Annotated in this window: 45 protein-coding genes, 2 tRNA genes, 1 rRNA gene and 4 pseudogenes (1 of these 52 running past the window's edge); 24 read left to right on the plus strand and 28 right to left on the minus strand. The window is 61.3% G+C overall.

What is annotated here, in order from left to right:
* The first annotated feature begins 5 nt into the window (after positions 1 to 5).
* Positions 6 to 118, plus strand: a 5S ribosomal RNA gene (gene rrf, locus FSO04_RS02415).
* Between the two features lie 196 nt (positions 119 to 314).
* Here the strand turns inward: rrf and FSO04_RS02420 are convergent.
* Together FSO04_RS02420 and FSO04_RS02425 are read right to left on the minus strand one after the other, a co-directional pair.
* Positions 315 to 779, minus strand: coding sequence for a hypothetical protein (locus FSO04_RS02420; protein ID WP_154558180.1), 465 nt, complete (start codon positions 777 to 779; stop codon positions 315 to 317).
* A gap of 399 nt (positions 780 to 1,178) precedes the next feature.
* Complete coding sequence (locus FSO04_RS02425; RefSeq protein WP_154558181.1) at positions 1,179 to 2,024, minus strand: FadR/GntR family transcriptional regulator; 846 nt, start codon at positions 2,022 to 2,024, stop codon at positions 1,179 to 1,181.
* 273 nt (positions 2,025 to 2,297) lie between these two features.
* On the opposite strand from FSO04_RS02425, the gene FSO04_RS02430 reads away from it, so the two are divergent.
* The 8 genes from FSO04_RS02430 to FSO04_RS02465 all read left to right on the plus strand — a co-directional run bounded on the left by FSO04_RS02430 (position 2,298) and on the right by FSO04_RS02465 (position 9,978).
* Positions 2,298 to 3,506, plus strand: coding sequence for an ABC transporter substrate-binding protein (locus tag FSO04_RS02430; protein ID WP_154558182.1), 1,209 nt, complete (start codon positions 2,298 to 2,300; stop codon positions 3,504 to 3,506).
* Between the two features lie 72 nt (positions 3,507 to 3,578).
* Positions 3,579 to 4,439 (plus strand): branched-chain amino acid ABC transporter permease, encoded by an 861-nt coding sequence (locus tag FSO04_RS02435; protein ID WP_054036982.1) that lies wholly within the window; start codon positions 3,579 to 3,581, stop codon positions 4,437 to 4,439.
* On the plus strand, positions 4,436 to 5,515 hold the full coding sequence (locus tag FSO04_RS02440; RefSeq protein WP_154558183.1) for a branched-chain amino acid ABC transporter permease: 1,080 nt from the start codon (positions 4,436 to 4,438) through the stop codon (positions 5,513 to 5,515). The genes FSO04_RS02435 and FSO04_RS02440 overlap by 4 nt, the downstream gene beginning before the upstream one ends.
* On the plus strand, positions 5,512 to 6,279 hold the full coding sequence (locus FSO04_RS02445; protein ID WP_154558184.1) for an ABC transporter ATP-binding protein: 768 nt from the start codon (positions 5,512 to 5,514) through the stop codon (positions 6,277 to 6,279). Before FSO04_RS02440 ends, FSO04_RS02445 begins: the two co-directional genes overlap by 4 nt.
* Entirely contained in the window at positions 6,276 to 6,977 is a 702-nt protein-coding gene (locus FSO04_RS02450; protein ID WP_154558185.1) for an ABC transporter ATP-binding protein, read from the plus strand. The genes FSO04_RS02445 and FSO04_RS02450 overlap by 4 nt, the downstream gene beginning before the upstream one ends.
* 33 nt (positions 6,978 to 7,010) lie before the next feature.
* Positions 7,011 to 8,291 (plus strand): Zn-dependent hydrolase, encoded by a 1,281-nt coding sequence (locus tag FSO04_RS02455; RefSeq protein WP_154558186.1) that lies wholly within the window; start codon positions 7,011 to 7,013, stop codon positions 8,289 to 8,291.
* A complete protein-coding gene (locus FSO04_RS02460; protein ID WP_154558187.1) occupies positions 8,288 to 9,778 on the plus strand; it encodes a M81 family metallopeptidase in 1,491 nt (496 codons plus the stop codon). Before FSO04_RS02455 ends, FSO04_RS02460 begins: the two co-directional genes overlap by 4 nt.
* 123 nt (positions 9,779 to 9,901) lie before the next feature.
* Positions 9,902 to 9,978 (plus strand) — tRNA-Val (locus FSO04_RS02465).
* Between the two features lie 45 nt (positions 9,979 to 10,023).
* Here FSO04_RS02465 and FSO04_RS02470 read toward each other — a convergent pair.
* Both FSO04_RS02470 and FSO04_RS02475 read right to left on the minus strand, forming a co-directional pair.
* Entirely contained in the window at positions 10,024 to 10,959 is a 936-nt protein-coding gene (locus FSO04_RS02470) for an amidohydrolase family protein (protein WP_154558188.1), read from the minus strand.
* 2 nt (positions 10,960 to 10,961) lie between these two features.
* Positions 10,962 to 12,260: an MFS transporter gene (locus FSO04_RS02475; protein ID WP_154558189.1), complete on the minus strand. Its 1,299-nt coding sequence runs from the start codon at positions 12,258 to 12,260 to the stop codon at positions 10,962 to 10,964.
* Between the two features lie 155 nt (positions 12,261 to 12,415).
* Here FSO04_RS02475 and FSO04_RS02480 point away from each other — a divergent pair, with 155 nt between their 5' ends.
* Positions 12,416 to 13,159 (plus strand): GntR family transcriptional regulator, encoded by a 744-nt coding sequence (locus tag FSO04_RS02480; protein WP_154558190.1) that lies wholly within the window; start codon positions 12,416 to 12,418, stop codon positions 13,157 to 13,159.
* A gap of 242 nt (positions 13,160 to 13,401) precedes the next feature.
* Positions 13,402 to 14,712 (plus strand): MFS transporter, encoded by a 1,311-nt coding sequence (locus tag FSO04_RS02485; RefSeq protein WP_154558191.1) that lies wholly within the window; start codon positions 13,402 to 13,404, stop codon positions 14,710 to 14,712.
* Positions 14,713 to 14,718: 6 nt separating this feature from the next.
* On the opposite strand, the gene FSO04_RS48225 is transcribed toward FSO04_RS02485, so the two are convergent.
* The 4 genes from FSO04_RS48225 to selD all read right to left on the minus strand — a co-directional run bounded on the left by FSO04_RS48225 (position 14,719) and on the right by selD (position 18,250).
* A complete protein-coding gene (locus FSO04_RS48225; RefSeq protein ID WP_266212432.1) occupies positions 14,719 to 14,853 on the minus strand; it encodes a hypothetical protein in 135 nt (44 codons plus the stop codon).
* A gap of 3 nt (positions 14,854 to 14,856) precedes the next feature.
* Positions 14,857 to 15,912 carry a permease gene (locus FSO04_RS02490; protein ID WP_154558192.1) on the minus strand — a complete coding sequence of 352 codons (1,056 nt, stop codon included), beginning with the start codon at positions 15,910 to 15,912 and terminating at the stop codon, positions 14,857 to 14,859.
* A gap of 29 nt (positions 15,913 to 15,941) precedes the next feature.
* Positions 15,942 to 17,009 (minus strand): tRNA 2-selenouridine(34) synthase MnmH, encoded by a 1,068-nt coding sequence (gene mnmH, locus FSO04_RS02495; protein WP_154558193.1) that lies wholly within the window; start codon positions 17,007 to 17,009, stop codon positions 15,942 to 15,944.
* A gap of 176 nt (positions 17,010 to 17,185) precedes the next feature.
* The gene (gene selD, locus FSO04_RS02500; protein WP_154558293.1) at positions 17,186 to 18,250 is read right to left on the minus strand and encodes a selenide, water dikinase SelD; all 1,065 of its coding nucleotides are present in this window, start codon (positions 18,248 to 18,250) and stop codon (positions 17,186 to 17,188) included.
* A gap of 255 nt (positions 18,251 to 18,505) precedes the next feature.
* Here selD and fdnG point away from each other — a divergent pair, with 255 nt between their 5' ends.
* The 7 genes from fdnG (at position 18,506) to FSO04_RS02535 (ending at position 27,789) form a co-directional block, all read left to right on the plus strand.
* Entirely contained in the window at positions 18,506 to 21,574 is a 3,069-nt protein-coding gene (gene fdnG, locus FSO04_RS02505; protein ID WP_154558194.1) for a formate dehydrogenase-N subunit alpha, read from the plus strand.
* 9 nt (positions 21,575 to 21,583) lie between these two features.
* A complete protein-coding gene (fdxH, locus tag FSO04_RS02510) occupies positions 21,584 to 22,516 on the plus strand; it encodes a formate dehydrogenase subunit beta (RefSeq protein ID WP_097394619.1) in 933 nt (310 codons plus the stop codon).
* Positions 22,503 to 23,168, plus strand: coding sequence for a formate dehydrogenase subunit gamma (locus FSO04_RS02515; protein ID WP_154558195.1), 666 nt, complete (start codon positions 22,503 to 22,505; stop codon positions 23,166 to 23,168). The genes fdxH and FSO04_RS02515 overlap by 14 nt, the downstream gene beginning before the upstream one ends.
* Positions 23,169 to 23,277: 109 nt before the next feature.
* Complete coding sequence (fdhE, locus tag FSO04_RS02520; RefSeq protein ID WP_154558196.1) at positions 23,278 to 24,276, plus strand: formate dehydrogenase accessory protein FdhE; 999 nt, start codon at positions 23,278 to 23,280, stop codon at positions 24,274 to 24,276.
* A gap of 16 nt (positions 24,277 to 24,292) precedes the next feature.
* Positions 24,293 to 25,723 (plus strand): L-seryl-tRNA(Sec) selenium transferase, encoded by a 1,431-nt coding sequence (gene selA / locus FSO04_RS02525; RefSeq protein WP_174825272.1) that lies wholly within the window; start codon positions 24,293 to 24,295, stop codon positions 25,721 to 25,723.
* Entirely contained in the window at positions 25,720 to 27,636 is a 1,917-nt protein-coding gene (gene selB / locus FSO04_RS02530) for a selenocysteine-specific translation elongation factor (RefSeq protein WP_154558198.1), read from the plus strand. Before selA ends, selB begins: the two co-directional genes overlap by 4 nt.
* 57 nt (positions 27,637 to 27,693) lie before the next feature.
* Positions 27,694 to 27,789: transfer RNA gene (locus FSO04_RS02535), tRNA-Sec, on the plus strand.
* 81 nt (positions 27,790 to 27,870) lie between these two features.
* Here the strand turns inward: FSO04_RS02535 and FSO04_RS02540 are convergent.
* The 5 genes from FSO04_RS02540 to FSO04_RS02560 form a co-directional block, all read right to left on the minus strand.
* A complete protein-coding gene (locus FSO04_RS02540; RefSeq protein WP_154558199.1) occupies positions 27,871 to 28,581 on the minus strand; it encodes an ABC transporter ATP-binding protein in 711 nt (236 codons plus the stop codon).
* Positions 28,582 to 28,663: 82 nt separating this feature from the next.
* Positions 28,664 to 29,413, minus strand: a complete 750-nt coding sequence (locus FSO04_RS02545; RefSeq protein ID WP_154558200.1) for an ABC transporter ATP-binding protein — start codon at positions 29,411 to 29,413, stop codon at positions 28,664 to 28,666.
* Positions 29,410 to 30,369 (minus strand): branched-chain amino acid ABC transporter permease, encoded by a 960-nt coding sequence (locus FSO04_RS02550; protein WP_168435542.1) that lies wholly within the window; start codon positions 30,367 to 30,369, stop codon positions 29,410 to 29,412. The genes FSO04_RS02545 and FSO04_RS02550 overlap by 4 nt, the downstream gene beginning before the upstream one ends.
* Positions 30,366 to 31,235: a branched-chain amino acid ABC transporter permease gene (locus FSO04_RS02555; protein ID WP_154558201.1), complete on the minus strand. Its 870-nt coding sequence runs from the start codon at positions 31,233 to 31,235 to the stop codon at positions 30,366 to 30,368. The genes FSO04_RS02550 and FSO04_RS02555 overlap by 4 nt, the downstream gene beginning before the upstream one ends.
* A 131-nt stretch (positions 31,236 to 31,366) precedes the next feature.
* On the minus strand, positions 31,367 to 32,629 hold the full coding sequence (locus tag FSO04_RS02560; RefSeq protein ID WP_154558202.1) for an ABC transporter substrate-binding protein: 1,263 nt from the start codon (positions 32,627 to 32,629) through the stop codon (positions 31,367 to 31,369).
* Positions 32,630 to 32,866: 237 nt separating this feature from the next.
* Here FSO04_RS02560 and FSO04_RS02565 point away from each other — a divergent pair, with 237 nt between their 5' ends.
* Positions 32,867 to 33,544, plus strand: a complete 678-nt coding sequence (locus FSO04_RS02565) for a methyltransferase family protein (RefSeq protein ID WP_154558203.1) — start codon at positions 32,867 to 32,869, stop codon at positions 33,542 to 33,544.
* A gap of 179 nt (positions 33,545 to 33,723) precedes the next feature.
* Here FSO04_RS02565 and FSO04_RS02570 read toward each other — a convergent pair.
* A pseudogene (locus tag FSO04_RS02570) lies at positions 33,724 to 34,113 on the minus strand (MFS transporter); the annotation flags it as partial.
* On the opposite strand from FSO04_RS02570, the pseudogene FSO04_RS48675 reads away from it, so the two are divergent.
* Positions 34,092 to 34,226, plus strand: a pseudogene (locus tag FSO04_RS48675) (glutathione S-transferase C-terminal domain-containing protein); the annotation flags it as partial. The pseudogenes FSO04_RS02570 and FSO04_RS48675 overlap by 22 nt on opposite strands.
* Positions 34,227 to 34,333: 107 nt before the next feature.
* On the opposite strand, the gene FSO04_RS02580 reads toward FSO04_RS48675, so the two are convergent.
* From FSO04_RS02580 to poxB, 3 genes and pseudogenes are all read right to left on the minus strand, one after another.
* Complete coding sequence (locus FSO04_RS02580; RefSeq protein ID WP_154558205.1) at positions 34,334 to 35,503, minus strand: FAD binding domain-containing protein; 1,170 nt, start codon at positions 35,501 to 35,503, stop codon at positions 34,334 to 34,336.
* 127 nt (positions 35,504 to 35,630) lie between these two features.
* A pseudogene (locus tag FSO04_RS48680) lies at positions 35,631 to 36,909 on the minus strand (MFS transporter).
* 44 nt (positions 36,910 to 36,953) lie between these two features.
* Entirely contained in the window at positions 36,954 to 38,675 is a 1,722-nt protein-coding gene (poxB, locus tag FSO04_RS02595; RefSeq protein WP_154558208.1) for a ubiquinone-dependent pyruvate dehydrogenase, read from the minus strand.
* 1,501 nt (positions 38,676 to 40,176) lie between these two features.
* Here poxB and FSO04_RS02600 point away from each other — a divergent pair.
* The gene (locus FSO04_RS02600) at positions 40,177 to 40,998 is read left to right on the plus strand and encodes an alpha/beta fold hydrolase (RefSeq protein ID WP_154558295.1); all 822 of its coding nucleotides are present in this window, start codon (positions 40,177 to 40,179) and stop codon (positions 40,996 to 40,998) included.
* 73 nt (positions 40,999 to 41,071) lie between these two features.
* On the opposite strand, the gene FSO04_RS02605 is transcribed toward FSO04_RS02600, so the two are convergent.
* The 6 genes from FSO04_RS02605 to FSO04_RS47365 all read right to left on the minus strand — a co-directional run bounded on the left by FSO04_RS02605 (position 41,072) and on the right by FSO04_RS47365 (position 48,095).
* Positions 41,072 to 42,586: an efflux transporter outer membrane subunit gene (locus FSO04_RS02605; RefSeq protein WP_154558209.1), complete on the minus strand. Its 1,515-nt coding sequence runs from the start codon at positions 42,584 to 42,586 to the stop codon at positions 41,072 to 41,074.
* Entirely contained in the window at positions 42,565 to 43,683 is a 1,119-nt protein-coding gene (locus FSO04_RS02610; RefSeq protein WP_154558210.1) for an HlyD family secretion protein, read from the minus strand. The genes FSO04_RS02605 and FSO04_RS02610 overlap by 22 nt, the downstream gene beginning before the upstream one ends.
* Before the next feature lie 64 nt (positions 43,684 to 43,747).
* Positions 43,748 to 45,358 carry an MFS transporter gene (locus tag FSO04_RS02615; RefSeq protein ID WP_233464712.1) on the minus strand — a complete coding sequence of 537 codons (1,611 nt, stop codon included), beginning with the start codon at positions 45,356 to 45,358 and terminating at the stop codon, positions 43,748 to 43,750.
* Positions 45,359 to 45,504: 146 nt separating this feature from the next.
* A complete protein-coding gene (gene cydB, locus FSO04_RS02620) occupies positions 45,505 to 46,497 on the minus strand; it encodes a cytochrome d ubiquinol oxidase subunit II (RefSeq protein WP_154558211.1) in 993 nt (330 codons plus the stop codon).
* A gap of 6 nt (positions 46,498 to 46,503) precedes the next feature.
* A complete protein-coding gene (locus FSO04_RS02625) occupies positions 46,504 to 47,916 on the minus strand; it encodes a cytochrome ubiquinol oxidase subunit I (protein WP_233464713.1) in 1,413 nt (470 codons plus the stop codon).
* Entirely contained in the window at positions 47,913 to 48,095 is a 183-nt protein-coding gene (locus FSO04_RS47365) for a hypothetical protein (RefSeq protein WP_233464714.1), read from the minus strand. Before FSO04_RS47365 ends, FSO04_RS02625 begins: the two co-directional genes overlap by 4 nt.
* A gap of 470 nt (positions 48,096 to 48,565) precedes the next feature.
* Here FSO04_RS47365 and FSO04_RS02630 point away from each other — a divergent pair, with 470 nt between their 5' ends.
* Positions 48,566 to 49,228 carry an HD domain-containing protein gene (locus tag FSO04_RS02630; protein ID WP_154558213.1) on the plus strand — a complete coding sequence of 221 codons (663 nt, stop codon included), beginning with the start codon at positions 48,566 to 48,568 and terminating at the stop codon, positions 49,226 to 49,228.
* A 357-nt stretch (positions 49,229 to 49,585) separates the two neighbouring features.
* Positions 49,586 to 52,489, plus strand: a complete 2,904-nt coding sequence (locus tag FSO04_RS02635; protein ID WP_154558214.1) for an ATP-binding protein — start codon at positions 49,586 to 49,588, stop codon at positions 52,487 to 52,489.
* Between the two features lie 16 nt (positions 52,490 to 52,505).
* On the opposite strand, the gene FSO04_RS02640 is transcribed toward FSO04_RS02635, so the two are convergent.
* The gene (locus tag FSO04_RS02640; RefSeq protein WP_154558215.1) at positions 52,506 to 53,420 is read right to left on the minus strand and encodes a LysR family transcriptional regulator; all 915 of its coding nucleotides are present in this window, start codon (positions 53,418 to 53,420) and stop codon (positions 52,506 to 52,508) included.
* A gap of 197 nt (positions 53,421 to 53,617) precedes the next feature.
* Between FSO04_RS02640 and FSO04_RS02645 the strand changes: the two are divergent.
* A pseudogene (locus FSO04_RS02645) lies at positions 53,618 to 53,758 on the plus strand (LpxL/LpxP family acyltransferase); the annotation flags it as partial.
* A 63-nt stretch (positions 53,759 to 53,821) separates the two neighbouring features.
* On the opposite strand, the gene FSO04_RS02650 reads toward FSO04_RS02645, so the two are convergent.
* The 4 genes from FSO04_RS02650 to FSO04_RS02665 all read right to left on the minus strand — a co-directional run.
* Positions 53,822 to 54,115 carry a hypothetical protein gene (locus tag FSO04_RS02650; RefSeq protein WP_154558217.1) on the minus strand — a complete coding sequence of 98 codons (294 nt, stop codon included), beginning with the start codon at positions 54,113 to 54,115 and terminating at the stop codon, positions 53,822 to 53,824.
* A 117-nt stretch (positions 54,116 to 54,232) separates the two neighbouring features.
* Entirely contained in the window at positions 54,233 to 55,027 is a 795-nt protein-coding gene (locus tag FSO04_RS02655; protein WP_168435543.1) for an SDR family NAD(P)-dependent oxidoreductase, read from the minus strand.
* Between the two features lie 77 nt (positions 55,028 to 55,104).
* Positions 55,105 to 57,369: a xanthine dehydrogenase family protein molybdopterin-binding subunit gene (locus FSO04_RS02660; protein ID WP_154558218.1), complete on the minus strand. Its 2,265-nt coding sequence runs from the start codon at positions 57,367 to 57,369 to the stop codon at positions 55,105 to 55,107.
* Positions 57,366 to 57,671, minus strand: the 3' portion of a protein-coding gene (locus tag FSO04_RS02665; RefSeq protein ID WP_154558219.1) for a (2Fe-2S)-binding protein. 207 nt of this gene lie beyond the right edge of the window; the window shows 306 of its 513 coding nt (coding positions 208-513); its start codon lies beyond the right edge, outside the window; it ends in the stop codon at positions 57,366 to 57,368. The genes FSO04_RS02660 and FSO04_RS02665 overlap by 4 nt, the downstream gene beginning before the upstream one ends.

Below are 57,671 nucleotides of genomic sequence, written 5' to 3' on the forward strand. Positions count from 1 at the left end.
TCATGCCTGATGACCATAGCGAGTCGGTCCCACCCCTTCCCATCCCGAACAGGACCGTGAAACGACTCCACGCCGATGATAGTGCGGATTCCCGTGTGAAAGTAGGTAATCGTCAGGCTCCCCTGCAGCATCAGAAACCCCACCCCGCAAAGGTGGGGTTTCTGCGTTTACGGCGCAAAAACCAGCCATCTGAAAACATCGCCACCGTGAGACCCTGTCCGGTGCGGCTCCTGTTCTACCGGCGTGACTCCTATCAGTAACGCCGCAAAATCGCCGACGCTAGTTCCCCCGCCGTCCTGCATCATCCCATCCGTTTAAGCCCTTTTCCGCACCGGCGTCTGATACGACAAGCCTGCGGTGAAGCGGTCAAGTCGTTCACTGGCGTCGGTGATCGCCCAAAGGGGTGCGCTGTGCAGTTGCCGATCGTAGTTCGATGCGATTTCGGCGAAAAGCGCGAACCCTGCGCTGTCCAATCTCCACTCGCCGGTCTCACGGCCGGCATCGAAAGCCGCCGACACCGCTCTCTCCGCCGCGCCGATCTGCTCGCCCGTCGTCGAGCCAAAACCCGATTCAGCCAGAAAACCCATCAACAGCATGACCTGCGTGAGCGTTTGCGCATCGCTCGTGCTGCCGGCACCCCGGCGCAAGGCGTCGAGCGCCAGATGCACGCGCAGGGCAAGGTCGTCGGCGACCTGCCGTGCGATTGGCAGCAGCATGGCTTTGTCATGCCGAGCACGTGCAGCGCCAGTTCTGCGGGAAAACGGAATAGGTTGTGCCATGACGGTCCAGTGTTATGCCTGTGCAGATGCAATAACGGCGCGGGCGGTAAAAGGTTGAGCCCTTATTACGCGGCTAACACGCCCCAATTTGGCCGTCGAAAGCGGTGGGATGGCGGTCCTAAGCCAATCGGCATAGATTGACCGGTACACCCGAACTTTCATCTCGATTGCACGGGTGTTTCGATTCCCCTCGTTTTGTCGCAGTGTCGAATCGAACAGTCTCTTGAACACCCGGTCCCGCATCATGGCGACCGGATACACCAGGCCCTGCCTGGTCGTTGTGCCCGGCGGTTTGGTCGACCGTGGACACACTGTTAGTACACTTCAGACCTAGGCAAGCAGCCCACATTCCGCTGCAAGCGCCGCGCAATCCAGCCCGCGGCACCTGTCAAATCGGCTTCACTCCTGATCCGGCTCATCAGCCGGCGCCACACTACGCGCCCTCACGCGTCGGCGAATCTCCGAATCGAGAATCAGCCGGCCACGCAACTTGCCCTTCATCCGCTTCACATAGCGTGGCGCTTCGGTCATGTGGACCACCATCAGCTCGCGCACCTTTTCCACGTCACGTTCACGCGCCGCTTTCGTGATCGCTTTGTGAATCTTCACGTTGGCGAGACCAAAACGTTCATGTTCGACCTGCGGCGTGTCGTTACGAAACTCGATCAATTGTCGGATCATTTCGTTGATCAACTCGCAACTGAACCGCAGGAATGGATTGGGATTCGCCGCCGCGAGGATGTCGTGAAAGTTGACGTCTTCCTGACGTTGTCGAACGATGTCCTGTCCGCCATGTGACGAAGCCGGCCGGTCGCAGCACGCAATGCTTGCTTCGAGCGCCTCGAAGTCCTGCTCCGTCAGATGCGGCACCGCACCCGCCGCCAGCTCCGGCTCCAGCAATTTACGCACGGTGTAAATATCGTCGATCGATACATCCTTGAAGAACAGGTAGTTCTGCAAGAGCTGTAGTGTGCGATCGAGCGGCACTTCAACCACCATGCCGCCGCCGCTAGGGCCCGTGGTCACCTTGATGAGACCTTGCACCTCGAGCGACTTCAGCGCCTCGCGAATCGTGCTTTTGCTCACCGAAAAGAGCTGCTGCAATTCCACCTCACGCGGCAGGCGGTCACCCGGTTTCAGGTCTTTCTCAGTGATGAGCCGCTTGATCTCCTCGGCGACCAGATCGCCGCGCTTTTGCTGCTTGATCTCAATCGCGGCGCCAGCCTTGGCGCGGTCGATGGCCATTTCCGTTACTCCCAGTTTTGTCCTGCATGCTTTCGACGGGCCGCCGGGCCTGCCATGGCACGGAAAGCCGTGCCGCTGCCGCCAGGAATTTTGCCTTATTGACACTCGAATTTATTGTACCTACGATCGAGTCCAACCTATTTATCATGATAAATAGAACAAAGCCGGTGTGGTGGAAAACTTCTCGGCGACCAGCAGGCTTTCGTCGTCGCCCGCGCAGTCTTTCAGTTTCGCAGTCGGTCAGTGCGTGTCTCTTTCATAAGGAGCGTCATTTTGAATCGCCGAAATATGTTGAAGCTGGCCGCGCTGTCGGCCGTTCCGGGGACGTTGGGCTCGCTGGTCGCGCGTAGCGCGTTCGCGCAGGCCGGGACCTTGCAGTTCGCCTGTCCGGTGCCGATGTCGGGCCCGTTCGCGGCGAACGGCAAGTATGCCGACCTCGGCATGAAGCTCGCTATCGAGCAGTACGGCAAGGTACTCGGTCAACCGCTCGCGTACACGGTGCTCGATACGGAAGGCAAGCCCGCGACGGCAGTGCGCCGCGTGCAGGAAATCGCGCAGCAGAAGAATGCACGTTTCTTCGCGGGCGGTATTTTGTCCTCCGAAGCTTTGGCGATGGGCAAGGAAGTGCAGAAGGCCGACGGCATCTTTATCACCACGGCGGGCGCGGACGAAATCACTGGAAAAGACTGCAACGACGCGACTTTTCGCTGGTCCGTGCCGACCTACGGCGCGATCGAACAGACCGTGCGCCCGCTGATCCAAATGTTGCCGAAAGCAAAACGCTGGTACACCATCACACCGCAATACGTATTCGGCGACGGTTTGCTATCGGCAGCCAAGGCGATTTTCAAGGAGAAGGGCATTGAGCACGTGGGCAATAGCTACCACTCGCTCAACGAGAAGGAATTCAGCGGCTATCTGACGAATGCAGTCGCCGCGAAGCCCGACGTCCTGCTGATTCTCAACTTCGGTTCGCAATCGTCCGACACGTTGCGCCAGGCCGTGAGCTTCGGCATGAAGAACAATTGCACGATTCTGCTCGCGTGGGCTTCCGGGCTGGAGCAGTTCGAATCGCTCGGTGCGGACTTGTGCGAAGGCGTCTATTTTGGCGCACAGTATTGGCACGACATCGACTCGCCGCTCAATCGCGATCTCGTCAAGCGCAGCAATGCCGCGTTCAAAGCCAATCCGAACTACAGCCTCGCGGGTTCTTATATCTGCACAAAGATCTTGCTCGACGGCATTGTGAAAGCAGGCACAGTCGATCCGAAGAAAGTGGTCGCGACGCTCGAGGGGATGAAATACGACGGCTTGACCGGTCCGGAGGAGGTCCGCAAGGGCGACCATCAGGTGCTGAAGAACTACTATCTGTTGAAGGGCAAGGCGAAGAACAAGATGAAAAACGCCGACGACTACGCGGATATCGTGAGTTCCGGCCAGTCGTTCCTCCCGCTCGACAAGACCGGCTGCAAGATGGCTTGATGCATCCGTGCCGCAAGCAACGCGGCAAGCTCGTTGGCAGCACCCCATCGCTACACCCTTTAGACGGACGCCATGAACGTTTATCTCCTGCAGATCGTCAACGGTATCGGAGTGGGAATGTTGTATTTCCTGCTCGCGGTTGGGTTGTCGATCGTGTTCGGCCTGCTGCGTTTCGTGAATTTCGCGCACGGCGCGTTCTATCTGCTCGGCGCGTACTTTTGCTATCAGGCGATGCAGTGGTCGATGAATTTCTGGACCGCGCTCGTCGTCGTGCCGATCGTCGTCGGCGCGCTTGCGTGGATCGTCGAGAAGCTGATTCTGCGGCACGTCTACGCGCAACAGCATGAGTTTCATATTCTCGTGACGGTCGGTCTCGCCCTCGTCGTGCAGGAATGCGCGATCCTGATCTGGGGGCCGCTCGGCGACAACGTGCCGGTTCCCGACATGTTGAACGGCGTCGTGATCTGGGGCAGTTTCGTGTACCCGAAATACCGCCTGTTTGTGATTGGCTTCACGGCTGTGCTGGCTGCGCTGTTGTGGTGGGTGCTGGAGGGTACACGGCTCGGTAGCGCGGTGCGCGCCGGCAGTGAATCGACGGAGATGGTGTCGCTGCTTGGCATCAACGTGATGCGCGTTTTCAGCCTGGTGTTCGCGCTGGGCGCCGCCACTGCCGCTTTGGCCGGTGTGCTCGCCGCGCCGATTCGCGGTGTCGATCCGTTCATGGGCATCGAGGCGCTCAGCGTCGCGTTCGTGGTGGTGGTAGTCGGTGGAATGGGCAACTTTCTGGGCGCGCTGGTTGGCGGGTTGCTGGTCGGCATCGTGCAGAGCGTGATGAGTACGTTGTGGCCGGAAGGTGCACGCCTGATGATCTATGTTGCGATGGCCGCAGTGCTGCTGCTACGGCCGAACGGCTTGCTCGGGAGAGCGGCATGATCGATACCTCGAAACCTGGTGTTCATGACACTTCTTCCCGGCCGGCTCAACGCAGCTTGAAGCACGCATTGCACCGCTATCGCTTCCTGTTGCTTGCGTTGCTGGTCGTGTGTGTATTGCCGCTGACGCTGCGTTCCGGATCGTTAGCCACGGAAGTACTGGTGTTCGCGCTCGCCGCACTCGGTTGCAATCTGCTGCTCGGCCATACGGGTTTGCTCTCCTTCGGGCAGGGCATCTTCTTCGGACTCGGCAGTTATTGCGCGGGCCTCGTTCTTACCAAAACGGGCATGCCGATACCCGTGGCGCTGCTTGCCGCAATCGTGATTGGCGCGGCTGCCGCTGCGCTGGTCGGCTGGTTTTCGATTCGCCAACGCGGTACGTACTTCGTGATGTTGACGCTCGCGTTCGGGCAACTGTTCTACTTCCTCGCCTACACCACGCCCGATCTGACCGGAGGTGACAACGGTCTGCTCGACATCCCACGCCCGGCCCTGGGATTGTTCGGCAAAGTACTCGTGCCGTTGACTTCGCCGTGGCAGTACTACGCTTTCGTCGCCGTGCTGTTCCTCGTGGTGTTCTGGTTGCTGATGCGTGTCTCGCACTCGGTGTTCGGCCGCACGTTGCTGGCGATTCGCGACAACGAGGCACGCGCAGCCGCGGTTGGCTATGACGTCAAGCGCTTCAAGCTCATGGCGTTCGTGATCTCCGGCGCGGTGACGGGCCTCGCTGGAGCGTTGCACGCGTTGATGACCGGCATCGCGCCGCTGTCCAACATCGATTACCACACGAGCGAGATGATTCTCGTGATGACAGTGATCGGTGGCACGGGCAATCTGTTCGCATCGGTGCTGGGCGCGGCGTTCTATGTGCTGTTCGCCGACTGGTTGTCCACGCTATGGCCGCGCTGGCTGTTGCTGCTCGGTATCGTGCTGATCGCCGTTAGCCTTTTCATGCAGCGTGGGATATGGGGTTTGGGCGAACGAATCTGGCAGGCACTGCGGCGTAACTCATCCACAGACGCTGACAACGATACAGGCAACAGCGCAGGCAACCACGCAACCAGGGAGCGCGTATGAGCGAAGCGATTCTGCAAGCGAGCGGCGTGGTGAAGCGGTATGGCAAATTCACGGCGCTCTCCGAAGTCAATCTGCGCGTCTTGCCACGTACCGTGCACTCGGTGATCGGTCCGAACGGCGCAGGCAAGACGACGCTGTTTCACGTGTTGACGGGCACGTTGCCTATCACCGACGGGAAGATCATCTTCGACGGTCATGACGTGACGCATGAACCCGACCATAAACGCGTGCGTCGCGGCGTCGCGCGTTCGTTTCAGGTGACGAGTCTGTTCGCCAATCTGAGTGTGCGCGAAAATCTGCGGCTCGCCGCGCAAGGTGTCGACGCGGTGCGTGCGTTGAACGCATGGACGCCGCCGCACGGTGCACTCACCCACGCGGACACCGTCGACAGTGTGCTTGAACGCCTCGCGTTGCAGCGCTTTAGCGAGGTGCCTGCGGGCGCGCTATCGCATGGTCAGCAGCGACGGCTTGAAGTCGGCATGGCGCTCGCAGCGCGGCCCAAGGCGATCTTTCTGGATGAGCCGACTTCCGGCATGGGCATCGACGACCTCGACGACATGAAGCAATTGATCCGCGGCCTGCGCGACGATTACACCGTCGTGCTGATCGAACACAACATGGGCATCGTGATGGACATCTCCGACACGATCACCGTCATGCAGCAAGGGCGCGTGCTGGTGGAAGGGCGCCCGGACGACATTCGCGGCGACGAGCGCGTGCGCAGCGCCTATCTCGGCAACATGATCACCGGAGGCCGCGCATGATTCTCGACGTGCAACAGATTCACGGCTTCTACGGCAAGAGTCACATCCTGCAAGGCGTGTCCCTGCAAATCAATGATGGTGAGACGGTCACGCTGTTAGGCCGTAACGGCGCAGGTAAGTCGACCACGCTCAAGGCCATTGCCGGCGTCGTCGCACCACAGCGCGGTACGGTGACATTCAATGGCGTTGCCATCAACGGCATGCCGCCGCACAAGATCGCTTCGCGCGGCGTGTGCTTCGTGCCCGAACATCGCGGCGTCTTTCGTCTGCTGACCGTCGAAGAAAACCTGCGGCTCGGCGCGCGCAAGGATTCGCCGTGGCAACTCGACGACATCTACCGCATTTTCCCGCGCCTGAAAGAGCGGCGCACGAACGGTGGTGCGCAACTCTCCGGCGGCGAACAGCAGATGCTCGCAATCGGTCGTGCGTTGATGAATCATCCGCGATTGTTAATGCTCGACGAACCGGTTGAAGGTCTCGCGCCGGTGATCGTCGAAGAGATCGTCGCGCAACTCAAGTTGATCCGTGAAGCGGGCGTGGCGATTCTGCTGGTTGAGCAGAATCTGGAAGTCTGCACACAACTCGCGGATCGCCATTACATCATCGAACAAGGCGTGATCGTCTACGAAGGTGACAACGCTTCCTTCGCCGCCGACGATTCGATCAAGGACCGTTATCTGGGCGTGGGCGTCGTCTGACGCCCACGCTGTCTTCATTACGAGGAAGCATCGATGCAAGTTCATGAATCAACAACCGTCGCGACGCTCGCTGATCTGCGTGTCGACGGCGCACGGCTCTGGGACAGTCTCATGCAACTCGCGCAAATCGGCGCGACGAATAAGGGCGGTGTGTGCCGGCTCGCGTTGACTGACCTGGACCGCAAGGCGCGCGACCTCTTTATCGCGTGGGCGAAAGAGATTGGGTGCAGCGTGCGGATCGACGCGATCGGTAATATCTTCGCGCGGCGTGCGGGTTTGCGCGATGACCTGCCCCCGGTGATGACCGGCAGCCACATCGATACGCAGCCCACGGGCGGCAAGTTCGACGGCAATTACGGTGTGCTGGCTGGTCTTGAAGTGTTGCGCACATTGGCCGATGCCAACGTGCGGACGCTCGCGCCGCTGGAAGTCGCGGTGTGGACCAATGAGGAGGGCTCGCGTTTCGTGCCGGTGATGATGGGTTCAGGCGTGTTCGCCGGTGCGTTCACGTTGGAGCATGCACTCGAACAACGCGATCGCGAGGGCATCTCGGTGCGCGACGCACTTGCATCAATCGGTTACGCAGGCGAAAGCGGGAAGCCTCATGCGGTCGGCGCGTATTTCGAAGCGCATATCGAACAAGGGCCGGTGCTGGAGGCGCATGACACGACGATCGGCGTCGTACAGGGTGCGCTAGGTCAGCGCTGGTACGACGTGACTGTGCACGGCATGGAAGCGCACGCCGGGCCTACACCGATGGAACTGCGTCGCGACGCATTGCTCGTCGCAGCGGATCTGATTCACGCGGTGAATCGCATTGCTCTCGATCACGCGCCGCACGGACGCGGCACGGTCGGCTGGCTCGACGTGCATCCGAATTCGCGCAACGTGATCCCAGGCCGCGTAACCTTAACGGTCGATCTGCGTGCCGCTGACGATGCCTCGCTTACTGAGATGGATGCCGCACTACGCGCTGCCTGCTCGACTGCGGGTGAGAGGGCCGGCATCACGGTCGACGTCGAACAAGTGGTGTATTTTCCGCCCCAACCGTTCGCGGCGGACCTGGTCGCCGCGGTTCAGCAAGGTGCGGACACGCTCGGTTTTTCGTCGATGGACGTCATCAGCGGCGCTGGTCACGACGCCGTCTATCTCGCACGTGTCGCACCCGCAGCGATGATCTTCGTACCGTGCAAGGACGGCATCAGCCACAACGAAATCGAAGACGCACGCGCGGACCATCTGGAAGCCGGCTGCAACGTGCTGTTGCAGGCGATGCTGAACGCCGCGCAAGTGGCGGGGGGCACGGAAGCATGAAAGTCCTGATTGCAAGGATGAACCACGAGACCAACACGTTCTCGCCAGTGGCCACGCCGCTTGCAGCGTTCGGCCGCAATGGCCCGAGCTACGGCGAAGACGCGCTCAACGACAACAAGGGCATGCAGACGGCAATGGCCGCGTTCATCGATGCAGCCGAGCGCGAGCATGCTGGAATCGTGACGCCCATTTCCGCATCGGCGAATCCGAGCGGACCCGTCGAAGCCGCCGCGTACGACGCGATCTGCGATGCAATCGTTGCGGCCACAACGGGCTGCGATGCCGTGATGCTCGACCTGCACGGTGCGATGGTCGCCGAGAATACGAACGACGGTGAAGGCGATCTGCTCGAACGCGTGCGCGCCGCGCTGCCCGATGCGCCGATTGCTGTCGCACTCGATCTGCATGGCAACGTCACGCAGAAGATGATCGACAACGCCGACGTGATCGTCAGTTTCAAAACCTATCCGCACGTCGATATGTACGAGACCGGCGCGCATGCGGCGCGTCTGCTGTTCGATCTGGTCCACGGCAAGGCGAAGCCGGTGATCGCATGGCGCCAGCCGCCGCTGCTCACGCATACGCTGCGCAGCGCGACGGCCGAAGGCGCGATGAAGCGCGCGGTAGCCGCCGCGCGCGCGGCAGAGGCCGATGGCATGCTTGCTGTGTCGGTGCTGTCCGGCTTCTCGCTCGCTGATATCGAGGCGCCGTGTATCAGCGTCGTGGTGGTGGCGAACGGCGAGCGTGCGCAGGCGGAAGCTATTGCGGAGCGCATCGCGCGACAGATCTGGAACGAGCGCGAGGATTTCGTTTATCGCAGCGGGCCGCTGGCGGAGTCGGTCGCACAGGCCGCAGCGCTCGCGCAGGGCGCGGACAAACCCGTGCTATTGCTCGATCACGGCGACAACTGCATGTCGGGCGGCACGTGCGACACGATGGACCTGCTGGAGGAGGCGCTTAAGCAGAAGCTCGAAGGGGTCGTAAGCGGTCCGTTATGCGATCCGCAGGCCGTCGCGGCGCTGATGGCGGCGGGCGTCGGCAGCACGGTGACGGTGACGATCGGCAACAAGGTCGCAAGCAGCGCGGTGACGTCGCAGCCGCCGGTCGCCGTGACCGGTGTAGTGCGTGCGCTGACCGATGGCGAATACGTGATCAGCGGCCCGACCTACACAGGCCAGCGCGCGTTCATGGGGCGCGCGGCGGTGCTCGACACCGGCACGGTCAAGCTCGTGATGACCGAGCGCACGCATGAACCCTGGGACCTCGGCGTATTCGAGAGCGTCGGCATCGATCCGCGCCGCGCGCGTTTCCTGTTGCTCAAATCACGCATGTACTGCCGGCCGGTTTTTGTGCCGATCGCCGCCGGCCTGGTGGAGTGCGATAGCCGCGGTGTGACGAGTTCGGATTACGGGCTGTTCAAGTTCGAGCACGTGAAGCGGCCAGTTTTTCCGCTGGACGTGCAGACCGAGTGGATGTCGACGAACTGAAGCGGGTTGAACAACGAACCGCGTACGAATTACCGAACGAACCGGCGGACGCTCGTCCGCGAACATACTTGCCGCGCAGGGCTTGTGCGACGCGCCCGGAGTCTCTATAATTCGCGCCTCTAAAGGCTCGTAGCTCAGTTGGTTAGAGCACCACCTTGACATGGTGGGGGTCGTTGGTTCGAATCCAATCGAGCCTACCAACGCATATGTGACGTAGACGAAAGCGGCTCCGCTTTCGTCTACTGTCATGTTCTCGCATCACATCGGCGCACATCGTCATCGTGCGGCTGTCCTGTCAGTTTCTCCCCTTCGTATTGCCTGTATTTCGCCACAGCCTGATTCGTTCGCTGTTCGAATCCGTAGAACAACGCAGGGGTCGTGCATAGAATCGTGTCGACCATCGCTGCGTCCAGGCCGAGTTCCAATAGCGTCGATAACGACTGGCCGTAGTTCATCACCTGTTCGTACTGCGTATGGGGCCAGTCGCTTCCCCACATCAGCCGCTCAGCACCGAAGTGTTCGACAAGCTGGCTCGTCGCCTCATGCACAAAGGCAGAACCGGGAACCGCACATCGGTAGGCGCCCGAGACCTTGACCCACACGCGGCCGGTTCCGCCATAACCGAGCAAGGTCTTGAAGCCGGGATCGTGAATTCCTTTCTCAGGGTCGGGGCGTCCGAAATGATCGACGACCACGGGTACGCCGGCTTCCAGCAACCGGTCGAGCATCGGTGCCAGGTCCTGCGCATTCCGGTGTAGTTCGATGTGCCAACCCAGTCTTGACAATCGTTCGAGCAACGGCGTCCATGATTTCTCTCCCAGATCCGGCAATGCCTGCTCGATCAGATTGAGCCGTATGCCGGTTATGCCTCGACCATGCAGCTCGGCTAGCGCTTCCTCTGAAGCATCGGGCGCAACCACCGCTACGCCCCTTAAGCGATGCGTGTCTTGCGATAGTGCTTGCAGCAGGTAGCGATTGTCCGTCCCGAGAAAGCTCGGTTGCACGAGAACCGCGCGCCCGATGTCGTGCGCGTTCAGCAGTTGCAAATAGGTGTCGAGCGTGGCGTCGTAGCCAGGCGCGTAGCGCCGGCTATCCGTGAGCGGCAAGCCTCTCTCGAAGACGTGCGCGTGGGTGTCCACGCGGCAGGGGTTGGACTGAGCGAGGGATACGGGAGCACTCATGGTCAGCCCCGCGGCGGGTCCAGGGTCAATCGCGCGTTGTCGACGGCATCGGGCGTCGATTCGGGCACCACGCCACGCAGACGTTTGCCGCGCGTCTCGGGGAGCAGCAACACAGCGATCATCGCGAGGCCGTAAGCAATGGCCGCGTCGATTCCGATTGCCATACCGAGCGACATCGAATGACTCATGTAGCCAACGAGCACAGGGAAGCCCGCCGAAGCGATTCGTCCGAAGTTGTAGCAGAATCCGACGCCTGTGCCGCGCATGTCAGCCGGATACAGTTCGTTGAAAAGCGGGCCGAGGCTCGCTGGGATGCCCGCGGCGAACAAGCCGAGTGGGAAGCCCAGCACGAGCATTTGCGTGTTGGTCAGCGGCAGCATCACGTAAGCGAGAACCGTCACGATGCAGCAGAACGCGAAGAGGGCGACGTTGCGCCGGCGGCCAATGCGGTCGAGCAGATAAGCACTCGCCATGCAGCCGCACCAGAAGGCCACGATGACGACCGCCAGATAGCCACCGGTGTTCAGAACCGACAGGTGCCGTTCTTTGGCGAGGAAGGTGGGCAGCCATGTCATGATCGCGTAGTACCCACCGTGAGCGCCGGTGCCCAGCACGGCGCCGATCACGGTGGTCCGGAGCACGCGCGGCTGGAAGACCTGGGTTATCTGCCCGAGCACCGAGACCTTGGGAGCAGCGCTTGCCGGCGCGACGCGTGCCGGTTCCTTCAGATTGCGCCGCACGAATAGAACCAGGCCGGCCGGCACGAGGCCGACGGCGAACATCACGCGCCATGCGGTGTCCGAGGGTAACCAGGAGAACGCCGCGGCATACACGAGCACGGCCGCACCCCAGCCGACCGCCCAGGCGCTTTGCACGGCACCCATCGCCTTGCCGCGGTGTTCGGTACGAATGGTTTCCGCCATCAGTACCGCACCTGCCGCCCACTCGCCGCCGAATCCAAATCCTTGCAGCGCCTTGAGAACCAGGAGTTGCGGGAAGTTCTGGGCGAACGCGCAGAGAAAGGTGAAGCCGGCGAACCAGAGGATCGTTATTTGCAACGTCCGAACGCGTCCGATGCGGTCCGACAACGCGCCTGCGATCCAGCCGCCGAGTGCCGAAGATATCAACGTCACGCTGCTGATCGCGCCGGCCTGCGTATGGTCGATGCCGTACGCGGCAATGATCGCGGGGATGGCCAGGGTGAACATCTGCACATCGAGCGCGTCGAGCCCCCAACCCGCAAAGCACCCCCAGAAGGTGTTGCGTTCAAGGGGCGTGCCTTGCTTGTACCACGTGAACATAGCCGTCTCCGTCGTGCTTATCATGTAGTCATATATATGACTACATGAATGGTGGTCGCAAAGCCGCGAAAAGTCATTGAGTATTAACCCTTGCTCACGTCGCCGCCGCGGGATGTTGTACAGTAGTTACTCCTCTGAACAACTATATGAATGCTATGGAAGCAACCTCTTTCGTGACCAAGCCGGATGGTCGGTTGCCCCGTTATCAGCAATTGCGTGACGACCTGGTTGGCCGGATTGCTGCAGGTGAGTGGGCCCTGGAGGAGCCCATCGCCACGGAGGCGGAGTTGGGGCAGTTCTATAACGTCTCCACTGGCACGGTTCGTAAAGCGATTGATCTGCTCGTTGTCGACGGCGTGCTCACGCGCAGCCAGGGCAAGGGCACATTTATCCGCCGGCCCCGTTTCGATTCGTCGCTGTTTCGCTTCTTCCGTTTCAAGTCGCGCGACGGCGAGCCGGTGCGGCCGACCGCGCGCGTGCTCAGGCGCGAGATCGTGAAACCCGGCGAAGAAATTCGCTCTACTTTGGGCATGAAAGCCTCCGAGAAAGCGATCCACCTTTCGCGTGTGCGCCTGATCGAAGGCCAGGCGGTTCTGTCTGAAGAAATCTGGTTGCCGCGCGCGCGTTTCGAACCCTTGGCCACGTTGCCGCTCGGCGATTTCGAGGACTTGCTGTATCCGTTGTATGAGCGTCTTTGCCGGCAGATCGTGGCGTCCGCTACGGAAATCTTAAGAGTAGAACAAGCCACATCCGACGATGCCTCGCTTCTCGATGTAGCGGTCGGCAGCCCTGTCATCCAGGTCCAGCGTGTCGCGTCGGACTTCGCGGGCACGCCGTTCGAATGGCGCAGCACGCGCGGCGCCGCCGCGACGTTTCAGTACCAGGTGGAAATCCGCTGAGTCGGCGGCCCGCTGGAATACAGCGGAGCTGATCCGCCTCAACCTCACCCCGCTTTTTGAACGCAGCGCCGCCAGGACCGCTGGGGCCGCATGCGCCTATTCGGGTATCACCTCATGGTGTCCGATGCCAGTTCATATAAACATATATATGACTACATCAATCTGGCCGTTTCCCTCGACGTAGCGGCTGCCATGCCGCGAGGCGAGTGTCGATGGCGGCCGGCGAGAAAACCGGAGCGGACATGTCTACGCAGGCAGGATTTGAGCAGCAGGTAATGAAGAAGATGGCGTGGCGGCTGATGCCGCTTCTGATCGTCATGTTTCTGATTTCGTTTATCGACCGCCAGAACGTCGGTTTCGCCAAGCTGGAGATGGTGCATGCTCTCGGCATGACGGAAGCGTCATACGGGCTGGGCGCCTCGCTGTTCTTCATCGGCTATCTCATCTTCGAGGTGCCCAGCACACTGGCGTTGCATCGCTTCGGCGCGCGGACCTGGCTCGCCCGCATCATGATGACCTGGGGCGTGGTCACGGTGCTGATGGCGTTCGCGCGTTCGCTGCCCGTCTTCTATTCCTTTCGCTTCGCACTGGGCGTTGCCGAAGCCGGTTTTTATCCCGGCGTCATCTACTACCTCACGCAGTGGTTCCCACAAAGCTATCGCACCAAGGTGCTGGGGTTCTTCACGCTGGGCAGTTCGCTCGCCAACATGCTGGGCTCGCTGGTCGGTGGTCTTCTGCTGACGTTGGGCGGCACATGGGGCTTCGCGGGTTGGCAGTGGGTGTTTATCGCCACCGGCATTCCCGCCATTCTGATTGCGTTCGTCGCGCTCAAATTCTTGCCGAATTCCGTGCAGGAAGCGCCGTTCCTTTCGCAGCAGGAGAAGGACGTCGTCATCGCCGCGCTCAAGCGGGAAGCGTCGGATGACGCCAAGGCGACGCGGCCATGGGGTGCCTTGCTCGATCCGAAGGTTCTCATGTTCGCGTTGACATACATGCTGATGTCGACGTCGTTGTACGGGGTGACCTACTGGATGCCGACGCTGCTGAAAAGCGATGGCGTGTCGTCGTCGCTGAACGGTGTGTTGAACATGATTCCGTGGGCGCTCGCGACACTGCTTCTGCTGTGGCTGCCCGGCAAGCTCAAGCGTGAGCGCGTCGTGTTGAAGGCGATGAGCGTGGTGGCCGGCATCGGCGTCGTTTGCTTTGCGTCGAGCCTCGTCCTGCCGACCCCGTCGTTGCGTTTCGCCGCGCTATGTCTGGGCGGGGCGTGTATCCCGTTGCTCTATCCGTGCTTCTGGTCGCTGCCCCCGCGGTTCTTCTCCGGCGCAAGAGCCGCAGCGAGCGTGGCGGCGATCAACGCGATCGGCAATCTCGGCGGCTTTGCCGGACAGAACCTGATGCCTTATGTCGGCAAGGTGGCGCACAGCCATGTCGCACCGATGCTGGTGCCGACGGCGTGTCTGTTCGCGTTGGGGATCGGCACGGCTTTGGCCGCGCTGATCGGCTCGCGTCGCAGGATGGCGCTCGAGTCGGCGACGATTCGTCCGACGTAGATCCCGTCAAGGACGGAGCAGATCGAAGCCGGCCAGCACGACGACCCCGCTTACCACGATCAGCGCTACCGAATGCTGTCCGAAGTAAAGAAGGGCCGCGGCTGACCAGCTAGTAGCTGCGAATGCTGCAATACGTTTCATGCTTTAAAACCCCAATGCAATAGCCAATAACCCGCTGACCACCCCGCAAACCACCACCGCCAGCGCCACGACCGTCAGCACGCGCCTGGGGAACGAGCGCCCAAGCATGGCCATCGACGGCACGCTGATCAGCGGCAGCGTCATCAGCAACGCGCCGGCCGGGCCTGCGGCCATGCCGAAGGAGAGCATGGCCTGAATGATCGGTACTTCGCCCGCGGTCGGAATCACGAACAAGGTTCCGGCGATCGCCAAAGCGACGATCCACAGCAGGCTGTTATCGATGCTGGGTCCGATGTGCGGGAACAGCCATGCTCGCGCTGCGCCGAGAATCAGCACCAGGACGATGTACTCAGGAATCAGCCGCAGCGTCATTGTTCCGAGGATTTTCACCCAGCGTGTGAACGCGGTGCCCGGATCGTCGGTGGTGACGAGTTGCGCCATGGCGTCGCGCGACGCTTCGGCTTCCTTCGGCGTGACCATGCGGTTCACCAGATAGCCGAGGCCGAACACCATCACGAGGCCGAGGGCGAGCCGCAAACCCATCCATTGCCAGCCGAGCACGAAGCCCATGAAGATCAGCGTGGCCGGGTTCAAAGCGGTATTGCCCAGCCAGAACGCGATCGCCGCGCCCGGTGCGGCCTGACGGGCGCGCAAGCCGGCCACGACCGGCGCCGCGCAGCACGTGCACATCATGCCCGGCAAGGACATCAGGCCGCCCTTCACCACGCTGCTGAAATCGGTCCGGCCGAGCGCGCGTGCGACCCACTGCGGCGGAATCAGCGCCTGTACCGCCGAGCCCAGCAGAAGGCCGAGCACCATGGCTTGCCAGATCGCCTTGCCGTAGGCCAGCGCGTAATCGATGGCCGCCTGCCACGAGGCCGCCGGTGCGCTCGACGCCGTGCCCATCAGGATCGACTTGCCGATGGAATGCTGACTCGCGCCGACGAACGCGCGGTTGTAGTACGGAAACCACTTCACATAGAAGAGGCCGACGACGGCGATCAGCAGGAACACGATCCAGCCAAGGGCGACGCGGGGCTGCCGAAGGGTTGATTGCATATTGGATGGTCTTGAACGTTAGTTTTTAGTCAGACGACAGCGAGCGCGCTGTTATCGAATTGGGCAAGCAGGGCTTTTGCCTGTTCAACGACATCGGCGTCGTTGGGCCGAAAATTCATTTGCAACGCCTGCGGCAACTGCACGAAATGCTGACGGCTGCTGCGCGCATACGCTGGATCATAGTGCCGTTCGATCAGCTCGCGAGCGAGCTCGGCCCGGCTATTTTCATCGACGAGGTGTTGCCAGCCCGTGACACGTTCGCGGCTATGCAAACCGATCATCTTCTGCAACTGCGCTTTCAACGATTCAGGATCGTCGAACAGATTTGCATAGTCATGCAGCAGGAACGCCGCACGGTCTTCGTGGCTCGATAACACTTCGACGCAGGCGCCCTGATGAAACGTGTCGAGGAGCGCGAGCGGCAGCGCAATCGAACCGATCCGCCGGCTCTCCGCTTCGACGAACACCGGCCGTTTGGGATCGAACGTGCGCAGGGCGCTCACCAGCAGCGTGTCGAAGCGCTTTTGCGACGGCTGCTCAATGCCTGCCCATGCGCCGAGCAGCGAGCCGCGATGGGCGGCCAGTGCTTCGAGGTCCAGCGTTTGCGCACCCGCCTGGCGCAGCGCTTCCAACAGGCGTGTCTTGCCGCTGCCGGTCGGGCCCACTAGTGCGATGTAATTGAATTTCTTCGGCAACGTCTCGAGGGTGTCCAGCGTTGCGCGCCGGTAGCCTTTATAGCCGCCGTCCAGCTGACGTGCCTGCCAGCCGATCATATTGAACAACGTCGTGACCGAACCCGAACGTTTCCCGCCGCGCCAGCAATAGATCAGCGGCCGCCAGTTGCGCGGCCGGTCGGCGAAGGTGGTTTCCAGGTGGTGCGCGATGTTGCGCGCAACCAGCGCCGCGCCGATCCGGGTGCCTTCGAATGGCGAGACCTGCTTGTAAGTCGTGCCGACCAGAACACGCTCTTCGTTGCTCAGCACAGGCGCGTTGAGCGCGCCGGGAATGTGGTCTTCGGCGAATTCTAAAGGCGTGCGCACGTCGATGATTTCATCGAAATCACCGGCTTGATCTAGGCTGACAAGTAGGTTTTTCAAGGGGTTACGGACGAAACGGACCGGCGGGAGAAGCGAAATTATCGCATGCGCCGTGAATGCCGGCTGGCGAGCCGTTCCGTTTCGCCTTCAAGCCATATGCCAGGCCATGCATCAGGCGAAATACGAAGCCATCTGCCAGGCCCGTGCCTCGCTTTGTCCGTCGGTCCGTCCGCGCCTCAGATCACCTCGACTCGCTGTTCTCCGCTGACCATTTCCCCGATTACGCACGCCTCGTCGAAACCGTCGGCGCGGAACAGGGCGAGCACTTCGTCGACGGATTCTGGCGCGCACGACACCAGCAGGCCGCCCGAGGTTTGCGGATCGGTGAGCAGGGTGCGAGCCGTCGACGGCAATGAGGAAGGCAAAACAATGTCCTGACCGTAAGCGTCCCAGTTGCGCCCCGAAGCGCCGGTAAAAATGCCGGCCTGGGCGAAGCTGACCACGTTCGGCAGCCACGGCAGATCCGCATAGCGCACGCGGGCGGTCAGATTCGACCCGCGGGCTAATTCCAGCGTATGGCCCAGCAAGCCGAAACCGGTGATGTCCGTGAGGGCATGCACGCCGTCGAGCGTGGACAGCGCCGCGCCCGGCCGGTTGAGCTTGGTCGTGGCCGCGATCATCGCGGCATAGCCGTTTGAATCGAGCCGGTCCTTTTTCAACGCCGCCGACAACACACCCACGCCCAGCGGCTTGCCGAGGATCAGCACGTCGCCTGCCCGCGCGCCGGCGTTGCGTTTGACACGCCGCGGATCGACCACACCGATCGCTACCAGGCCGTAAATAGGTTCCACCGAATCGATCGAGTGCCCGCCGGCGAGGGGAATGCCGGCTTCGGCGCAGACGGACTCGCCACCCTTCAGCACCGCCGCGATCACGTCGTGCGGCAGCACATTGATCGGCATGCCGACGATCGCCAGCGCCATGATCGGCTTGCCGCCCATGGCGTAGACGTCGGACAGCGCATTGGTTGCGGCGATGCGGCCGAAGTCGAACGGGTCGTCGACGATCGGCATGAAGAAATCGGTGGTGGCGACGATCGCCTGCTCGTCGTTGAGCCGGTAGACGGCGGCGTCGTCGGCGGTATCGTTGCCGACCAGCAGGTCGGGAAAGAACGGTAGCGGCGCGCTACGCTTGAGCAGATCGGCAAGCAGGCCGGGGGCGATCTTGCAGCCGCAGCCTCCGCCGTGCGACAGGCTGGTCAGGCGGGGCGAAGGGTTTGCGGTGGGGAGGGTGTCGGTCATGTGTGGAGCGGATTTCAGGCTTCGAATAACCACATTATGGCGGTTGTTCGCGCGCGGCGCAGGACAGCGGGCGCCCACGGTCTTGGTCGTTGCGGACGCAATCAACTGCTGCAAGAGGAATAGTGCCCGGTTTCATTGAAACCGGCTGCGGCGCTTCATATTTAATGACGTTGATGACGTGCCAGTCTGGCTGCAGGACTTCATATCGGCCTCTATAATCGTTATTAGTATCCCGAAAAGAGCCGAGGCCATTACATGACCCACATGTCCCGGCGACAGTTTCTGAAGGTCTCCGCCACCACGCTCGCCGGATCAAGTTTGGCCCTCATGGGCTTCTCTCCGGCACCCGCGCTAGCCGAGGTTCGTCAGTACAAACTGTCGCGCACAACTGAAACCCGCAACACCTGCCCGTACTGCTCGGTGGGCTGCGGCATCCTGATGTATGGACTTGGCGACAACGCCAAGAATGCAAAGTCCAGCATCATCCACATTGAAGGCGATCCCGATCATCCGGTGAACCGCGGCACGTTGTGCCCGAAGGGCGCGAGCCTGATCGATTTCATTCACAGTCCGAGCCGTCTGAAGTATCCGGAGTACCGCGCGGCTGGATCGAATGAATGGAAGCGGATTTCCTGGGAAGACGCGCTCGATCGCATCGCCAGGCTGATGAAGGAAGACCGCGATGCCAACTTCGTCGAGACGACGGAAGACGGCAAGAAGGTCAACCGCTGGCTGACCACCGGCATGCTCGCGGCATCGGCCGGTAGCAATGAAGTGGGGTATTTGACGCACAAGACTGTCCGCAGTCTTGGCATGCTCGCATTCGATAATCAGGCACGTGTTTGACACGGCCCGACGGTGGCAGGTCTTGCCCCGACGTTTGGCCGTGGAGCGATGACGAACCATTGGGTCGACATCAAGAACGCGGATGTGATTCTCGTGATGGGCGGCAATGCAGCCGAGGCGCACCCGTGCGGTTTCAAGTGGGTCACGGAAGCGAAGGCGCATCGCAAGGCAAGGTTGATCGTGGTCGATCCGCGCTTTACGCGTACGGCCTCGGTCGCGGACTACTACGCGCAGATTCGGACCGGCTCGGACATCGTGTTCCTGGGCGGGGTGATCAACTATTTGCTCACCAACGACAAGATTCAGCACGAGTACGTCAAGAATTACACGGATATGCCGTTCATCGTGCGCGAGGATTTCTCGTTCACGGACGGCCTGTATTCCGGCTACGATGCGGATAAACGCAGCTACGACAAGAGCACGTGGGACTACGAGCGCGGCGACGATGGTTACGCCAAAATCGATCCGACGCTGCAGCACCCGCGCTGCGTCTATCAGTTGATGAAGCAGCACTACTCGCGCTATACGCCCGAGCAGGTCGAGCGGACCTGCGGCACGCCGAAGGACAAATTCCTCAAGGTGTGCGAGATGCTGGCATCGACGGCCGTCCCCGGGCGCGCCGGCACGATCCTGTACGCGCTCGGCTGGACGCATCATTCGATCGGCGCGCAGATCATCCGCACCGGCGCGATGGTGCAATTGCTGCTGGGCAACATCGGCATTGCGGGCGGCGGCATGAACGCACTGCGTGGTCACTCGAACATTCAGGGTTTGACCGACCTGGGTTTGATGTCGAACCTGTTGCCGGGCTACATGACGCTGCCGATGGAAGCCGAGCAGGACTTCGACGCCTTCATCACGAAGCGCGCGAGCCAGCCGTTGCGGCCGAACCAGTTGAGCTACTGGCGCAACTACCGCGCGTTTCATGTCAGCTTCATGAAGTCGTGGTGGGGCGATAACGCGACCGCCGAGAACAACTTCGGCTACGACTATCTGCCGAAGCTTGATAAGTCATACGACATGCTGCAGGTCTTCGAGCTGATGAATCAAGGCAAGATGACCGGCTACATCGCGCAGGGCTTCAACCCGCTTGCCGCGGCGCCGAACAAGGCGAAGATCGGCGCGAGTCTGGCCAAACTGAAGTGGCTCGTCATCATGGATCCGCTCGCCACAGAAACGTCGGAGTTCTGGAAGAACTTCGGCGAGTTCAACGACGTCGATCCGTCGAAGATTCAAACCGAAGTTTTCCGTCTGCCTACCACGTGTTTCGCCGAGGAACGCGGCTCGCTGGTCAGTTCCAGCCGCGTGCTGCAGTGGCACTGGCAGGGCGCCGACGGGCCGGGCGAGGCGAAGAGCGACCTCGAGATCATGTCGGGGCTGTGGCTGCGCATTCGTAAGGCTTATAAGGAGAACGGCGGCAAATATCCCGATCCGATTCTCAACATGAGCTGGCCTTACTCCGATCCGGAAAGCCCGACGCCTGAAGAAATCGCCATGGAGTTCAACGGCAAGGCGCTCGCCGACGTGACCGACGCTACCGACAAAACCAAGGTGCTCGCCAAGAAGGGCGAGCAGTTGGCGGGCTTCGCGCAGCTTCGCGACGACGGCAGCACCGCGAGCGGTTGCTGGATCTTCTGCGGTTCGTGGACTCAGGCGGGCAACCAGATGGGCCGCCGCGACAATTCGGACCCGACCGGCATCGGCAATACGTTGAACTGGGCATGGGCGTGGCCTGCGAACCGGCGGATTCTGTACAACCGTGCTTCGTGCGACGTCAGCGGCAAACCGTTCGACTCCACGCGCAAGCTGATCGCGTGGAACGGCAAGACGTGGAGCGGTGCGGACATTCCCGACTTCAAGGTGGACGAGCCGCCTGAAAACGGCATGAATCCGTTCATCATGAATGCGGAGGGCGTGGCGCGCTTCTTCTCGCGCGACGGTCTGGTGGAAGGTCCATTCCCCGAGCACTACGAACCGTTCGAAACACCGCTCGGCTACAACCCGCTGCATCCGGATAACAAGGCGGTCGTCAGCAGTCCGGCGGCGCGCGTGTTCCCGGACGATCGGGCCGCTTTCGGCACGCATGAGAACTTCCCGCATACGGCCACCACGTATCGTCTGACCGAGCATTTCCACTACTGGACCAAGCACGCGCGTCTGAACGCGATTGTGCAGCCGCAACAGTTTGTGGAGATCGGCGAGGATCTGGCGAAGGAGGTGGGCGTGGTCGCGGGGGATCGCGTGAAGGTGTCGTCCAATCGCGGGCACATCATCGCGGTGGCGCTCGTCACCAAGCGGATTAAACCGCTGATGATCGAAGGGAAAAAGGTCCAGACAGTCGGGTTGCCGTTGCATTGGGGCTTCAAGGGGCTCGCGAAGCCGGGTTATCTCGTCAATACGCTGACGCCTTCCGTGGGCGACGGGAATTCGCAAACACCGGAATTCAAGTCGTTCCTCGTCAAGGTCGAAAAGGCATAAGGAAAAGAGATGGCACTGCAATCACTGGATATCAAACGCCTCTCGGCCACGACCTTGCCCGAACCGCAAGTGCGTGAGCCGGTGACGGGCACGGTCGCCAAGCTCATCGACGTATCGAAGTGCATTGGCTGCAAGGCGTGTCAGACGGCCTGCATGGAGTGGAACGATCTGCGCGACGAGATCGGCACGACAACCGGCATCTATGACAACCCGCGCGATCTGTCTGAGCATTCGTGGACCGTCATGCGGTTCTCGGAGTACGAGAACACCGAAGGCGATCTCGAGTGGCTGATCCGCAAGGACGGCTGCATGCACTGCGAGGATCCAGGCTGTCTGAAGGCCTGCCCTTCGCCGGGCGCGATCGTGCAGTACACGAACGGTATCGTGGATTTTCACGAGGAAAACTGCATCGGCTGCGGCTATTGCATCACCGGTTGCCCGTTCAACGTGCCGCGCATTTCGAAGAAGGACAACCGTGCGTACAAGTGCACGCTGTGTTCGGATCGCGTGGCTGTCGGTCAGGAGCCGGCGTGCGTGAAGACCTGCCCGACCGGCGCGATCATGTTCGGCACCAAGGAGGACATGAAGCAGCAGGCGGCGGATCGGATTGTCGATCTGAAGGAGCGCGGTTTCCAGAACGCCGGTTTGTACGATCCCGCCGGCGTGGGCGGCACGCATGTGATGTATGTGCTGCACCACGCCGACAAAGCCAACCTGTATCACGGTTTGCCGCAGAATCCGAAGATCAGCGCGATGGTTTACCTATGGAAAGGTCTGGCGAAACCGCTGGCGCTGGCAGGGATCGCGTTTGCTGCAGTGGCAGGGTTCTTCCACTACACCCGTGTCGGTCCGAACGAGGTGACGGAGGCGGAAGAAGCCGAAGCACAGCACGAAGCTGATGAAGCACGCCGTTCGCGGGAGGCATCCGATGAAGCACGCTGACAATCACGAGCAAGTTGTGCTGAAAGACGTGAAGGGCAACAGCCTGATCCAGCGCTACACGCCGAATGAACGGACGAATCACTGGATCACCGCCATCACGTTCGTTCTGCTGGCGCTGTCCGGCCTCGCCATGTTCCATCCGGCGATGTCGTGGCTGTACGCGATCTTCGGCGGCGGCCAATGGACGCGGATTCTGCATCCGTTTGTCGGTTGCGTGATGTTCCTGTCGTTCCTGATTCTTGCGTTGCGCTTCTGGCATCACAATTATCTGGACAAAGCCGACATCCAGTGGATGAAGCAGATAGATGACGTGCTCAACAATCGTGAGGAAAAGCTCCCCGCGATCGGAAAGTACAATGCCGGTCAAAAGCTGCTATTTTTCACCATGGTGGTCTGCCTGCTGCTATTGCTGGCGAGCGGCATTGTGATCTGGCGGCGCTATTTCTCGTTCTATTTCCCGATCGAGATCATCCGCCTCGCGGCGCTGGTTCATGCTGCGGCTGCGTTCGTGTTGATCGTCGGTATCGTCGTGCATATTTACGCGGCGCTGTGGATCAAGGGCTCGATCGGCGCGATGACGCGCGGGACCGTGACCTATGGCTGGGCGAGAAAGCATCATCCGAACTGGTTCAAGGAAATCATCGGCAAGTAGGATCGGCAACAAGCGTGGCGCAATTTGCCACGCACCCCGAGCCGCCGCCCCTGTTCGACGAACTGCGGCGGCTCTTCAGTTTTCAGCGCAGTTTTCAGAGGTCGATACTTTGGTTCAACGCATTCTTGAGGCCGGCGATATCGAATCGCTCGATCACACGGCGATTCCCCGCATCCGTACGCCGGAACGGCTGGCGGTCTTTTCGGCGCGCGCCGCGCGGCTGCGTCAATTGGCGGCGCTCAGCAATCCGATCGCCGGCTATTTGCGTCTGATGGCCGTGCTGGCGGACGCGCAGCAAGCCGTGATCACCGGCTTCAAGGCGAAGCCGCCCAGCGCCGAGTTGATCGCGAGTGCGCAGCAGCATTCCATGCCGCTGATTCCGGCGCTTTCCGGCGTGCGCGATCCGGCGTGGCACGACGTTTTTCTTCAATTGCTCGACAAGGTGCAAGCTGCCGGTTCACTCACACCGCCGCTCGAAGCGCTCCTCGCCAGACTGCGAATACTCGATAAAGTCACTCTCGACACCCAGGCCGACGCGATTTTCGCGCAGCGCTTCGAGGAAGTCGATCCGGCGAGCGCGCCGTTCATCATGGCCGCGCTGCAAGTCGTATGGACCGACCTCGCTGCGGACATCGACAAGCGCGAGGTGCCGTACATCGAGACGTTAGGCCTGTGTCCGGTGTGCGGATCGCATCCGGTGGCGAGCATGGTGCGCGTGGGCGGTGCGTATGACAATTACCGTTACCTGCAATGCGGCCTGTGTGCGACGGAGTGGCACATGGTCCGCGCGAAATGCTCTAACTGCGATTCGACCAAAGGCATTGCCTATCACGCAGTCGGCTCGCAGGACGCCGATGAGGCCACGCGAGAAGCCGATTCGAAGAATGCATCCTTGAAGGCGGAGTCGTGCGACGAATGCCATACTTACCGGAAGATCGGCATTCAGTCGAAGGACTACGATTTCGAACCGTTCGCGGATGATCTCGCCAGTCTCACGCTGGACCTGCTGATGGGAGCGGAAGGTTATCGGCGCGCGTCGCCGCATCCGTGGCTCTGGCCGGAACAGGCCGATCCTGCGGCTGATGATTCTTCCGGCGAATCCGACTGAGAAAGAGGATTGCTTCGTGAGCGATGTAACCGGCTCTGAATTGCGGGCGCTGATGGCGCGCGTGCCGTCGGTGGAAAAGGTGATGGCGTCTGCCGAGTTTGCGGCGTTGCTGACGGAGTTCGGCCGTACGCAGGTGTTGGGTGCTCTGCGTGACGCACTCGACGCCTGGCGCGTCAGCGCGCAATCCGGCGATGCGTCGGTGAGCGCGCTCGATATCGCGCAACTGCGGGCCTCCGTCGAAGCCACGCTGCGCCGGCGCAACGCGGCCCGCTTGCGCAGCGTCTTCAATCTGACCGGCACCGTGCTGCATACCAATCTCGGCCGCGCATTGCTGCCCGACGAAGCGGTGCAAGCCGTCATGAAAGCGCTCACGCAACCGGCCAACCTCGAGTTCGATCTCGGCACCGGCAAGCGCGGTGATCGCGACGATCTGATCGACGAACTCATCTGCGAACTGACAGGAGCCGAAGCGGCGACCGTGGTCAACAACAATGCCGCAGCGGTGTTGCTCTCGTTGTCCGCGCTGGCGTCGAAGAAAGAAGTGATCGTGTCGCGTGGCGAGCTGGTTGAAATCGGCGGCGCGTTTCGCATTCCCGACATCATGAGCCGCGCGGGCGCCAGGCTGCGCGAAGTCGGTACCACCAACCGCACGCATCTGAAGGACTACGACGAAGCCATCGGTCCGCAAACCGCGTTGCTGATGAAAGTCCACACGAGCAATTACGCGATCTGCGGATTCACCAAAGAGGTCGCCATCGACGCCATCGCGCCGCTCGCCCACGCACGCGGTCTTGCCGTTGCGGTGGACCTCGGCAGCGGCACGCTGGTCGATCTGACGCAATGGGGCTTGCCGCGTGAGACGACCGTACGCGAAACCATCGAAGCCGGCGCCGATCTTGTCACGTTCAGCGGCGACAAACTGCTTGGCGGCCCGCAGGCGGGGTTGATCGTCGGCCGGCGTGATCTGATCGCAAAGATCAAGAAGCATCCCCTCAAACGCGCGCTGCGGGTCGGCAAACTGACGCTCGCGGCATTGGAGCCTGTGCTGCAGATGTATCGTGCGCCGGAAAAACTCGCTGAGCGGCTGACTACGCTGCGTTTGCTCACGCGACCGAGCGACGACATCCGGCTTACCGCGGAGCGGGTGCAGCCTGTGTTGCAGCGTGTGGCCGGAGAGCGCTACGTCGTAGTGGCCGAGCCCATGTTCAGTCAGATCGGCAGCGGTGCATTGCCTGTCGATGTGCTGCCGAGCTACGGCCTCGTGATCAGGACCGCCGACGGCAAGCGCGGCGGCCGTCAATTGCTCGCGCTCGAGAAGCGTTTGCGCGAGATGGCGCGGCCGGTCATCGGCCGGATCGCGGACGATGCATTGCGTCTCGATCTGCGCTGTCTCGAAGCCGCCGATGAAGCGCAGTTGATCGAGCAACTGAAGGACATGCAGGCATGATCGTAGGTACGGCCGGGCATATCGACCACGGCAAGACGAGTCTGGTGAGAGCGCTGTCGGGCGTCGATACGGATCGTCTCAAGGAAGAAAAGGCGCGCGGCATTTCGATCGAACTGGGCTATGCGTACGTGCCGCTCGACAACGGCGACGTGCTCGGCCTGATCGATGTGCCGGGCCACGAAAAGCTCGTCCATACGATGACCGCGGGCGCGAGTGGGATTGATTTCGCGTTGCTCGTGATCGCCGCCGATGATGGCGTCATGCCGCAAACGCGCGAACATCTGGCGATTGTGGAACTGCTCGGCATCAAGCGCGGCGCGATAGCGCTGACCAAGATAGATCGCGTTGATGCTGAGCGGCTGCAGGCAGTGCGTGACGAGGTGACAGCGTTTCTGAGCGGCAGCGTGCTGCAGGACGCTCCCGTGTTCGATACCTGCGCGACGCGTGAAGATGACCTTGGCGTGGCCGCGTTGAAAGCACATTTGCACGCGGCGGCAGTAGCGTGGCGCATGGGGCGCGACGACGGTCTGTTCCGTCTCGCGGTCGACCGGGTCTTCACGCTCGCGGGCCAAGGCACGATCGTGACGGGGACCGTGGTGTCGGGACGCGTGACGGTGGGTGACACGGTGCTGCTCGCGCCGAAAAATCAGCCGGTGCGTGTACGTAGCATTCATGCGCAGAATCGTCCGGCCGAGACTGGAAGGGCAGGGGAGCGCTGTGCGTTGAATCTGGCGGGCATCGAGAAGAGCGCAATCGATCGCGGCGACTGGATTGTTGATCCACGTTTGTCGGAAGCCTCGGAACGCATCGACGTTATGCTTACGCTGCTCACCGATGCATCGTTGACGCTGGAGCATTGGACGCCGCTGCATGTGCATCTGGGCACGCAGCATCAGGTGGCGCATGTCGCGTTGCTCGATGGCGAGACGCTCGGCGCAGGTCAGCGGGCGCACGTGCAGCTCGTGTTCGAACGGCCGGTGTGCGCCCTTCCTGGCGATCGCTTTGTCGTGCGCAATGCTCAGGCTGATCGCACGGTTGGGGGCGGTCATGTGCTCGATCCGTTTGCGCCTTCGCGTAAGCGTCGCTCGGCAGAGCGGCTGGCGTGGCTCGATGCGATTCAGGTCATGCTCGACACCGGCGCGCTGGATTCGCTTCTGACAAGGGCGCCGCATGGATTGTCTCGTTCGTTGCTGGAACGACTGACGGGTATGCAGGCGGCCGTGCTCGCGTTGCCATCTGACACGCGCGTTGTGGAACTCCCCGGCGGTAATGACGCGTTGTTGATCGCCTATGCTTCGTGGCGTGCCTTGTATGCGCGGCTGATTGCGGCACTAAAGCAGTACCACGAACGCTCGCCGGATGAACTCGGCCCGGATGTATCGCGCTTACGGCGGATCGCAGCGCCGCTCGTCGACGATGCATTGTGGCGCGCCCTAGTCGACGATGCGGCGGCGCGCGGCGAGATCGTCAGACGCGGGCCGTGGTTGCATCTGCCTGACCACGCGGTGACACTTGACGACGCCGATCGCGCGCTCGCTGCAGCACTGCTGCCGGCGCTGAAAGACGGGCGTTTCGATCCGCCCTGGGTGCGCGATCTGGCAAACGCACACGGTGTATCCGAAGACCGCGTGCGGCAGTTGCTGCGCAAACTCGCGCGACAGGGCGAGCTCTTTCAGGTCGTGCGCGACCTCTTTTATCATCATGAGGTGATTCGCGAACTGGCTTTGATTGCGGGTTCCGAAGCGCAAAAGAATGCGGGTACGGTAGCGGCCGCACCGTTTCGCGATGTCACCGGTCTTGGGAGAAAACGTGCGATCCAGCTTTTGGAATTCTTCGACCGGGTTGGATATACTCGCTTCCACCGTGGCCTGCATCTGATGCGCACGGATAGTCGTTGGCTCGATCTGATTTGATTCAGTGTTTGAGTTGCAGGGCGTGGTTCAGGTAGTTCAAGTAGTTCAATCACCGTAGGAAGGCATTCGCATCCGGTGGTGCGGCTGGACTTCAAATCCAGTTGAGGGCGTCAGACGCTCTCAGGTCGGTTCGACTCCGGCTGCCTTCCGCCAGGACGCTCCCGGAGCTTTTCGGGGCATCTCTTAAGCTTCCACAATCCGCCGATTTAACGATGCTTTGTGCGTATAGGGCGTTTACTGCTCCACGCTGGCACCGGTTAGCGCTCGTACCCGGCTTTCATCGGCGGCGAGCGCGCTCGCGTCTCCCGAATAGACGATGCTGCCATCGTCCAGTACGTAAGCATAATCGGCGATCTCGAGACTCATGCGTGCGTTCTGCTCCACCAGCAGTACCGAAATCCCCTCATCGCGCATCTGCGACACGACTCGAAACACCTCCCGAACGATCAGCGGGGCCAAGCCTTGCGATGGTTCATCGAGAACGAGCAGCCGGGGATTGAGCAGGAGTGCGCGGGCAATCGATAGCATCTCCTGTTCGCCGCCGGATAGTAGCCTTCCGCGGCTGAACTTGCGCTCGGCGAGGCGTGGAAACAGCTCGTAGATCCGCGCGATCGTCCATGGTCCGCCGCGCTCCAGCGGGACCTTCAGATTTTCCTCAACACTGAGATTAGCGAAGATTCTTCGCCCCTCGGGCACGTAGCCGACGCCGCTCGCGGCGATCTGGAAGGTCGGCCAGCGCGTGGTATCCGCCCCGAAGATCGTCACGCGCCCCTGGCGCGCGGGCGTCAAACCCACGAGGGTACGCAGGGTCGTGGTCTTGCCGGCTCCATTGCGACCGAGCAATGCCGTGATCCGGCCTTCCGCAACCTCCAGACTCACGCCATTCAGGATATGGCTCTTGCCATAGTAGGTATGCAGCCCTGCGGCGGTGAGGGCGGCGTTCATTTGAGCCCCCACGTTCGGCACTTCGTGTCCTCGTTGCCCCCCGAGGGAGTGCGAGCTTGCTTGGAGCGGTTCGGCGCGGCGCTCATGCTGTGTTACCCAGATAGGCGGCCTGTACGGCCTCGCTGGAAGCGATCTCATCTGGCGAGCCTTCGGCGAGGAGGCTTCCCTGGTCGAGCACCGTGATGCGATCGGCCAGATGAAAGACCACGCGCATGTCATGCTCGATCAGCACGATGGTGAAGTTGCCCTCGCTGTGCAGACGGCGCACGAGCTGCGTAATCTCGTGAGTCTCCTGATCGCCCATGCCGGCGGTGGGCTCGTCGAGCAGCAGCAGGTGCGGCCGCAACGCCAGCGCCATCGCGATCTCGGCAACCCGCTGGTCGCCGTGCGGCAGCTCTCCGACCAGCCGGTGCGATTTGCCGGCAAGACCCGTGAGCTCGAGCGCCTCCTCGACGTGACGACGAACTCGCGCCCGCTCGGTGCTGCTGATCCACGGGCGCAGGCGAAAACCCTCCGTCACCTCCGCACTGATGCGCACGTTCTCGAATACCGTCAGCTCGGGAAAAATCTCGGTGATCTGGAACGTGCGGGCGATGCCGGCCGCCACGCGCCGATACGCAGGAAGCGCTGTGATGTCGACTCCGTCGAACACGATCGTACCCATGCTCGGCGGGAAAAAGCCGCTGATGAGATTGAAGAAGGTGGTCTTGCCGGCGCCGTTCGGCCCAATCACAGCGCGCAGCTCGCCCTTCTCGACGGCGAGCGATACGTCGCGCACCGCGGCGAGGCTGCCGAAGCGCTTGCTGACGCGCTTGACTTCGAGCACGCTCATGAGTCGCTCCTGCGCTGAATGAAGCCGAGCAGCCCGCGCGGGAAAAACAACACGATCGCGACGAACAGCATGCCGACGAACGACATCCAGTTGACCGTGATGCTCGAAAGATAGTCCTGCAGCACGACAAATACCGCGGCGCCGAGCAGCGGCCCCCACAAGCTGCGCATGCCGCCCATGACCGCCATCATCACGAAATCGCCCGACTGGCTGTAATGCAGCCCGCGCGGATCGGCGAAGTTGTTCAGGAGAGCGTAGAGCGCACCGGCGAACCCCATAAAGAAGCAAGACAGCGTAAAGGCGATCCAGATATGCCGATCGACGGGAATGCCGAGAAAGCGAGCACGCCGCTCATTTTCGCGGATCGCGATCATGGTGCGCCCGAACGGGGAGCGCAGGATGAAACCCATCACGCCGATTGCCAGCGCAAGGCAAAACAGCACGAAGTAGTAGAACGCGTTGGCGTTCGACAGGATGTCGATCCGGGCGAAGCCGAGATCGAGCGGCTGGCGCGAAAAGCCGCGCAAGCCGTCGTCGCCGCCGGTGACGGAACTCCATTGGAAGGCGATGTAGTAGAAGACCTGCCCGAACGCGATGGTGACCATCGCGAAGTAGACGCCGCGTCGCCGTGCGATGAGCGCGCCCAGCAGTGTGCCGGCAATGCCGCCGAGCAGCGTGCCGCACAGCAGCGCGAGTGGTGTGCTCGGCGCGAGAAACTTCAGCGCGAGTCCTGCGCCGTAAGCGCCGAGCCCGAAATACGCCGCGTGTCCAAAGGACAGCACGCCGGTGAAGCCGAGCAGGAAGTTGACTGACATGGCCGCCAGTCCGAGCACGAGCACGCGGGTGCCGAGCGCGGTGTAGCCGCCGAGCAGCGGCATCCAGTAGGGCGCCAGCAAGAGCACAGCCCAGAGTGCTGCGATGACGACGAGCCGGGGAGGGTGGAGGTAGTCGCTCACGTCATCATGCCTTCTTCGCCGAGCAGGCCGCGCGGCCGGATCAGCAAAACCACAGCCATCAGCACGTACATGATGGCCTCGCTTGCCGCAGGGAGGAACACCGCGGTGATGCCCGAGGCCACGCCGATCAGCAAGCCGCCGAGCAGTGTACCGGTGAGGCTGCCAACCCCGCCGACGATGATGGCGATGAAGCTCGGCATCAGGAGGCCGGTTCCCATTGTCGGCTCCAGCCCGAGTTGGCCCGCGGCCAGCACGCCGCTCAGACCGGCGAGATAGATGCCGACGGCGAAATTGAGCGCGCGCAGCCTGCCCACGTTGATGCCGAGCGCCGCGACGGTCTCGAGGTCGAGCGTGCCGGCGCGGATGCGTATGCCGAGCCGGCTGTAGCGTAACAGCATGAAGAGCAGTGCAACCGCGATGGTTACAGTGCCGACCATGAACAGGCGGTAGCCGGTAATAAAGAAGAGTTCGTTGCTCAAGGGCTGAGCCAGCGCGGGCGGAATGCTCACGGGCTTGCCCTGCGCACCCCAAATGAAGCGGGTGCCGTCCTCGATCATGAAGGCAAGGCCGAACGTCAGCAGCAGGCTGTAGAGCGGATCGCGCCCATAGACTCGCCGGATCAGCACGCGCTCGACTGCGAGACCGATGACGGCCGTGCATAGCGGCGCGATCAACAATGCGCCCCAGAACCCGACATATGGCGTGATCGTATAGGCAATGTAACCGCCGATCACGAGAAAGCCGCCATGGGCGAAGTTGATCACGTTGCTCAAGTTGAGAATGAGCGACAGGCCAAGCGCCATCAGCACGTAAAACGCACCGATGATCAGCCCGTTGGTGATGTTGAAAAGGAGTAGTTGAGTCATCGGCCGCTCATGTCCAGACGCAACCCGTGCATGAGCCGCGTCGGGCAGCCTGGGTCGCTGTGTTGCCACGCATGCGTGTCAGGTTCATGGCGACGGCTGCCGGCACTACCGCGCGGACATTGTCTTCGGGATCAGGCCGGCCACTGCAGATTGCAGCCGGTCGCAGCCTCGGGCGGCGCAGTCTTGTCGCCGGCGACCACGCGTTCGACACGGAACAGATCCTCCGGGTCGCCCGCCGGCTGAGACAGAGCTTCGCCGACAAACGCCGAGGTCATCAGCTGGTGGTCTCCCTTTCGGTAATAGCATTTGTTGGGCTGCAGCTTAACGTCGTCCGCGAGTTCAAACCCGCCGAGCGCCTCGGCGAGTTTCTTCGCATCGAGGCTCTTTTCCTTGTTGGCGACCGCGGCGAGCGTATGAACCGACGTGTAGCCGAACCAGTGGCGTGCAGTGGGGACTTTGCCGCCGTTCATCTTGCGGATGTCGGCGACGAACTTCTCGACGCCCGGGACACCCGGCTGCTTCCAGTACCACTCGAACATCCAGAATCCGACGCGCGCCTCCGGCGGCATCGCCTCGAGCGATTCAAGCTCCTGCTGAAGCCCGGCAACGTGGATCTGCTTGCCGATGCCGAACTGCGCGATCTGCTTCAGGCAGTTGACCATGTCGGAACCTTGCGGCAGCACCAGCAGAACATCGGGGTTGGCGGCGCGCGCCTTGATCAGGTACGCAGAGAAATCGGTCGTGCCGAGCGGCGTGAGCTCGTTGCCGGTCATCGTGCCGCCGAGCTTTTGCAAATCCGCCAGCGCGGCCTTCTGCAGCGTATGGCCGAAGGCGTAGTCCGGCGTAATGAAATGCCACTTCTTGCCGTATTTGGTGAAGAGGAGGTCGGCGACCGCGTTGGCCTCCATGCTTGTCGTATTGCAAACGCGAAATACGTTCCACTTGCAGTCGCTGCCGGTGATCGTGTCGGTGTGGCCGCCCGAGACGATGTGCAACACCTTCTTCTCGTTGGAGACCTGGGCGATTGCCTGAGCGATGCCGGAATTCACGTCCCCGATCAGAAACGTGACCTGATCACGTTCGATTAGCTTGCGCGCCTTCTGCACGCCGGTACCGACGTCGTTCGCCGAGTCTTCCACGAGCAGCTCGATGGGGCGCCCGAGAATGCCGCCGTTGGCATTGATCTGTTGCACGGCGAGCCTCGCACCCATCACTTCATTCTGTGCAACTGCAGCATAAACACCGGTCAATGGATCGACCATGCCGATGCGCAGCGGTGTCTCGCCGCGTGCCTTGATGATGAAGGGCGAGGCGAGCTGCAACGCCGCTGCAGCAGCGGCCCCCTTGAGCACCGTGCGGCGACTAACGGCGCGGATATGACCCGGAGTTTTCATAGGGGTTCTCCCTGATTTATTCACGTCGAACCGGTCAAACGCCTGAATCCTGAACCGACGCGTGAGCATCATCGGTCAGCACAATCTTGATCCTGTTAGATGGGATCTACAAGATATCGTTTTGCCTCCCTCTGGCTTCCAGTTTGGGACACGTACGAACGCTAAAATCACTGAGGACGAAAAGTTGAAGATTGTCGACGCTATGGTGATGATTCTCGAGTACGGGAAAATTGTGCTATGAAAAATCTTAACGTAAGGACATGGCTCGCACTTGCCGTCCTCGCCGTTGTAATGGGCCTTCTACTGTTCGTCCCCGCGGGGACCGTTCACTATTGGGAGGCATGGGTGTACTTATTGATCTTCACAGGCGCATCGATCCTCATTACGCTCTATCTCACGCGAAAGGATCCGGCGCTTCTTGCGCGTCGGATGAGCGGCGGTCCGACGGCGGAGAAGCAACCCGCTCAGAAGTTCATCATGCTGTGTACGTCAATCGCCTTCATAGCCCTTCTTGTCGTGCCCGCGTTTGACCATCGCTTTGGTTGGTCCACCATGCCACTCGAAGGTGTGATGGCGGGGGACGTGCTCGTAGCGATTGGTTTTTTTCTGATTTTCCTCGTGTATCGAGAAAACACGTTCACTTCAGCAATCATCGAGGTCGCTGAGAATCAGACGGTTATTTCGACCGGGCCCTATGCAGTCGTTCGCCACCCGATGTACGCGAGTGCATCCCTGTACCTTCTCGGCACACCGCTAGCGCTAGCCTCGTATTGGGGGTTTGTGTCAATCGCCGCGATGATGCCATTTCTAATATGGCGGCTTATTGACGAGGAACGCTTCCTTGCCAGGAATCTGTCCGACTATACCGCATACCAGAAACGAGTCCGGCATCGTCTTGTACCATTCGTGTGGTAGTCGAGTCGGGTGCCCTGAGGCGTGCAGTTAAGCACTAGGTCTTTGCCTCTATCAACAAGGCATGGGGGCAGCTCAGGTAGTTGCGCCAGAAGTCTTCATCGCCCACGCTGGCCCCGGTTTCAGACAAGCTGGGATGAATCCACCGAATCGTGTTGAAACCTGCCTCGCGCAAAGCGCGCTCATGCACCAGGCGCGACCACGCCGCCCGCGAACGGTCCAAGCCCCAGTCCTACAATGTTCATGATCGAGCCAACCAGCGCGGCGCGTTTGACTTCCCATGCCGGTTCAAGCGCGACCCGTCCCGCGGTTGCGGCACTTGAAGCAATGCCGGCGGCTATGCCGATAGCGAAGCGGCCGATCGCGAGAACAGCGAGAGAGTGGGCAACGGCCGAAGTGAGGAGACCGGCCAGTAATAACACCACGGCGATTCTCAGCGCATGGACGAACCCGACGTGGTCGCTCAGATGTCCCAGCAGAAGAAGGGCGATCAACGCACCGCCCATGTAGCTTGAGTAGACGATGGTGACGCCACCCGACGTGATGCCCAATGCGTGTTCGTACAGTGGATAAAGAGGGTTGGCAAGTGGGGCGCCTTTTCGAGGTGCTCGACCGGCGGCTTGGCGCTAATCGCTTCGTCGTGGGCGACACGTACACAATTGCCGATATGGCTATATTTCCGTGGGTTACTTTCTCGAAAAGGAAGATGCAAGGAAGGGCTGTCCGCCCTCCCAAATCTGCGTCGGTGGGAAGAGGAGGTCCGGCGGTGCCCAGCAACCATTCAAACCTGTCTCATTGCGGCTCATCTGTCCACGGAGAGGAGGCATTGACTATACCGGCGCCTCCCAACCCGAAGGACGCGGCTAGTTTCGGCCCTTTCGTGAGTAGGCGGCCGACTGCGTCACGTCGGGCTGCGGCCCATAGTGCGAGTACTTCCTTCACGTGCAATTCGGTGTCAGTCGATAAGGCTTCGGCCAGTGCAACGGCGTCATCTGCTGCTTTCGACGTGCCAGAAGCGGTGTGGGGGCGGACTGTGCAGGCGGCATCCCCAATCAACGCGATTCGTCCGACAGAGAAGCTAGGGCTTAATGCATCGCGTATCGATTGGAAGAAAGGTGCCCGCGTCTCGCGGACAAGTTGCTGGAATATAGCGGGGAGATGTCGGGATGCCAGTTCGCACAGCTCCTCGAATGATTCGGCAGACAGATGGCCGGGACTAATAGAGGCATGATGCTGGTGTCCGTGATCATCCGTTAGATGTCGGTGCATCGCCGCAACATCGGGTTCATTTCGATACCAGAGCCAGTTGAAACGCCGTCTACCTGGCTTCAGTGATCCGTCGAGGCCGGGAATCAGGAATGCCATGAACATATGTCCGGGATCTCGGAACATGGTGAAGTTATTCGTGAGCGCCTCGACTTCCAGCGGTGAAAAGGCTGATTCATCAACAATGCCTCGCCAGGCGACGTATCCTGCGAAGTTTGACTCGTAGTTTGGGAAAAGCTGCGCCCGCGTGCGAGAGCCGATTCCGTCTGCTGCGACGAGAATATCGGCGCGTACGCTTTCTCCATGGTCGAAATTAATCTCAATCGTTTCGTCATACTCAGTAAATCCTGCGACTTCTCGTCCGTACGAAATCCTGTCTTTCGACAGCATGGCGCAGAGCGACCGATATACGGTGTCCCAGGAGGAGAACGGAAGTTTCTCAGGCTCCTCGGTTAGGACATTCCCATTTATGTCGATACGCCGTCGCATGATCGTTGGCACGCTGATCATTTGCTGAGTGTAGTGGCCATGCTGTTCAAGGAACTTCATCATGTGACGCAGCACAGCAACACCACCGCCTCTCCCGCGCAGCGGGACGTCGGAACGTTCGTACACGTGCACGTCGTGTCCGATGCAACTGAGCGTGAGCGCGCTCGAAAGACCCGCAATTGATCCACCAGCGATGACGATTTTCATAGGTTAAAGGATCTGAAATATGGGGGGCCCCGCCCACGGAACACCGCAGAGACGGTTGCTGTCTGCGCTAGATGGCACACATGCCAGCGCCGCGGACTCCACTATTTGACAAAGCCAGGCGCTGCAATCAGGCGTTGCCTGCACTAGCGCTGGCCTGTTTGAAGGCGTGGCCCGTCTCAGGGAGCATCAGCGACACAAGCAGTGCCAGAGCAATGGTCCCCACCCAGAACAACCCGGAGTCACGGAAATGCGCGACCACGTCGGTTCCCGTCAAACCGAGTGACTTGCCGATGCTGAAGGCAAACACCGATCCAAGCACCGCCGTCACGAGGAACGTGATGAAATTGATGCCACCGGTGGCGCTCCCCTTGACGTGATCGGGATTGACCTCCTTGATGATCGTGTAAGGGATCATCGCGGCCCCCGACGCAATGCCCAGAACCAGCAGGGTGAGCCAGGCGGGTACAAGTGCCGACGCGAACGAAAGCTGGATGCCACACACAAGCATCAGGGCCGCGCCACCGATCAATGCGGGCTTGCGACGCTTCATTGCATCCGCAATCCAGCCGAGAAGCGGGCAGCCGATCACCCAGCCCAAGGGCACCATCGAGGCCGCAAACACTGCGCTTTGATAGCCGAACCCCCGGTCCTCCTGGAAGAGACGGACACCCCACACCATGTCACCAATGGTCGTCGGCGCAAACAACAACCCCGCCGCCAGACCGCACAAATACGATTGTGGGTTGGAGAACACGACTTTGTAGGGGGGCGAGCACGCCGCTGATGCCGCTCGTTTCGGGAGCATGTCCTTGCTCTCGAGGAGCAAGCACCACAAGTGCCGCGCCGGTTGCGATCACGAGAGCACCCAACAGGACCCAGAATCCGCTAACCGATAACACACTATGGATCATCGGACCCACGGTCAGTTGGCCGAGCGAGCCACCCAGCATTCCGACGCATTGCGTCACACCGATTGCGGTTGCCAGCCGCTGCGCCGAAAAACCGTGTGCGGCCAGGTAGACCGCCCCAGTAAATGCAAACGCTGAGCCTGCGCCCTGACACAGTCTACCGACCGTCCCCGCGAGCTCATTGGGTACCGCAAACAACAAACACCCCAGCCCCAGAGCGATCATGCCAGCGGGTACGACATGTTTCGCGCCAAAGCGGTCGAGCAACACGCCCGCGACCAGGCTGGCACTGGAGTACGTGTAGTAGTAAACGCCGAGAATGGAACTCAAACCAAGCGCGCTGACGCCAAATGCGTGCGAGAGCTCCGGGATCATGACCGCTGGTGCGGAGCGTCCGGCGTACTCCAGGAAATAAAAAATCGTGGCGCAGGCCCAGGCAACCGCGAAGGCCCGGGACGTTCTTTTTGCGGCATCGACTGACGATAGCGAAATGGACATAGCAATTCCTTCAATTCAGGAGGCCGGCGGGGTGGCGATAGGGATCAGCGATCGAATGCTGTTCGTGCGAGTTCCACGATTTCACTGGCCTGAGCATTCAACACAGCCTTCATCATCCAGACGCTGAATCCCTTGGCCTGGTCCACCGTGATCTTCGGTGGCATGACCAGTTCAAGCGGATCAGTGACGACGTCGATCAGAGCGGGGCCGTCGTGTGCAAACGCCTCCTTGATCGCATCGCCAAGCAGGGCCGGGTCCTCAACGCGAACGCCATGGATGCCCATCGCCTGCGCAACTTTGGCGAAGTCCGGATTGTCCAGATGCGTGCCGACCGGCAGGAAACCTCCGGCCTTCATTTCAATATCGACAAATCCGAGCAGACCATTATTGAAAACGACGATCTTGATGGGCAGTTTCGACTGGCGCAGCGTCAGCAGGTCGCCCATGAGCATCGTGAAACCACCGTCGCCCGACATCGATATCACCTGGCGATCAGGGAATGCGGTCTGCGCGCCAATCGCTTGAGGCATTGCATTAGCCATCGAACCGTGAAGGAACGAACCAAGCAGCCTGCGCTTGCCGTTGACGCGGAGATAGCGCGCCGCCCAGACCGTAGGCTCGCCGACGTCGCAGGTCACAATCGCGTCCTCGGCGGCCGTGTCGCTGATGATCTTCGCGACCAGTTGAGGATGGATGCGACGATGCCTGGAGGTGCCGAGTGCAAGCGCATCAAGACCCGCACGCGCCTCCTTGTAGTGATCGAGCGCAACCTGCAGGTGCGAGTCATCCGTTTTCTCGTCTAGCTGCTCGAGCAACCGGGTTACGGTGTCCTTGACCTCTCCGATCACGCCGAGTTCAAGACGGCAGCGCTTGCCGAGATTCTCGCCCCGGATGTCCACCTGAGCGATCCGTGCGTGCTCCGGATAGAATTGCCGATAAGGGAAGTCGGTGCCGAGCATCAGCAGCGTGTCGCATGCGCCCATGGCATGGTAGCCAGATGAGAAACCGATCAGACCGGTCATCCCGACGTCATAGGGGTTATCCCATTCAACGTGTTCCTTGCCTCGAAGCGCATGGACAACGGGTGCCTTAAGCCTGGCGGCCAGCGCGACGACCTCGTCGTGCGCGCCGGCGCAGCCCGCTCCGCAGAATAGCGTCACATTGTTGCTGTCGTTGAGCAGATCGGCCAGTGCCTTGATGTCGCCATCTTGAGCCACACACTTCGGCGTGCGAGGAATCAGATTCGCTGAGGGTTGTTGTGCGCCCGCTTCGCGCAGTGCAATGTCCCCGGAAATGACGATGACCGCGACACCCCGCTTTGTCACCGCCTCACGGATCGCTGTTTCGACAATACGCGGCACGTGCGCAGCATCCGTGACCAGTTCGACATAGTGGCTGCATTCCTTGAACAGGATTTGCGGGTGGGTCTCCTGAAAATACCCCGAGCCTGTCTCCGTGCTCGGGATGTGCGCGGCGATCGCGACGACCGGCACCCGGTTGCGATGGCAGTCGAACAGCCCGTTGATCAGGTGTAGATTGCCGGGTCCGCAACTACCCGCGCAAACCGCCAGTTCGTCTGTGAGTTGGGCATCCGCACCAGCGGCGAATGCCGCCACCTCTTCGTGGCGCACTGCCATCCACTCGATTTTCTCGCGCGTGCGTAGCGATTCGGTGATGCCGTTAAGAGAATCACCGACCAGTCCATAAATTCTTCTGACGCCTGCTGCCTCGAGTGTCTCGACTAGTCGTTCAGCTACAGTAACCATGATTGAACTCCTTTTGCGGTTTCAGTTGAACGCGGGTTGCGTCCAGATTTTCTGCATTTAGGTGTATTTCATTGAATATAGCGAATGGCAGATGTCGGGTGAATCGTGCAGGTGTACAGGAGATATGAATGGTAGTTTGACTGCACCATACTTAGGTATGGTGCGGCTTGATCGAACTCGAAAGTGCGTTCATGCGTTCGAGCGCAACGTTAAGGTTACGTTAAGGCTGATTCGTTCAGAATCGGTGCAACGTTTCGGCGTCAAAATTCGATATTGGAGGATTTCCATGCGTAGGTTTTATCAGATTGCTACTGTCTTTACTTTGATCGTTACCTCAGTCGGTACCGCGTCGGCAGCGGCGCCGCAGCCCGGTTACGTAACGACCGTTCAACTGCACGACGGCAGGCGCGTGACATGCTCCGTCAATGAACCGGCATCAATACCATCGCTTTCAAACGACCAGCAAGCGTTGACCGCCAGAGAACGAAACGAGGCAGAAATCGTTGCTACGGCTGCCCTCCGGAGAATCCCCAAAAATCGGGGCGAGGCTGACATGACGGTCGTGCAATGCTCATAAGGAGAGCGCACGGAGCGTGCCGAGGTCGTCACCGATGACCTGACCAGGCAAGGGCACGCTGATCCGTGCGATAGTGATGCGGCAATGGCGTTGCGTTCGGCAGAAGAACCCCACGCATTAACATGCGGAACATGAGTTCTGAGTCAATCGACCGCCGCATCATGATGCCATCAGAGGACCTGGCCGAATGGAGTGCCGGCGTGACCGGCCGTCCGGGGTTTCATTGCTTCAGCGCTGCCACATAAGCGGAAACAGACGCAATCTCGTCGTCGCTCAACAGCGGAACGATCAGACTCATCAACTTCCCCTTGCCTCCACGCGTTCCGCTCTTCCATGCATGGAGTTGTGTTTCGACATACTCTTCATGCTGGCCCGTGATGCGGGGAAATCAGGCTCGATACCGGCTCCCGTTGCACGATGACATGAAATGCACGCTGGCGCGCCATTCGTGCCACCGTGTGCATTTGCCGTTCGTCTGACCTGGTTATATCCAGGTATGAAAGAGGACAGGCGCCCGCCTGGGAAGGCGCAAAGCCGTTACGTGGCACCAGGCCGGGCCAGCGGTACATCATCCGGGACGTGAATCGGCGTGATAATACATTTAAGAATGTTTAAGACCGCCGTCAGGACTTTTAGCTCTTCAGTCTCCTAATCTGTTGATCAGTCGTGATGCCGCGTCGGTATGAGGCCGGCGCGCCACGTCGTGTACGCGAAAAATAACTCGCCAATGGCGTCGTAAACGATAAGGAAGTCAAAATGACCACTGGAACCGATAAAGAAATCCCTTCCGCGTCACGTCGCAACATGTTAATGGCCGGAGCCGGCGCGGTTGCGGCGGCGGTCATCCCTGCTGTTGCCAACGCCGCAGGCACTGCATCGGGCAGCAAAACCGGCAATCATCTTGCACATACAGGAGCACGATCCATGAACTTCGTTACTACCAGGGACGGCACACAGATTTTCTACAAGGATTGGGGCTCGGGCCACCCAGTCGTGTTCTCCCATGGCTGGCCACTCGATGCCGATGCCTGGGACTCGCAAATGTTGTTTCTGGTGCAGAAAGGCTATCGAGTGATCGCTCACGATCGCCGGGGGCACGGCCGCTCGAGTCAAACCGCGCACGGCAACGACATGGACACCTACGCGGACGATCTTGCTGCTGTCATCGATGCGCTCGATCTGAAGGGCGTCACGCTCGTCGGCCATTCCACGGGTGGTGGAGAGATCTCTCACTACGTTGGTCGGCATGGAACAAAACGTGTTGCCAAAATGGTCCTGATCGGTGCAGTGCCGCCTATTATGCTGAAGACCGAAGCAAATCCGACGGGGCTGCCCATGTCGGTCTTCGACGGTATTCGCGCCAATACCGCGAGCAATCGGTCGCAGTTCTTCAAAGACCTTGCAGTGCCTTTCTACGGCTATAACCGGCCCAATGCAAAAGTCCAGCAAGGTGTGATCGACGAGTTCTGGCGCGAAGGGATGATGGGGTCGGTACTTGGTCAATACGAGTGCATCAAGCAGTTCTCCGAGGTCGACTACACGCCGGATCTCAAGAAGATCGATGTTCCGACGCTGATCCTGCATGGTGATGACGATCAGATCGTGCCGTTGGATGACTCCGGGCGTAAGTCCGCGGAGATCATCAGGAACGCCACGCTCAAGGTCTATCCGGGCGCACCTCACGGCATGTGCACGACGGAAGCGGATCGCGTCAACGCCGATCTTCTTGCATTCCTCCAGTCGTAAGCTTGACGCTTGGCGAAGCCGATCAAGGCTAAGCACAGAGTGATGCTGCCGGCGTTCTGATCCGGCAGCATTGCTATATTCCCTGCTTGTTTGCAGCATCGCCTTCTGCCTGCCAACCACCGCCCAGCGCTTTGTAAAGCGCAACGAGTTCGAGTGCCGTGTCACGCTCGCTCTGCGCCAGTTTGTCGTCGGCAGCGTATAGCGAGCGTTCGGCATCGAGCACGGAGAGAAAGTCATTGAGGCCTTGGCGATAAAGACGCGTTGCGATGGTCACGGCTTCCCGGTCGGCGGTGACCTCGGCCGTAAGCCTCTCATGCCGCACTTGTGATTGCGCATAAGACACGAGCGCGGTCTCGACATCCCGCAGCGCACCGAGAACCGTCCGCTGGTATGCGGCGGCGGCTTGATCGGTCCGCGCTTCTTCAGCGTGCATTTCAAAGCGAACCTTGCCGGCATCGAAGATCAGCCAGTTGATGCTCGGTCCGATCGAGAAATAGCGGCTCGGCGCGGTCAGAAAAGTCGACGCATTCAGGCTCTCCAGACCCGCAACCCCGGTCAGCGAAAAGTGCGGATAAAGATCGGCTTGAGCGACGCCAATGCGGGCGTTCGCGGCGGCAATTCTGCGTTCGGCTGCGCGGATATCCGGACGGCGGCGCAGAAGGTCGGAGGGCAGACCCACCGGCACGTCCGCGATCGCCGAAGGAATCGCTTGTGGGGTATCCAACTGGGCCAGCAGTTGTTCCGGCGGTTGACCGATCAGCGCACCGATTCGATAAATGGACGCGCGTTCATTCGCCTCGAATGTTGGAATGGCGGCTTCGGTATCCGAGACTTGCGCCTGTGCACGCAGCACATCGAGACGCGAGGCCAGCCCTGCATCGAATTGCGAGCGGGTCAGCGCTAGCGAATCCTGCTGGATCGACAGATTGCTGCGGGCGACGGCGAGTTGCCGTTGCACGCCACGCAATTCGATGTAGTTGCGCGCGACCTCGGCGAGCAACGTCAACTCGACATCCCCGCGGTCCGCCACGATCGCCTGATACGACGCGTCAGCGGCCTCGACGCCGCGCCGCTTGCCGCCGAACACGTCGATTTCCCACGATGCGTCGAAGCCGGTCTGCCATAGATTGCCGTTGGCGCCCGGACCGAGACCGCCAGGCGGCACGCCGACCGGCACATTGGCGCTGCCATGGGTCCGATCGTATTGGGCGCCGACGTCAGCGGTTGGGTATAGATCTGCTCCGGCGATACCGCGCAAGGCACGCGCTTCGCGTATGCGTGCTTCGGCAACAGCCAGGTCGGGAGCGGAGTGCAACGCGTCGGCCATGAGCGAGTTGAGCGTCGCGTCATCAAAGCCTTGCCACCACGCATCGTTCGATGTGGGCGACCCTTGCGAGGTGCTCGCCGCCGGGCCCGTATGTTCCGTAAAACTCGCCGGCACGACCAGTTTCGGCGGCACATAGTCCGGACCCACGGTGCACCCCGCGAGGAGCGCCGCCCATGCCGCGACGATGGCGGCGACATGCCGCCGCCGGTAAGGAGGAAGCCCCGCCGGCCGCGCTGCCGCTAGTTCCAGAAGCCAAGCCATGCCGGGCGCTCCCTGACAAAAATTTCCGTCTCGACCGACATGCCCGGCGAGATCAATTTAAGGGCTTCCCCAGGGTTGTCGAGTTCGATTTTCACCGGCACCCGCTGCACCACTTTCACGAAATTGCCCGTTGCATTCTCCGGAGGCAGGAGCGCGAAGTGCGAGCCGGTTCCGCGTTGAATGCTGTCGACGTGACCGCGAAGCCGCAGGTCCGGAAATGCATCGACGAGGACAGTGACTTGCTGGCCCGGTCGGACGTGAGTCAACTGCGTCTCCTTGTAGTTCGCGGTCACATAGAGCTTGTCCGGGACGACGGACAACAGCGTTTGCCCGGGCTGTACAAAGTTGCCCTGCTCGACGCTCTTGTTCGCCACGCTGCCGGACTCGGTTGCGTAGATTTTCGTGTACGAGAGGTTGAGCGTTGCCTGCTCCAGCATGGCGTGAGCCTGGGCGACGGCGGCCTCGGCCGTTTTGACCTGAGAGCGCGCCAGCGTCGCCTGCGCTTGAGACGCGTTGACCTTGACCTGGGCCGCCGTCACGGAAGCCCGCGTCCCGTCAGCGGCCGCCTTCCCCTCATCGACGCGCTCCGATGACACGGCGCGCACATCTGAGACGGATTGCAGCCGCGCCAGATTGGCGACGGCCAGTTTGGCATTGGCGCGGGCAGCGTCAAGTTCGGCCTTTTGCTGGCCGATATTGGCGTCGGCCACCGCAACCTGATTGCGCGCCTCTTCGAGCTTGCCAACTGCTGCCGCGACATTGGCGCGCGCCTGATCCACCTGAACGACGTAGTCGCGCGGATCGAGTTCGACGAGGAGATCGCCGACCGTCACCTTGCTGTTGTCGTTGACATGCAGTGTCTGCACATAGGCCGGCACCTTGGGGATGACCGAGACAAGATGCGCGTCGATATAGGCGTCGTCCGTCTGCTTCTCGTAGAGGTCCGGCACGAGGAAATACGCGGCGATCGCCAGCAGCACGATCAGCGCGAGAACACCGAGGATCAGCCAGCGTCGATTGTCAGGCAGCGGAGGCGCAACAGGTGCGATGACAGGCGGTGTGGTGGCGGGTTTTTGAACCGGCGGTGCTTCGCTCATCGCTGCCTCCGGCTGCGGGGATGGATTGGGGTTGGAAGGGACGCTGTTTTCATGGCCGCGTTGCTTATTTTTTGGCCACCGGGGTCGGCGGAATAATGGGGACGAGGCACAGTGCGATCACGCCGACGACCGCCATGAAGGCGAACGCGTCCGCGTACGCGAGCGTGGCAGCCTGGCGTGCGCCTGCTTCGGCGAGAACGTGTAGCGCCGCGCGCTGGCTCTCGAACGGGGTATAGCCACCGCGCGCGACCAGCGTTGCGCTCACCGACGAGACCCAGTCTCGCGTCACCGGATTGTCGTGGCGCAGGTGCTCGAACAGGCGGGATGAATGGAGCGTCTCGCGATGCCCGATGAGAATGGTCAGCAGCGCGACCCCGAGCGACGCGCCGAACTGCCTGAAAGTCATGTACAGGGAGACGCCATCGAGCAGCTTGTTCTGCTCGATTCTTGCCACCGTGCCGCTGCCCACCGCCGGCAACAACGGGGACAGGCAGCAGGCGTAAAGAATCAGCGGAGCCACATAGTAATAGCCCGGCGTGTCCGTCGTCAGCAGACGATTGAACAGCACCATCGACGCGATCAGCATGACGAGAGCAAGCACGATCGTCTTGCGTTGGCCGATTCGCGCGATGAGACCGACCATAAGCGGCCGGATGGCGGCTGCGGTCAACGCATAGATGCAGATGATCTGCCCGGTCTGCGTCGCGCTATGGGTATGGGTCGAGAGATTGCGCAGAAACTCGGGTAGAACGAACAGGCTGCCTGACAGGATCATGCCGGTGAAGACACCGATCAACGCGGACGACAACACGTAACGGTCACGCAGCAGACCGAGCCAGAGAAGCGGCGTTCGATTCGCAGGGCTTGCCTGCCAGACGACGAACAGAAGCAGGGCCGCGCCGCCGGTCAAGGCGAGCACGCGAATATGTAGCGATCCGAACCAATCGTCGATTTCGCCGCGATTGAGAATGATCTGAAGCGAGATCAGCGCCGTCGCGAGCAGCACAATGCCGAGCCAGTCGCTGCTGACCACGCGCTCTGAGGCGGGCGGCGGGAGTGTCGGAAAGTAGCGGGCCAGGAGCCATATCGCGGCGGCTGCATAGAGCAGATTGGGCAGGAAGATCAGGCGCCAGTTGAAATGGTCCGTGATATAGCCGCTGACCAGAAGCCCTGCCGCACTCGACAGATAGAGCAACGTGGAAGCCTTCATCAGCGACGGGCTGCGCTGCGGTTTGGGCATCAGCACATAGATGCTCGCGCGCCACCATACGACCAGGCCCGCCCCGGCCAGCCCCTGGACGGCGCGCCAGATCAGCATCGAACTGAGATCGGGAGAGATCGCGCAACCCATCGAGGCGATCGCGAATACGACGATGGTCGAGAGCAGGAAGCGCTTGTAGCCGTAGTGCCCGGCCATCCAGATCGAGACAGGTACGCCGAGAAACAGCGCGCAGCTATAGACGGTCAGCAGCCAGCTCGCTTCGTCCGCGGACACGCCCAACGTGCCGGTCAGATCCGCCAGCACCAGGTTCATGCTGTCGAACGTATAAAACTCCATCCCGGTGGCGAGGCCAAGGCCCATCAGCAGCAGGCGCGTGTGCACCGGCGACATCATGAGCGCCGGTGCAGGCGGAGGTGAAGCGGGCGTCGCTGTCGGCCGTGCAGTGTCACTCATGGCAGGAGCCGATCGATCTGTATTTGCAGGTGATGATCACGTAATGAGCCGCAAGAAGGCATGCATCACCACGGTGACGAGAACCAGGGTGGCGACGGCCGCCAGATAGAGACCGCCGAACCAGCTCAGACGCCGGATGCGCGGGCTCATGCTTCCCATCCCGCCTCGGGCGTCTTGCCGTGAAACGTGCGGTAGGCGAAGGCAGAATACGCGAGTACGACCGGCGTGACAATCACCGCACCGATCAGGAGGAAGACATGGCTGAGGGTCGCCGATGCCGCGGCCCAGAGCGTGAGACGGAAGGGCACGATGTCCGGAAAAATACCGAAACCAAGGCCCGCTACGCCCAGTACGAACAGCGCCAGCGCCAGAAAGAACGGGCGTCCGTCAGCACGGCCGCCGATCGCCCGCAGGAGGGCGGCAGTCACACCGAGAAACAGCACCGTGATCAGCACGAGGGCGATCGTATGCGCGGCCCATGCCGCGCGAATGCCAGGTTGAACCCACGCCGCGGCGGCACAGGCTGCTGCGGCGAGACAGACGAAGCCCGGCACCGCCAGACGCAGGCAGCGCTCCGCGAATTCACGCAGCGCCGCTGTCGCTTTCAGATGGAGCCAGCCGGCGCCGAGGACGATATAGCCGGCGAGCACGGCGATCGCGGTCAGCGCGGGGAACGGCCGGAAAACGTCGAAGACGCTGCCGCCGAAGCTGTCACCAACGACGCTCACCCCCTGGATGAGCCCACCGACGATCAGCCCCTGCATGAGCGCGGCCACGATCGAGCCGACACCGAACGCCGCGTCCCAGAAGCGTCGCCCCTTCTCGATCTGGTAGCGGAACTCGAATGAGACGCCGCGTAGTCCCAGCGCCAGCAACATGACGATCAGCGGAATATAGAACGCCGGAAGCAACACACCGTAGGCAATGGGGAAGGCAGCGAGCAGCGCGACACCGGCCATGATTAGCCAGGTTTCGTTGCCGTCCCAGGTGGGCATGATCGAATCGACCATGCGGTCGCGCAGCCGTTCATCGGATTGCAGGAGCAGCAAGGCGCCCACACCCAGATCGAAACCGTCCAGCAGGACGTAAAGCGACAACGCGAAGGCGGTGAACAGCGCGGAGAGCAGCGGCAGAATCATGACGGGCTACTCCACTGGAGCCGGGTTGCGGCCGGCAGGATCATTCATCACCGCGGGCTTCAGCGCATGCTTGAGCGAGCCGGTGGCCACCGGTTCGGACTGTGCCGCCTGTGGACCGCGCCGAATCATGCGCAAGCTGAAGATCAGGAACGCCGTCATGAAAAGCGCGTAGATGCAGACAAACGCGATCAGCGTCGAAAGCAGTACGCCTGCCGGGACAGGCGAGACGGCGTCGGCCGTGCGCAGGATGTTGTAGATCACCCAAGGCTGGCGACCCGTCTCGGCGAGATACCATCCGCCGAGCGTCGCGATCACGCCGGATGGCGTCATCACGACGAGCGTTCGCAGGAACCAGCGTGTGGTGAAGAGCCGGCCTTGCCAGCGCAGCCACAGCGATGCAATACATACGCCGAACATGATGATGGCAAGGCCGTACATCGTGCGGAAGCCGTAGAAGACCCAACCCATGACCGGCTGGCGGTCGCGTGGCGTGTTCTTCAATCCTTCGACCCGGCCGCTCAGGCTATGGGTGAGCCAGATGCTTCCGAGGTAAGGGGTGCCGAGCGCGAAGCGATTGCGTTGGTTCTGCTGATCCGGGACGATGAACCAGTAATAGGGTGCGGGCGATTGCGACTGTTTTTCCCAGAACCCTTCAGCAGCCTGCATCTTGGCCGGCTGATGCTCGAGCATTTTCCCGTACAGCATGTCGCCGACGAAGACCTGGCAGCCGATCAGGATGGTGGCGAAGGTGAGCCCGATCGAGACCGTCCGGCGTCCGAACGCTTCATGTTCGCCGCGCAGGAGATACCAGGCGCCGACGCCGGCAACGAGGAACGAGCCCGTGATGTAGGCCGCTACCAGCATGTGCGGCAGGCGATACGGCCAGGAGGGGTTGACGATCACCTTCAGCCAGTCGGTCACCACGACCCGGCCGTGTTCGACCACCACGCCGTCAGGAGTTTGCATCCAGCTGTTGGCCGAGAGGATCCACGATGCCGACAGCAACGTGCCGAGCGCAACCATGCAGGTGGCGAGGAAGTGAAGCTTCGGTCCGACCCGGTTGAAGCCGAACAGCATGATGCCAAGGAACCCGGCTTCCAGGAAAAAAGAGGTCAGCACTTCCAGCCCGATCATCGGGCCGATGGCTGGGCCCGCCATCTGTCCGAATCTGGCGAAGCTGAGGCCGAATTCGAACGAGAGGACGATCCCGGTGACCACGCCGACCCCGAAGCCCATCGCGAAGATGCCGAGCCAGAAACGATAGATCTGCAGATAGAGCGGGTCTTTGGTCTTCAGCCACAGGCCTTCCATGATGGCCAGAAACGCAGCGAGTCCGATGGAAATCGTCGGAAAGATGATGTGAAAGCTGACGGTGAACGCGAACTGGACGCGCGCGAGGATGGCGGGATCGAGGTTCACGGTTGTTTCCGTTCGGTTTGGGGGCGCAGGGAGATCGCTACGGCTAGCGCGACGAAGAGTGCGAGCGCGATGATCGACGCTGGCAGTCCGAAGACACCGATGATGGTGAAGAAGAACGCCACGCCCACGAGGGTTGCGCAGATCGCCCCTAACAGGCGCCATGTGGACGTGGTCTTCATGGCTGGGTGCCTCGGCTTCTCGATCCTGCGGCCGCGACCCCATAGGCGTTGGGCGAAAACGGATCGTAAGACATAGCAGGTTCCCTCAAGATTGCGGACATCGGTGAGGCGATGATCGCGCACGGATACCTTAAAAGTCCTGAGCGCGTCATAAATCCTGCTAAAGGCGTCGTTCCCTCAAGCATTGACAACCAGCGTCGCAGTCTTGCGCTCTCTCACGCAGTCTCCGCGGCTACGTTTAAGAATATTTAAGGTGGTCGTCAGGACTTTTAGTGCGCCCTCACTCTAATCTGCTTCCCAAGTCGTGATACGGCATCGGTCTCAACATGGATGCTGTTGATCCTGTTCGGCACGATCGTAATCGGCGGCGCGGGACGCTACCGTGTTTCATGGTTTACGCGAACGCCGGCGAGCCGGCGTGCATAAGCCGTTCCAATAACAATTCAGGTCTACTCCGCTGAGCCCGCGCCATGACGCCTAGTTGTGCAACTTCGCCTGACATCGTCGCGGGCGTCCCGATCCCGCGAAGTCCAATGGCTGTGGCGGCTGCGGACGCTGCGCTGGCGTGCCTGCCGGACGTGCTGGTCGGTCATGCGGCGCGTGTGTTCGTGTTTGCGTCGCTGACGCTCGAACGCGAAGGGCTCGCGTGCGATCCGGGTACGCTATACGTCGCCGCGATGTTCGCCGGCGTCGGTCTGAGTTCGGCATTCGGTCATTCGCAACTGCGCTATGAAGTGGATAGCGCCAATGCAGCGCGGGAATTTCTGCGGCGTTACGGCGCCTCGGCTGCTGAGATGAACGATGTTTGGCACGCGATTGCGCTGCACATGACGCCCGGTATTCCGGCGCATATGTCGCCGCTTGCACGGGGACTTTCCGAGGCGGTGCGTACGGACCTGCTTGCGGAGAACCTGAATGCCTGCACGCAAACACAGCGTGACGAAATACTGCAGGCGTATCCGCGGGACAGCGGGTTCAAGGAACGGATCATCGACGCAATCGGGCGCGGCATCGCGCATCGGCCGGCATCGACGTTCGGGACGGTCAGCGCGGACGTGCTCGAGCGGATCGATCCTGAATACTGCCGCGTGAATTTCTGCGGACTGATTCTGGGCGCGCAATGGAAAGACTAGCGGGCGATCCGCGGCTAGCAGCAAGCAGAGGGTATTGAACAAGGCGCAGTAGGCGATCGCGAAGCCCACCGCACGCCGGCATGCAAGCCAGTTTCGGTCAGTGAAACACGCAGGTCGTCCTGTATGACCGAAGGGTCAAGAAATTTGATTTGATCGATCAAAAATTTGTGCTATTTGCGGACTCGAACTGCCGTAGTATTTCCCTAATCTGATTATCGAGATAGACTTCCTCACGAAACTTTTCGGGTTCCGGTTGCCCACGCGTCCGTCCGGACCTGACTACCCAGGAACAGACTATCGAGACATACGCAACGCTGTCGCTCAATCGATTCACTTTTCTGGATTCGCGAGCTTGCGATGATTCAAATTGGACAACTTCACATTTCGCTCGAGCATCGTGAAATGCGCTCGCATGGCGAATCAGTGCGTCTCGGCAGCCGCGCCTTCGACGTCCTTGAATTGCTGATTGCCGCCAACGGGGCGCTGGTCTCCAAGGATGAGATCATGCGGCACGTCTGGCCCGACACGATCGTAGAAGAAAACAACCTCCAGGTGCATATTACGGCGATACGCAAGGCGCTGGGCGCTGATCGCGACCGTATTGTGACGGTGCCAGGCCGCGGTTACCGTATGACCGGCGTGAAGATGGCGGCGGGCGCTGAGATTGCGAAGGTGAGCGCGGACGCCCTCGCGATACACCGGCCAGATGCGCACCGCTTAAACACGCACAATCTTCCTCTCCATGTGTCGGCGCTGGTGGGGCGGCAATGCGCCGTCGCGGAGGTGCTGGCCGCCATCGAACCTGCGCAAATCGTGACGCTCGTCGGATCGGGCGGCATCGGTAAGACGCGCCTCGTTATCGAAGCGGCGAGACAGATGTTGCCGCGCTTTCCCGACGGTGTGGCGTTCGTGTCGCTTGCGCCGGTGTCGGACTCACGTTTTGCGCTGGACGCACTTGCAATGGCGCTCGGCATGAAGATTTCTTCGTCCGGCCTTTCGCTTGCGCAGATCGCGCATGAGATGAGGGGCAAGCGCCTGTTGATCGTGCTGGACAATTGCGAGCACGTAATCGAAGCCGCTGCCACCATGGCGGAGGCGCTGGCGGCAGCCGGCGAAGGTATGCGGGTGTTGGCGACGAGTCGCGAAGCGCTGCGCTCGCGTGACGAAGTCGTCTATCCGGTTCTGTCGCTCGACGTGCCCAGCCCTGAAAACCCAAGCGATGATGTGTTGCAGACGAGTGCGGTTCAGCTGTTTCTCGCGCGCGCCCGCGCTGCCGATCCGCAATTTTCGTCCGACGAACGCAGCATTTTTCTGATTGGAGAGGTCTGCCGGCATCTGGACGGCATTCCGCTCGCCATCGAACTGGCGGCGGCGCGTGCTGCGGTCCTCGGCATTGAAGTGCTGGCGGCGCGGCTCGACGACTGCTTGCGGATACTGTCGGGAGGTTACAGGACGGCGTTGCCGCGCCATCAGACGTTGAAGGCGACACTCGACTGGAGCTACCGTCTGCTCGACAATAGCGAACGTGTCATCTTGCGCTGGCTCGGCATGTTCGTCGATGCGTTCACGTTCGATTCGGCCAACTACGTCGGTGCGCAACTTGGCTTCACGCAGACGGAAGTGCTGAATGCGCTGAGCGGCCTCGTGTCGAAGTCGCTGGTGATTCGAGCCGACGGCAGCGCTTCACCGAGGTATCGTCTGCTGGAAACGACACGCGCCTATGCGCTGCAGCGACTCGACGACAACGGCGAGCGTGGCGCCGCCGCGCTCGCTCACGCAAAGTCATTCTGCGAGCGCTTCAAACACGTGCGCGACGATCTGGCGGTGACGTCGCTGCAAGACGGTCTGGCGGATTTCACGCGTGAAATCGGCAATGTGCGAGCCGCGCTCGACTGGGCTTTTTCGGCCACGGGCGATCACGTGGTCGGCATCGAGCTTGCCTCGATTGTCGTGCCGTATCTGTTCGATCTTTCGCTGGTCGACGAATGCCGTAGCCGCGCGCGCGCCGCGCTCGATGCCGCGCGTGATACAGACCCTTCAAACTTTCCGCCCGAAGCGCGCTTGAGGCTGACGACGAGCTGGGCGGCTGCGCTTGTCTATACGCAGGGTCCGACTATGGAGACGATGGAAGCATGGTCCGAAGTGTTGACGCTTGCTGTTGCTGTGGACCATGCCGGCTTTGAATCGCGCGCGTTGTGCGGACTACGGCACTCGTATCAGGCGGGCGGGGAGGCGCGTCAGGCGCTGGTCGTGGCGCGGCGCTTCGAAGCGCTGGCCGGTCAGTTCACAGACGCGACACACAGTCTGATCGGCCGCCGCATGGAAGGCGCCGCGCTGCATTACGTCGGCGAGCAGCGCATGGCTCGCCAGAAGCTCGAAGAGATGTTGAGCGCCTGGGTACCCTCGGATCATCGGTGGAACACGATCGGCTTCAGGTTCAACCAGGCCATTGTCGCGCGGGCGCTGTTCGCGCGCGTGACGTGGGCGCTGGGCGACACGGCAGGGGCGATGCGGCTTGCCGGAGAGGCGCTGGAGGCTGCCGTTCAACACGATTTCGAACTCGTGACCTGCTATGTGCTCGGCGACGTTTTTGTGCCGCTTGCGCTGCTCGTGGGCGAGCGCGCGGCGGCAGAACGCGGACTTGCGATGCTGAAGGGCATTGCGTCGCGCGTGTCGCTGTCGATCTGGCACACCTGCTGTGCGTGCTATGACGAGTATCTGTTTTCGCTGTCCGGCGAGCATCCGCACAGGCTGGCGCAATTTCGCGGCGCGCTGGACGAACTTCGTGACATCGACTTTCTGGCGCAACTGACGATGCTGCTATGTCAGTTCGCCCGCGCGCTGATGCGTGCGGAACAGTACACAGAAGCGCTGGCCGCGATCGACGAAGCTTTGCAGCATTGCAAGGAGACAGGGGAGCGGTGGTATTACGCCGAGCTGTGCCGTGCGAAAGGTGACGTGATGCGCGCCTTGCAAAGGGACGCGGATGCCGCAGCGTGGTTCACGACCGCGCTGGAGTCGGCACGCCAGCAGAGCGCGGCTGTTCTCGCGGTGCGTGCCGCGAGTAGTCTCGCGCGGCTCTGGATCGAGCAGGACCGTTTGGGCGAGGCGCGCGACTTGCTGGCGCGAGCGCTGGCTCGCCTGAGCAAGTACCCGGCTGATCCGGATGTTCAGGACGGCCGCGCCTTGCTGGCCGAACTGGAGGTAAAAATCGCCGCCGTCGACAACAAGGATTGCCGGCCGGCCTGTATCGGCGCCTGACACGCACCGGCCGCCGTCATACGTACTGGTTGCTGACGAACCGCTCCACGAGATCGGGTGCGTCGAGTCGATCGATCCACCAGCGCATCGCCTGCCCGGTTTCATCTTCGCGCCAAGCCATATAAAAGTGCGTCACATCCCGCATGCCGAAGACCTGCTTGGCGACGAGCTCGCCGCGTGCAATAGGCGCTGTCGCGAGGCACTCGGGAATGGTGCCGACTGCGAGCCCTTCGAGTTGCGCGGCGAGTTTGCCGGCGAGCGTGGGCAGCGTCAGACAATTTTGCGTAGCGGCAGCACCGACGGTGCGCGGCATCAATTCGCGCGAGGTATCGCCGATGACCGCGCCGCGATGGCGTGCGACGGTTTCCATGGTCAGCGGTTCGGGAAGCTCCGCGAGCGGATGAGTGGGCGCTACCACGAAAATATGGCGCATCGAGCCGATCGGGCGGGTGACGAGATTGGGCAAGTTGGGTGGATCGCCCGCGGCGCCAACCACGAGGTCGGCACGCCGCGTAATCAATGCATCCCACGTGCCGCCCAACACTTCCCGGGACAGGCGCAGGCGAGTCTCCATGTTCATGTCGTAAAACGCATGGACGTGCGGCCAGATTGCGTCGAAAGGCAGGATTTCGTCGATGCAGATGCGCAGGTCCGCTTCCCAGCCGTGTTGCACGCGTTTGGCCTTGAGCTCGAGTTCTTCGGCGCCCTGCAGCAGACGCCTGCCTTCCTCGACCACCACGCGTCCAGCGTGTGTGAATTTCGCACGCCGGCCGCTCCGATCGAACAGGTTGACTTCGAGGTCGCTTTCGAGCTTCTGCACCAGATAGCTCAGCGACGACGGCACACGATGCAGAAGTTCGGCCGCCTCCGCGAACGTGCCGGTGCGATCGATTGCGTCGAGTGCTTCCAATACCTCAAATGACAGCTTCATCGAAGATTCCCGCGGTAGTTGCCTGATTGCGCCTGTCCTGGACTGCGCACGGTTTGATAGGCTCAATTGTCGCACTGAGTGGGAGGGCGGTGGTGGCACAGATGCGCCTTTCGAAGGTCTTCAGAAAAAGATAGCGCGCATTCACAAGACGAGATCGTGTTTGGCAAATTTCCAATCGGTTGCGTGATTCACGTATTTTTGCGAGCGGCGATGACTATACGGACGCGCGCCGCATGAACGAGTGGATCGAGGCAGAAATTCCGCATATTCCAGAGCAGTACTACTGGGTGCACAAGCGTTTCAAGACCAGGCCGGAAGGGGAGAAGGGCTTCTACTAACGACTTCTGCCAATCCGGCTGACGGCAAGCCAGGCCGTTCGAACAGGAAGATGGCGCGTCTCGCTATCGGGTTGGGCAATTCATCGGTTTGACGTGCAGATCTTGACACGCATAGTCCGGCTTAAGTTGTGGCTTGGGTTTTGCTGTGGGATTGCTGCTTTTCTTTGCATTGTCATGCAACATGTGATGCCTGCTGGTGCGCGTCGCCGAGGGGCCACTGCCTTGCTGTGCGACGGGCGGCCCCCTACCCGCATCGGAGGCATTCTGTGTGGCGTTGTTAGCGAGTCCCTGTGCAAAACCTTGACCCGTGAACAGGACCGCCGCGAGTACCGTGGCCATATTTTTCTTGCTATTCATCGTGTTTCGATTGAGTCCCTTCTGTGTTGCCCGGTCCGACCGTGGCGAAAACTGACGGACGGACATTCTCCTGCATCGCGGGGCAGATGCGCCCGATAGTGTGTGCCCGTCATCCGCTCACGCAATCGTATCCACCACGCCGCCGTCCACCCGCAAGGCCGCGCCTGTGGTTGCCGAAGCCTGCTGCGAGCACACATACACGACCATGTTCGCGATTTCTTCCGTGCTTGCCGGCCGCTGGATGATCGAACTGCGGCGATGCGCGCGCACGAAATCGATGCCGACCTGTTCGACCGTTTTGCCTTGCGCCTTCGCCGTCTCTTCCACCATCGCCCGAAAGCCGTCCGACAAAGTGGGGCCCGGCAGCACGGCGTTCACCGTCACGCCCGTGCCGGCGGCCTGTTTGGCGATGCCACGCGCGATGCTCAATTGCGCGGTCTTCGAGAAACCGTACGCGAGCATGTCGGGGGGAATGTTCAGTGCCGACTCCGACGAGATGAACACCACGCGCCCCCACTTGCGTTCCATCATGCCCTTGAGGTAGCCACGCGTCAGCCTTACGCCTGACATCACGTTGACCTGGAAATAGCGCGCCCAGTCGTCGTCGGTGGTGGTGAAAACGTCGCCGGGGCCATACACGCCCAGATTGTTCACGAGGATGTCCGCTTGCGGGACGGCTTTCGCCAGCGCGTCGCAGCCCTCGGGCGTGCTGAGGTCGCCGGCGAACCCGCGTAGCTTTGGCGTGGGAACAGTCTTAAGAATCGTGTCGATGGCGCGGTCCACCGCTTCCTGTTTGCGTCCATTGACAATGGTGGTCGCGCCTGCCGCCGCGATCCCTGTGGCGATCGCGAGGCCGATGCCCGCCGTGGATGCGCTGACAATGGCGGTTTTGCCCGATAGATCGATGATCACTGGCGTGTTCCTTGTAGAAACGTTACTGATATCCGCGACGCAGCTCCACCTTGTGCAAGCTGCGCCGTGCGGATTCTTTATACGTCAATCAGACGGCGCAGGTTATCGCCACCCAGGGGCATGTCGCGCAAGCGCTTTCCAGTCGCATCGAACAACGCGTTGCCGAGCGCGCCGGCGGTCGGACCCATCGACGCTTCTGCAGCCCCGAGAAACGGCAAGCCCGGCCGATTGATCAGATGCACGTTCAAACCGCGCGGCACGGCGGAATACCGCAGGATCGGGTAGCTGCTCCAGTCGAAGCTGCGGATTCTCGCTGTGTCGAATTGCAATTGTTCATAAAGTGTCCAACTGGTGGATTGAATCAGGCCGCCCTCGATCTGGTTGCGGATGCCGTCGGGGCTGACGATCTGCCCCGCGTCCACCGCCACTTCGGCGTGTTCGAGAATCACCTGGCCCGTCTCGGGCACCACGGATATCTCCACGGCCATCGCCACATACGACATCAGATTCTTGTACTTTCCGAACGCAAAGCCGACGCCATGATTGGCCTTGCGCGGCGCGCGCGGCCAGCCGAATTTTTCGGCCGCGAGCCGGATCACGTCGCGCGCGCGCGGATCCTGCATATGCTTGAGCCGGAACGCGACGGGGTCGGCGCCGGCCGCGGCGGCCAACTCGTCCATGAACGTCTCAATCGTGAAGACGTTCATATGTGCGCCGAGCGAGCGCATCGCCGACGTTTGCAACGGCATGGTCGGCGAGAAGTTGTTCATCACGTGCATGTTGGGGAACGCGTACAGCGGAATCGCGTTGCGGTCGCCGCCGCCTTCGGGTTGCACCATCGGCACCGACGGCGCCGGCACGAAGGGTTTTTCCAGCATTTGCGCGGGAAGAAGCCGCCCCGCGTTCACGATCCGCTCGTTGTGCGAGCTGCTCCACAGCGCGTAATCCCAGTTGACGATGCTGCCACTCGCGTCGAGCGATGCGCTCACTTCGGTGACCATGGCGGGTGTGAAGTGATCCCAGGTATGCTCCTGTTCGCGCATCCATTGCACGCGAACCGGCTGGCCTGCCATCTCGCGGGCGATCAAGGCGGCGTGCGTGGCTACGTCGTCCGCGCCGTTGTGCCCATAGCAGCCCGATCCTTCGACGTGAACGCAGCGCACATTCTCTTTCGGCAGCGACAGCATTTCCGCGAGCGCATCGCGCAGCGGATAGACGCCTTGCGAGTGCGTCCAGACCGTCATGGTGCCGTCCTTGAAATGCGCGACCGAGCAGGATGGCCCGATCGAACCGTGCAGCATGTAGTGCTTGGTGTACTTCGCGCTCAGCGTTTTGACGGGCGCGCCGGCTGCATTGTGCGTGTTCGCGATCTCGATGTGTTGCGTGGAAATCGTTTTCAGATCGCGGTGTACGGTAGCCGGGTCGGGCAACGTGCGTCCGGCGCTCCACTGACTTCCCGCGGCCAGCGCGCGTTGCGCCTGCACCGCCTGCCATTCGCCTTTGGCGACCACGGCCAGCATGCTGCCGTCCCTGATCACCTTGACGACGCCCGGCATTTTCAGAATCTCGGGCGTATTGGTTTGCAGCAGCTTCGCAGCATAAACCGGCGGCAGCACCACCCGCGCATGCAGCATGCCCGGCATCGACATGTCCTGCACATAGCTCGGGCCGCCCGTCACCTTGCCCGGGATATCCAGGCGCGGCAATGATGTGCCGATCGTCACGAACCTGGCTGGGTCTTTCAACGGCGACACCGGCGTTGCCATGCGATGGAGATCCACCGCGCCGACCGCCTGACCGTACGTCATCGTGCGGCCGTCGGGTGCCTTGATGACCGCGTCCTGAACTTGCAGCACGCCGCTCTCGACGCCGAAGTGTTTGGCCGCCGCATCGACGAGCAGGCCGCGCACCTGGGCGGAGGCGTTCAGCAAGGCGCTGCCGCTGTCGACGATGGTGTGGCTGCCCGCCGTGAGTCCCTCGTCCGGCGAGGCGCCCGTATCGGCGGTCAAGAACGTGATCAGCGAGGGTGCCATGTTCAGCTCTTCGGCTGCGATTTGCAGCAGCGCAGTGCGCACGCCGGTGCCTAATTCCACCTTGCCGGTGTAGACAGTCACCTTGCCTGCGGGATCGATCTTGATCCATGCATCGAGAAACGGATTGGTCTTCAGGCTGCCCGCGAGCGTTTCGGTCGCTTTGGCCACGTGTACCGCAGCACCTTCGTCCGCGATCACCTCCTGCGCCATGGCCTTGATGCCGGGGAACAGACTGAAGCTCACCACGAGCGCGCCGGACATCATGAAGCGGCGGCGTCCCTCGTTGATATCGTCTTCTTTGACGCTCATTGCGTGCCTCCATGGGTCACCGCGCCTTGAGGCGGGGCGGGCGTAGCGTCGGGTGCGGGCAGGTGCGCGACTTCGCGGATCGCGGCGAGGATGCGCATGTGGGTACCGCAACGGCAAAGATTCGGCTCCATGTGTTCGCGCAGCTCATTCTCGGTCGGCCGCGGATTGCGCTCGAGCAGCGCCTGAGCGCGCATGATCATGCCGGCGATGCAATAGCCGCACTGCGCGGCCTGATGTTCGATGAACGACTTCTGCAGCGGGCCGGGATGCTCGGCGGTGCCGAGACTCTCGATCGTGCGCAC

The sequence above is a fragment of the Paraburkholderia madseniana genome, assembly GCF_009690905.1.
GTDB lineage: Bacteria > Pseudomonadota > Gammaproteobacteria > Burkholderiales > Burkholderiaceae > Paraburkholderia > Paraburkholderia madseniana.

Bases quoted from the DNA above. Each gene is read 5' to 3' on its own strand.
- FSO04_RS02420 (WP_154558180.1), bottom strand. From the start codon at position 779: ATGGCACAACCTATTCCGTTTTCCCGCAGAACTGGCGCTGCACGTGCT.
- FSO04_RS02425 (WP_154558181.1), bottom strand. From the start codon at position 2,024: ATGGCCATCGACCGCGCCAAGGCTGGCGCCGCGATTGAGATCAAGCAG.
- FSO04_RS02435 (WP_054036982.1), top strand. From the start codon at position 3,579: ATGAACGTTTATCTCCTGCAGATCGTCAACGGTATCGGAGTGGGAATG.
- FSO04_RS02440 (WP_154558183.1), top strand. From the start codon at position 4,436: ATGATCGATACCTCGAAACCTGGTGTTCATGACACTTCTTCCCGGCCG.
- FSO04_RS02445 (WP_154558184.1), top strand. From the start codon at position 5,512: ATGAGCGAAGCGATTCTGCAAGCGAGCGGCGTGGTGAAGCGGTATGGC.
- FSO04_RS02450 (WP_154558185.1), top strand. From the start codon at position 6,276: ATGATTCTCGACGTGCAACAGATTCACGGCTTCTACGGCAAGAGTCAC.
- FSO04_RS02455 (WP_154558186.1), top strand. From the start codon at position 7,011: ATGCAAGTTCATGAATCAACAACCGTCGCGACGCTCGCTGATCTGCGT.
- FSO04_RS02460 (WP_154558187.1), top strand. From the start codon at position 8,288: ATGAAAGTCCTGATTGCAAGGATGAACCACGAGACCAACACGTTCTCG.
- FSO04_RS02470 (WP_154558188.1), bottom strand. From the start codon at position 10,959: ATGAGTGCTCCCGTATCCCTCGCTCAGTCCAACCCCTGCCGCGTGGAC.
- FSO04_RS02475 (WP_154558189.1), bottom strand. From the start codon at position 12,260: ATGTTCACGTGGTACAAGCAAGGCACGCCCCTTGAACGCAACACCTTC.
- FSO04_RS02480 (WP_154558190.1), top strand. From the start codon at position 12,416: ATGGAAGCAACCTCTTTCGTGACCAAGCCGGATGGTCGGTTGCCCCGT.
- FSO04_RS02485 (WP_154558191.1), top strand. From the start codon at position 13,402: ATGTCTACGCAGGCAGGATTTGAGCAGCAGGTAATGAAGAAGATGGCG.
- FSO04_RS48225 (WP_266212432.1), bottom strand. From the start codon at position 14,853: ATGAAACGTATTGCAGCATTCGCAGCTACTAGCTGGTCAGCCGCGGCC.
- FSO04_RS02490 (WP_154558192.1), bottom strand. From the start codon at position 15,912: ATGCAATCAACCCTTCGGCAGCCCCGCGTCGCCCTTGGCTGGATCGTG.
- selD (WP_154558293.1), bottom strand. From the start codon at position 18,250: ATGACCGACACCCTCCCCACCGCAAACCCTTCGCCCCGCCTGACCAGC.
- fdxH (WP_097394619.1), top strand. From the start codon at position 21,584: ATGGCACTGCAATCACTGGATATCAAACGCCTCTCGGCCACGACCTTG.
- FSO04_RS02515 (WP_154558195.1), top strand. From the start codon at position 22,503: ATGAAGCACGCTGACAATCACGAGCAAGTTGTGCTGAAAGACGTGAAG.
- selB (WP_154558198.1), top strand. From the start codon at position 25,720: ATGATCGTAGGTACGGCCGGGCATATCGACCACGGCAAGACGAGTCTG.
- FSO04_RS02540 (WP_154558199.1), bottom strand. From the start codon at position 28,581: ATGAACGCCGCCCTCACCGCCGCAGGGCTGCATACCTACTATGGCAAG.
- FSO04_RS02545 (WP_154558200.1), bottom strand. From the start codon at position 29,413: ATGAGCGTGCTCGAAGTCAAGCGCGTCAGCAAGCGCTTCGGCAGCCTC.
- FSO04_RS02555 (WP_154558201.1), bottom strand. From the start codon at position 31,235: ATGACTCAACTACTCCTTTTCAACATCACCAACGGGCTGATCATCGGT.
- FSO04_RS02560 (WP_154558202.1), bottom strand. From the start codon at position 32,629: ATGAAAACTCCGGGTCATATCCGCGCCGTTAGTCGCCGCACGGTGCTC.
- FSO04_RS02565 (WP_154558203.1), top strand. From the start codon at position 32,867: ATGAAAAATCTTAACGTAAGGACATGGCTCGCACTTGCCGTCCTCGCC.
- FSO04_RS02580 (WP_154558205.1), bottom strand. From the start codon at position 35,503: ATGAAAATCGTCATCGCTGGTGGATCAATTGCGGGTCTTTCGAGCGCG.
- poxB (WP_154558208.1), bottom strand. From the start codon at position 38,675: ATGGTTACTGTAGCTGAACGACTAGTCGAGACACTCGAGGCAGCAGGC.
- FSO04_RS02600 (WP_154558295.1), top strand. From the start codon at position 40,177: ATGAACTTCGTTACTACCAGGGACGGCACACAGATTTTCTACAAGGAT.
- FSO04_RS02605 (WP_154558209.1), bottom strand. From the start codon at position 42,586: ATGGCTTGGCTTCTGGAACTAGCGGCAGCGCGGCCGGCGGGGCTTCCT.
- FSO04_RS02610 (WP_154558210.1), bottom strand. From the start codon at position 43,683: ATGAGCGAAGCACCGCCGGTTCAAAAACCCGCCACCACACCGCCTGTC.
- FSO04_RS02615 (WP_233464712.1), bottom strand. From the start codon at position 45,358: ATGAGTGACACTGCACGGCCGACAGCGACGCCCGCTTCACCTCCGCCT.
- cydB (WP_154558211.1), bottom strand. From the start codon at position 46,497: ATGATTCTGCCGCTGCTCTCCGCGCTGTTCACCGCCTTCGCGTTGTCG.
- FSO04_RS47365 (WP_233464714.1), bottom strand. From the start codon at position 48,095: ATGAAGACCACGTCCACATGGCGCCTGTTAGGGGCGATCTGCGCAACC.
- FSO04_RS02630 (WP_154558213.1), top strand. From the start codon at position 48,566: ATGACGCCTAGTTGTGCAACTTCGCCTGACATCGTCGCGGGCGTCCCG.
- FSO04_RS02635 (WP_154558214.1), top strand. From the start codon at position 49,586: ATGATTCAAATTGGACAACTTCACATTTCGCTCGAGCATCGTGAAATG.
- FSO04_RS02640 (WP_154558215.1), bottom strand. From the start codon at position 53,420: ATGAAGCTGTCATTTGAGGTATTGGAAGCACTCGACGCAATCGATCGC.
- FSO04_RS02650 (WP_154558217.1), bottom strand. From the start codon at position 54,115: ATGAATAGCAAGAAAAATATGGCCACGGTACTCGCGGCGGTCCTGTTC.
- FSO04_RS02660 (WP_154558218.1), bottom strand. From the start codon at position 57,369: ATGAGCGTCAAAGAAGACGATATCAACGAGGGACGCCGCCGCTTCATG.